50 protein-coding genes are annotated in these 57,671 nt (G+C 45.7%); 34 read left to right on the top strand and 16 right to left on the bottom strand.

The features are described 5' to 3' along the window. Positions 1–312: 312 nt before the first annotated feature. The 11 genes from dprA to K6T99_05840 all read right to left on the bottom strand — a co-directional run bounded on the left by dprA (position 313) and on the right by K6T99_05840 (position 12,835). On the bottom strand, positions 313–1,389 hold the full coding sequence (gene dprA / locus K6T99_05890; GenBank protein MCL6519344.1) for a DNA-processing protein DprA: 1,077 nt from the start codon (positions 1,387–1,389) through the stop codon (positions 313–315). A 136-nt stretch (positions 1,390–1,525) separates the two neighbouring features. Beyond that, positions 1,526–3,910, bottom strand: a complete 2,385-nt coding sequence (locus K6T99_05885; GenBank protein ID MCL6519343.1) for an alpha-L-rhamnosidase — start codon at positions 3,908–3,910, stop codon at positions 1,526–1,528. A 22-nt stretch (positions 3,911–3,932) separates the two neighbouring features. Continuing rightward, complete coding sequence (locus K6T99_05880; GenBank protein ID MCL6519342.1) at positions 3,933–5,654, bottom strand: hypothetical protein; 1,722 nt, start codon at positions 5,652–5,654, stop codon at positions 3,933–3,935. 38 nt (positions 5,655–5,692) lie between these two features. Further along, entirely contained in the window at positions 5,693–6,802 is a 1,110-nt protein-coding gene (locus K6T99_05875; protein ID MCL6519341.1) for a DegT/DnrJ/EryC1/StrS family aminotransferase, read from the bottom strand. 34 nt (positions 6,803–6,836) lie between these two features. Further along, on the bottom strand, positions 6,837–7,787 hold the full coding sequence (locus tag K6T99_05870) for a ketose-bisphosphate aldolase (GenBank protein MCL6519340.1): 951 nt from the start codon (positions 7,785–7,787) through the stop codon (positions 6,837–6,839). 219 nt (positions 7,788–8,006) lie between these two features. Continuing rightward, positions 8,007–8,981 carry a carbohydrate kinase gene (locus K6T99_05865; protein ID MCL6519339.1) on the bottom strand — a complete coding sequence of 325 codons (975 nt, stop codon included), beginning with the start codon at positions 8,979–8,981 and terminating at the stop codon, positions 8,007–8,009. Positions 8,982–9,066: 85 nt separating this feature from the next. Then, a complete protein-coding gene (gene raiA / locus K6T99_05860) occupies positions 9,067–9,612 on the bottom strand; it encodes a ribosome-associated translation inhibitor RaiA (protein MCL6519338.1) in 546 nt (181 codons plus the stop codon). Positions 9,613–9,729: 117 nt separating this feature from the next. Beyond that, a complete protein-coding gene (locus tag K6T99_05855; GenBank protein ID MCL6519337.1) occupies positions 9,730–11,553 on the bottom strand; it encodes a hypothetical protein in 1,824 nt (607 codons plus the stop codon). Positions 11,554–11,604: 51 nt separating this feature from the next. Further along, positions 11,605–12,021 carry a secondary thiamine-phosphate synthase enzyme YjbQ gene (locus K6T99_05850; protein ID MCL6519336.1) on the bottom strand — a complete coding sequence of 139 codons (417 nt, stop codon included), beginning with the start codon at positions 12,019–12,021 and terminating at the stop codon, positions 11,605–11,607. Between the two features lie 21 nt (positions 12,022–12,042). Next, positions 12,043–12,435, bottom strand: a complete 393-nt coding sequence (locus K6T99_05845) for a cupin domain-containing protein (protein MCL6519335.1) — start codon at positions 12,433–12,435, stop codon at positions 12,043–12,045. A 13-nt stretch (positions 12,436–12,448) separates the two neighbouring features. Next, positions 12,449–12,835 carry a RidA family protein gene (locus K6T99_05840; protein MCL6519334.1) on the bottom strand — a complete coding sequence of 129 codons (387 nt, stop codon included), beginning with the start codon at positions 12,833–12,835 and terminating at the stop codon, positions 12,449–12,451. Positions 12,836–13,022: 187 nt separating this feature from the next. On the opposite strand from K6T99_05840, the gene K6T99_05835 reads away from it, so the two are divergent. From K6T99_05835 to K6T99_05825, 3 genes are all read left to right on the top strand, one after another. Next, complete coding sequence (locus tag K6T99_05835; protein ID MCL6519333.1) at positions 13,023–14,906, top strand: diguanylate cyclase; 1,884 nt, start codon at positions 13,023–13,025, stop codon at positions 14,904–14,906. A gap of 384 nt (positions 14,907–15,290) precedes the next feature. After that, complete coding sequence (locus tag K6T99_05830; GenBank protein MCL6519332.1) at positions 15,291–18,071, top strand: PQQ-binding-like beta-propeller repeat protein; 2,781 nt, start codon at positions 15,291–15,293, stop codon at positions 18,069–18,071. Positions 18,072–18,107: 36 nt separating this feature from the next. After that, positions 18,108–20,999, top strand: coding sequence for a PQQ-binding-like beta-propeller repeat protein (locus tag K6T99_05825; GenBank protein MCL6519331.1), 2,892 nt, complete (start codon positions 18,108–18,110; stop codon positions 20,997–20,999). Between the two features lie 76 nt (positions 21,000–21,075). Here the strand turns inward: K6T99_05825 and K6T99_05820 are convergent, their stop codons facing one another. Beyond that, positions 21,076–22,167 carry a type IV pilus twitching motility protein PilT gene (locus tag K6T99_05820; GenBank protein MCL6519330.1) on the bottom strand — a complete coding sequence of 364 codons (1,092 nt, stop codon included), beginning with the start codon at positions 22,165–22,167 and terminating at the stop codon, positions 21,076–21,078. A 365-nt stretch (positions 22,168–22,532) separates the two neighbouring features. On the opposite strand from K6T99_05820, the gene K6T99_05815 reads away from it, so the two are divergent. Further along, positions 22,533–23,303 carry a rhomboid family intramembrane serine protease gene (locus K6T99_05815; GenBank protein ID MCL6519329.1) on the top strand — a complete coding sequence of 257 codons (771 nt, stop codon included), beginning with the start codon at positions 22,533–22,535 and terminating at the stop codon, positions 23,301–23,303. 6 nt (positions 23,304–23,309) lie between these two features. Here K6T99_05815 and K6T99_05810 read toward each other — a convergent pair whose 3' ends face one another. Then, a complete protein-coding gene (locus tag K6T99_05810; GenBank protein MCL6519328.1) occupies positions 23,310–23,942 on the bottom strand; it encodes a 4Fe-4S binding protein in 633 nt (210 codons plus the stop codon). A gap of 160 nt (positions 23,943–24,102) precedes the next feature. Continuing rightward, positions 24,103–24,333 carry a hypothetical protein gene (locus K6T99_05805; protein ID MCL6519327.1) on the bottom strand — a complete coding sequence of 77 codons (231 nt, stop codon included), beginning with the start codon at positions 24,331–24,333 and terminating at the stop codon, positions 24,103–24,105. Between the two features lie 326 nt (positions 24,334–24,659). On the opposite strand from K6T99_05805, the gene K6T99_05800 reads away from it, so the two are divergent. From K6T99_05800 to K6T99_05780, 5 genes are all read left to right on the top strand, one after another. Further along, complete coding sequence (locus K6T99_05800; protein MCL6519326.1) at positions 24,660–25,676, top strand: NAD(P)-dependent oxidoreductase; 1,017 nt, start codon at positions 24,660–24,662, stop codon at positions 25,674–25,676. A gap of 86 nt (positions 25,677–25,762) precedes the next feature. After that, a complete protein-coding gene (locus K6T99_05795) occupies positions 25,763–26,806 on the top strand; it encodes a dihydrodipicolinate synthase family protein (protein ID MCL6519325.1) in 1,044 nt (347 codons plus the stop codon). Positions 26,807–26,844: 38 nt separating this feature from the next. Continuing rightward, the gene (locus K6T99_05790) at positions 26,845–27,846 is read left to right on the top strand and encodes an aldo/keto reductase (protein MCL6519324.1); all 1,002 of its coding nucleotides are present in this window, start codon (positions 26,845–26,847) and stop codon (positions 27,844–27,846) included. A gap of 32 nt (positions 27,847–27,878) precedes the next feature. Continuing rightward, positions 27,879–28,331 carry an NAD(P)H-dependent oxidoreductase gene (locus K6T99_05785; protein ID MCL6519323.1) on the top strand — a complete coding sequence of 151 codons (453 nt, stop codon included), beginning with the start codon at positions 27,879–27,881 and terminating at the stop codon, positions 28,329–28,331. A 62-nt stretch (positions 28,332–28,393) separates the two neighbouring features. Then, positions 28,394–30,508 (top strand): hypothetical protein, encoded by a 2,115-nt coding sequence (locus K6T99_05780; GenBank protein MCL6519322.1) that lies wholly within the window; start codon positions 28,394–28,396, stop codon positions 30,506–30,508. Between the two features lie 3 nt (positions 30,509–30,511). Here K6T99_05780 and K6T99_05775 read toward each other — a convergent pair whose 3' ends face one another. Then, positions 30,512–31,144 (bottom strand): SGNH/GDSL hydrolase family protein, encoded by a 633-nt coding sequence (locus K6T99_05775; protein ID MCL6519321.1) that lies wholly within the window; start codon positions 31,142–31,144, stop codon positions 30,512–30,514. Positions 31,145–31,320: 176 nt separating this feature from the next. On the opposite strand from K6T99_05775, the gene K6T99_05770 reads away from it, so the two are divergent. From K6T99_05770 to mqnC, 16 genes are all read left to right on the top strand, one after another. After that, positions 31,321–32,277: a KpsF/GutQ family sugar-phosphate isomerase gene (locus K6T99_05770; GenBank protein MCL6519320.1), complete on the top strand. Its 957-nt coding sequence runs from the start codon at positions 31,321–31,323 to the stop codon at positions 32,275–32,277. Beyond that, positions 32,277–32,819, top strand: a complete 543-nt coding sequence (locus K6T99_05765) for an HAD hydrolase family protein (GenBank protein ID MCL6519319.1) — start codon at positions 32,277–32,279, stop codon at positions 32,817–32,819. Before K6T99_05770 ends, K6T99_05765 begins: the two co-directional genes overlap by 1 nt. After that, positions 32,820–33,557 carry a metallophosphatase gene (locus K6T99_05760; GenBank protein ID MCL6519318.1) on the top strand — a complete coding sequence of 246 codons (738 nt, stop codon included), beginning with the start codon at positions 32,820–32,822 and terminating at the stop codon, positions 33,555–33,557. Positions 33,558–33,572: 15 nt separating this feature from the next. Beyond that, positions 33,573–35,438: a glycosyltransferase family 39 protein gene (locus K6T99_05755; protein MCL6519317.1), complete on the top strand. Its 1,866-nt coding sequence runs from the start codon at positions 33,573–33,575 to the stop codon at positions 35,436–35,438. Then, positions 35,435–36,763: a DUF2142 domain-containing protein gene (locus K6T99_05750; GenBank protein MCL6519316.1), complete on the top strand. Its 1,329-nt coding sequence runs from the start codon at positions 35,435–35,437 to the stop codon at positions 36,761–36,763. Before K6T99_05755 ends, K6T99_05750 begins: the two co-directional genes overlap by 4 nt. An 83-nt stretch (positions 36,764–36,846) precedes the next feature. After that, positions 36,847–37,527, top strand: a complete 681-nt coding sequence (locus tag K6T99_05745) for an endonuclease III (GenBank protein ID MCL6519315.1) — start codon at positions 36,847–36,849, stop codon at positions 37,525–37,527. Next, positions 37,481–37,903, top strand: coding sequence for a PaaI family thioesterase (locus K6T99_05740; GenBank protein MCL6519314.1), 423 nt, complete (start codon positions 37,481–37,483; stop codon positions 37,901–37,903). Before K6T99_05745 ends, K6T99_05740 begins: the two co-directional genes overlap by 47 nt. A 19-nt stretch (positions 37,904–37,922) precedes the next feature. Beyond that, positions 37,923–38,177, top strand: a complete 255-nt coding sequence (locus tag K6T99_05735; GenBank protein ID MCL6519313.1) for a DUF2007 domain-containing protein — start codon at positions 37,923–37,925, stop codon at positions 38,175–38,177. Beyond that, entirely contained in the window at positions 38,178–38,813 is a 636-nt protein-coding gene (locus tag K6T99_05730) for a DUF4412 domain-containing protein (protein MCL6519312.1), read from the top strand. 36 nt (positions 38,814–38,849) lie between these two features. Next, positions 38,850–39,950, top strand: a complete 1,101-nt coding sequence (locus tag K6T99_05725; GenBank protein ID MCL6519311.1) for an aldose 1-epimerase family protein — start codon at positions 38,850–38,852, stop codon at positions 39,948–39,950. Between the two features lie 92 nt (positions 39,951–40,042). Further along, positions 40,043–41,485: a menaquinone biosynthesis decarboxylase gene (locus K6T99_05720; GenBank protein ID MCL6519310.1), complete on the top strand. Its 1,443-nt coding sequence runs from the start codon at positions 40,043–40,045 to the stop codon at positions 41,483–41,485. Positions 41,486–41,487: 2 nt separating this feature from the next. Continuing rightward, on the top strand, positions 41,488–42,099 hold the full coding sequence (locus K6T99_05715; protein ID MCL6519309.1) for a UbiX family flavin prenyltransferase: 612 nt from the start codon (positions 41,488–41,490) through the stop codon (positions 42,097–42,099). After that, positions 42,096–42,983, top strand: coding sequence for a putative 4-hydroxybenzoate polyprenyltransferase (gene ubiA / locus K6T99_05710; GenBank protein ID MCL6519308.1), 888 nt, complete (start codon positions 42,096–42,098; stop codon positions 42,981–42,983). Before K6T99_05715 ends, ubiA begins: the two co-directional genes overlap by 4 nt. Further along, on the top strand, positions 42,980–44,077 hold the full coding sequence (mqnE, locus tag K6T99_05705) for an aminofutalosine synthase MqnE (protein MCL6519307.1): 1,098 nt from the start codon (positions 42,980–42,982) through the stop codon (positions 44,075–44,077). The genes ubiA and mqnE overlap by 4 nt, the downstream gene beginning before the upstream one ends. Then, positions 44,074–44,871: a menaquinone biosynthesis protein gene (locus tag K6T99_05700; GenBank protein MCL6519306.1), complete on the top strand. Its 798-nt coding sequence runs from the start codon at positions 44,074–44,076 to the stop codon at positions 44,869–44,871. Before mqnE ends, K6T99_05700 begins: the two co-directional genes overlap by 4 nt. Positions 44,872–44,875: 4 nt before the next feature. Further along, complete coding sequence (mqnC, locus tag K6T99_05695; protein MCL6519305.1) at positions 44,876–45,967, top strand: dehypoxanthine futalosine cyclase; 1,092 nt, start codon at positions 44,876–44,878, stop codon at positions 45,965–45,967. On the opposite strand, the gene K6T99_05690 is transcribed toward mqnC, so the two are convergent. After that, a complete protein-coding gene (locus tag K6T99_05690; GenBank protein MCL6519304.1) occupies positions 45,964–48,777 on the bottom strand; it encodes a hypothetical protein in 2,814 nt (937 codons plus the stop codon). The genes mqnC and K6T99_05690 overlap by 4 nt on opposite strands. A 403-nt stretch (positions 48,778–49,180) precedes the next feature. Here K6T99_05690 and K6T99_05685 point away from each other — a divergent pair, with 403 nt between their 5' ends. The 9 genes from K6T99_05685 to K6T99_05645 form a co-directional block, all read left to right on the top strand. After that, on the top strand, positions 49,181–50,014 hold the full coding sequence (locus K6T99_05685; GenBank protein MCL6519303.1) for an ABC transporter permease: 834 nt from the start codon (positions 49,181–49,183) through the stop codon (positions 50,012–50,014). Between the two features lie 5 nt (positions 50,015–50,019). Next, complete coding sequence (locus tag K6T99_05680; GenBank protein MCL6519302.1) at positions 50,020–51,330, top strand: ABC transporter ATP-binding protein; 1,311 nt, start codon at positions 50,020–50,022, stop codon at positions 51,328–51,330. 122 nt (positions 51,331–51,452) lie between these two features. After that, positions 51,453–52,385 (top strand): DegT/DnrJ/EryC1/StrS family aminotransferase, encoded by a 933-nt coding sequence (locus K6T99_05675; protein ID MCL6519301.1) that lies wholly within the window; start codon positions 51,453–51,455, stop codon positions 52,383–52,385. Next, the gene (locus K6T99_05670; GenBank protein ID MCL6519300.1) at positions 52,382–53,287 is read left to right on the top strand and encodes a hypothetical protein; all 906 of its coding nucleotides are present in this window, start codon (positions 52,382–52,384) and stop codon (positions 53,285–53,287) included. The genes K6T99_05675 and K6T99_05670 overlap by 4 nt, the downstream gene beginning before the upstream one ends. A 35-nt stretch (positions 53,288–53,322) precedes the next feature. Then, positions 53,323–53,880 carry a GNAT family N-acetyltransferase gene (locus K6T99_05665; protein MCL6519299.1) on the top strand — a complete coding sequence of 186 codons (558 nt, stop codon included), beginning with the start codon at positions 53,323–53,325 and terminating at the stop codon, positions 53,878–53,880. Further along, positions 53,864–55,078, top strand: a complete 1,215-nt coding sequence (locus K6T99_05660) for an aminotransferase class I/II-fold pyridoxal phosphate-dependent enzyme (GenBank protein ID MCL6519298.1) — start codon at positions 53,864–53,866, stop codon at positions 55,076–55,078. The genes K6T99_05665 and K6T99_05660 overlap by 17 nt, the downstream gene beginning before the upstream one ends. Positions 55,079–55,110: 32 nt before the next feature. Then, the gene (locus tag K6T99_05655; protein MCL6519297.1) at positions 55,111–56,064 is read left to right on the top strand and encodes a glycosyltransferase; all 954 of its coding nucleotides are present in this window, start codon (positions 55,111–55,113) and stop codon (positions 56,062–56,064) included. After that, positions 56,061–57,245 carry a glycosyltransferase gene (locus tag K6T99_05650; protein ID MCL6519296.1) on the top strand — a complete coding sequence of 395 codons (1,185 nt, stop codon included), beginning with the start codon at positions 56,061–56,063 and terminating at the stop codon, positions 57,243–57,245. The genes K6T99_05655 and K6T99_05650 overlap by 4 nt, the downstream gene beginning before the upstream one ends. Positions 57,246–57,258: 13 nt before the next feature. Continuing rightward, positions 57,259–57,671: glycosyltransferase (locus K6T99_05645; GenBank protein MCL6519295.1), on the top strand; the 413-nt coding region annotated here is incomplete at its 3' end.

The following is a 57,671-nucleotide window of genomic DNA, read 5'->3' as shown; positions in this document are numbered from 1 at the left end:
TATCAAACGAGGTGGATAATTGAATTGCAAACGCTGGATTTTAGTTTGGGCGTTTGTTTACTCCCACCCCAAATGAAATTACTTTGCTGACACGATTATCGGGAGCGGTGGTCAGTAACTTAAGACCAGATTTCGCTCCCGAAAGTTCCAAATATTATCCTTTCTACTTACGAGAGAAGAATTATAATGCTGCTAATCTGTTGTGTCAATTCCTATGAAGATATTCAGTTTCGACCTTGCTTTGCTTGAAGCAAAAATTTAATCATAAATCTGATTATTGTGCAACGATGAGCGTTGGCTTAGTAATCGAAATTAGACTGCTCTAACATATGCGTTTCCTGGTACTCGGCGAATAAGGCCAAGCATTTCCAGAATAGTAAGGGTGCTATTAGCAGTAGCTGCCGTTAGCCTGCATTCTCCAATGATCTCATCAACATGTTTTGGGTGAAGATTGAGAACTTGGAGAATAGCCTTCTGTTCGGTTGTTAGGTTGCTAGGTATGCTTTGCCGCTCTCGCCCTGTGCTTTCGGCTTCAATTCCAAGGTCTTCTAAAACGTCTTCTGCATGCTCGATGAGTTTTGCTCCTTCTTTGATAAGTTTATGGGGTCCTTGGCTTGTAGCGCTGTCCGTAGGTCCAGGCACAGCCCAAACGTCACGACCCTGGTCGGCCGCAAGCGTTGCGGTAATCATAGCACCTCCCTCAACGCCGCTTTCAATAACCACTACTCCAAGCGCTAGACCACTAACAAGGCGATTGCGCACAGGGAACCGCCAAGACTCTGGTTGGGTGCCAGGTGCAAATTCCGAGATTACGGCTCCGTTTTCGCTAATTTTCTTCATCAGCCCTCGGTTTTCGTAAGGGTAGGGCACGTCAATTCCACTTCCAAGAACAGCAATTGTTCTGCCAGCCTGGATTGCTGCAGTGTGGGCAATTGTGTCTATCCCTCGAGCTAAGCCACTCACAACCGTTAATCCCCTGCGTGCAAGATCGCGGCTGAGTTTTATTGCTATCGAACGGCCATACTCTGTGGGGCGGCGGGTTCCGACGACCGCTACTGCAAACCGGTCTTCCTCACGTAGTTCGCCAAGAACAAATAGAACGGGCGGCGGGTCGAATATTTGCCTGAGGTTCGCTGGGTAGTTTTCATCCCAATAAGTAACAATTTTGCCGCCAACCTTTTCTAGACTGGCAAGTTCTTTGTCCACCGGTTCCACAGCTACTTGTTGTATGCGCTCGACAGTCCTAGGGTGAATGTCGCAAACATGTACGAGTTCTTTAGCACTAACGTGGAACAATTCATCGGGACCGCCAAAGTGCTCTACAAGGGCAAGAGCTTTCTTTGGATTTTCTATTTTTGCCAAACGTATCCAATTTTCTACGGACATCATAGCTCCCTTATGGCTGTTTACTCGGCAGAGTCTAGCAGAATTGGCGCAGGTGGTCAAGATTTGTTATCAAAGAGTTTTGTCATGTGATTGTAATTTTGAATAATATTGGAAAGCTGTTACATTCTCAGAGACGCCATTAGTGATGATAAATCTCTTGCTTTCCGGGTTTGAGATTCAAAGTCGTGTCGCCATATGTAAGCGTTCCGAATGTGTCCTCTGGTAATTCAATTGAGCCATAAAGTTTGCTGTCTTTTATTGCGAGGTCAACCGAAATAAAGCCATTTGGATGAGGTAATTTGCCCTTTGCCCAGGTAAGTGGCCAAATTTGCGGTTCAATCCTTACTTTCCTAAAGCCTGATTCCGAAGGACGAATTCCAAGCACCGACGCGAAATAATGATATATTGGGTGAGCACCCCATGCGTGGCAGTCAGAACGGCTTGGCTCAGGATGCTCAAAAGTTGTTTTAAAACCTAGACGTTTGAGGTCGAACCAAAGGCTCATTCGTTCAAAAAATCGGTCCATGCGGCGAATAAGACGGTAAGTCTCGAACAAATAATGGGTGAAGTATATTGTTGTGCGCTCAAGGTCGGGGTCGTCAAGCAGCCCACGGATAACGCTATTGCGTTTTGATTCGTCAATATTTCCAGAGAGAAGAGCTAAGCATTGGGTGTGTTCACTAAATCGAGTTTTTGCCAAATTATCTGCAAAAATTCCTCGGTCCTGGTGCCAGAATGCCTCTTCTGCAGATTTCCTAATCTGATATGCAAGTTTTTGATTTCGCTTGGCAAGCTCTCTTTCACCTAGCATTTCTTCGAGTTCTGCTGCAAGACCAAGGATGAGAATAAATTGCCAATTTATAACGCCGCTCACACCTTTATCGCCATCGGGAGGTATTCCATTTCCCCAGCTTGGCACCCAGTCCATGAAGTTCCATCCATTCGGCGCCTCCAGAAGGTTGTCATTGTTTACCCAGCGTCTGAAAGCATCGAGCACTGCACGGACACCCGGCATGCGTTCGCGAACGAATTCAATGTCATCTCGCCACATGGCATAATCATGGACCATACCAATCCACCACAGGGAGAATGGCGGTATAATTTGCATTATGCGGCTTGGATAACGGGATTGCGTAATTCCTGAAATTTTTCGCGATTGATCAAATTGCAGAATTGCCTTTCTTGGAAGGCGGTCATCCTGTGTAAAAGTGTATGTGGCTAGGACTTGAAGACGGACATCGCCAATATATTGAAGTTGTTCATAGTAGGGGCAATCCATATATGTTTCATGTGAGCACATTTCGAGTGCACGTCGAGCAATAGGGACAACTTCTTCTAGGCGTGGGTCGGCAGATGCAAACTCCATTTGTATGTCATAGGGGTAATGGGTTTCGCGGATGCCTAATTTCTCGATGGTCAATGGTTCATCTGCAGTGGAAACAAGCACTTCGAGATATCTGCCAGCTTCCCACCAAAGCGTTGAAAACTCGCGTTTCGAGCCCCCGTCTGGTTCGAATATGTCGCCGACGCCGATGAAATACTTGTTTTCTACAACATCTCGGTTTCCCTTTGGTCCGCCTTCGGGCTTTTCATAAAGTGCTTCTGCCCATAGGATTCGAACTTTTGAACCTTCGCCGCCTGTGGTGACCAAGACAGGGTATGCGCAGTAGTAATTGCCTAGGTCGATAATTATGCGCCGCATACTATTTGGGGCAATTGTGAGCATCGTTTTTCCTTCTAGGAGCTGATTCCATTCTTCTGCTTCATGAGCAAGGTGTTTATCTGCCTTCACTTGAATTGGATGCGTATCTTCAGTGGCAATTGCTTCGATATGGCGCACAACTCCCACCGTGATATCCTTTTCAAGCATTGGTGGAAGCATGGCAGGTCGAAGCATCCAAATGGGTGGAAATTCGTTTGCCGTTGAGGCGTTCGCTGCTTCGCCAACGACCTCAGCTTGGGTCCAACCATCTCCTTCACCCTTTTCAAAGCCCCATGGGAAGTCTGAGCCGACGATATTTAACTTTGCGCCAGTGCCCCATGCCATGCCGGGATTAATAAACTTGTGTCCACCAAGCCTTTTGCTTTCCCAGCGTGCTAAGCCTGTGTTTATAAGTTTCTCATCCACACCTTCAGCGGCGAGCAGAAAACCAGGCCGAACCGTGTGCTGGGCATATGGGGAAGGTCCGTTTGGGCCAAGCCACCAGGTTTTGGCAACAACCATGTGCTTACCAGCCGGGATATCAAGATCATAGGTTTCATAGAACCAATTTTCGCGGTCGCCGCGCTGTGGCCCACGGCCAATGTGCCTGCCGTCGAGGAATAGCTCATATCTTTCGTCTGCGCTCACATGAATGCGAAGTTTTGTCCTTTTTGTTAAATTGAACTCTCTACGAAAAGCAGTGACGGATGGTTCTGTGCCTCGTACTGCTGGGTGGCTTATCCACTTGGCGGGCCAATCGCCGCGCCTCATCCAGTGTGCGCTATTGTTTTCAAAGGGCTCTTTTTCTAGGATGACTTGCATAAATTACTCCTAATCGAAGTTATTATCCAAATTTAATTTCAACCCTTGTTTCGCCCGGAGAAACGGCAATCATTAGCCAGCCAGATTGCCTATCTAGCTTGATAGTGCGATAAGGAAGAGACGTACTAGGCAAAGCTCCGAAATATCTTAGTTTTACGATACATCCCAACTTGGAAGGCGTTTGAACGATAAATGTTTCCTTGCCGTCTGTTTTTCTGATGTCTTTGATCTGGCTGTCGTTGCGGTCCATCCACCATTTCGCAAGTGCATCGGGGGTGGAATGCGCCGGCGTAATTCCCCATTCTTCAATCAATGACAGCAGCTTGTCGATTGCATTGCGACACGTTTTTTGCTGGGAAATATAGATGGGATGATAAAAGAAGTTCATTGTAGAGCCGTAGTGGATGGCAAGTTTCAGCGCTCGTTCAAGCGTTGGAAAGTCGGTGCCCTCAGCAGTGTACCCAACTTCATAGGCAGTAATTGGGAGCTCAATTACACCAGTTCGTCGGTTGCCGTAGGTGTGATTGGCATATATATTGAAAGGAAACGCCGTGCCGAACGCAAAGCCAATAGTGTTTGTTGGGTTGAGCACATCAAGTCGCTTGTGAACGAATGAGTTGTCGCCTCGTATGCACACTTCGCTCAACCAAAGAGCTGGTTCGTGGTAATTTGTCCATCGACACCAGTGGCAGTTTGAGGTTAAAGGCTGTCTGTTAAAATGCTTAATGAAGGCTTTTGCTTGTTTTAGAAGGTCCTTGCGTGAAAATCCGGTTGGGTGGGCGAAGCCATTAATAAAGTCAAAGTGAGGAGCAAGCTCGGTGCCTAATTCGTCAAGGCAACGAATTTCGCCAGGATTCAAGCCATATTTTCCATTGAGAAGCATGCAATTGATATGATACGGAAGTTTCCGACTTGTCATAAATTCGGCAGCTGGAATTTGAACGCCAGTACTACCTTCATCATCCCCGCCATAAAATAACAAAACATCGGGGATTTTATCGTTAATGGGCGGAAGACGGTGGATGAGAGGAATGCCTGATAACCCGATAAAACGCTCAAGGAGAATCAGCAGTTCATCTGTATACGGGATTTCCGGCTCATAATCTCCAGTAACCAATGCATCGCCAGTGCGGAGATATCCGTCACCGTCGTAATCTGCATCCACTGGTCTACCTTGTTGAATCACCCAGAACGTTTTTGCAAGGTCAAATCCAAAATAAAAAACCCAGCCATCTCCATATTTTCGGCTTGTTATGACGGCGTGATTTTGGGTGGTGGCAATCACTGTAGAGCTCTCAGCATTGACTAGACGCATTCCACTAGCAATGAGGAGGGGTTTACCAATGTACATTGGGAAGCGAATGTTGTTGGTGTTTTGTATACCTTCGGTTAAGTGAAGCTCACCAGTTATTGAGAATTCGTCGCTTGACTGGGGAATTTGCCTAAAGAATCTGTTTCCGCATATGCCATCCAGCCCACTGGTTCCGCATGCGAAAAGTGCTCCGCCATTGCGAACCCATGCATCAAGATTAGGAGCTAGGCTGCTAGCATCGATGCTACCTAGGAAAAGTATACTGAAGTCATGGAGTTTCCTTGGAAGGTCGACAGTATAGATTTTTTCGGCGGTTAGCCCCAGACGATTCAGTACTTCCTCGATATAGGCCCACCAGTAGGTCTTGCCTTCACCGTTTGTTTTTTCCCACTGTGCCTCGTCAATAGCGTAAGCGGCTTTTAGGGGATCCATTCTGCCTTTCTCCAAGTCATTGGCGCAGGAGTAATTGCTTAGCCTTGTAGTTTCTCGATTACAGTATGTAACTTTTCAGCCGAGGCTTTAGCAGTGTCCTCAGGTACTAGGGTGTAGGCTAAAACCATTCGTGGTATAGCCTTTTCTGCAATTGGGCAGAGGCCATCTGGGTACTCGACCTTTTCCTTTACGCTACCACAGTGAAACGCATGGGCAAGACGGTCTTTTATTACTGGGTGTTTATATGCTGGCATCCCTGTATAACCCACATTTATTCCGCATTTTGACTCCTCAATTGCCATGCGGAACTCTTCCAGGCTGAGGCCATACTCTTCGCCCCTAAAATTAGCTGCCCAGAAATGGTATGTGGACTCGGCGTTCGGTGCACATTGTGGGGAAAGCCATTTGCAATCGGCGATGGCTTGGTCGAAGTACTTTGCGTTTGCCTTTAGACCTTCTATGAGTTTGGGAAGTTTCTCTAACTGTGCAATTCCAACAGCAGATGTCAGCTCGTTCATTCGATAGTTATAGTGCAAGCCGTATGCGACTGAGTAGAACGTTGGCGCGCCGGCATGGAGATCAAGCTTCTTAGCTAGTTCCTCATTGTTTGTTGTTGCCATTCCGCCATCGCCTAGCGACACCTGCTTACTTGCTTGGAAGCTGAATGAGCCTATATCTCCGAGTGTGCCGGTGTACCGGCCTTTGTATTTTGCTAGAATAGCGTGGGCAATGTCTTCAATCACAAGAAGATTATGCCGGCGCGCAATTTCCATGATTGGGTCCATGTCCGCAGGAAGGCCCCAGGCATGTGTCACTATAACAGCTTTTGTTCGTTCGTTGATTACCTCTTCTAGCTTCGATGGATCGAGAGTATGTCTATCCGGGTCTATGTCAACAAACTTGGGGATTGCGTTGTTATAAAGACTAGCTAGCGCCCCAAATATAAACACAGGGTCGCAGATTACTTCAGTTCCTGCTCCTGCACCTGCACATATGACCGACGCATGTAGCACACTCATGGCGCAGTTCATTGCTATGCCGAACTTTGCGCCAATCATCGCGGCAAATTCGGCTTCAAAGCGCGTGGTAAACGGCCCATTCAGCGCTCCAAGCTGTCCTGAGCGAATAACCTCGCCCAGGAGTTCCATTTCCCTCTCTCCATAATCTCTCTGAGCCATGGGTTTACTTTTTCAAAGCTGCGCGTACGGCTTCGAGCTGGCCAGCAGAGCCCAAAAGCTCATTTCGGCTAGCTATGAATTTTGCGTATTCTTCCATGAAAATCTTGCCAATTGGACGGAAGTCGAAGACCTCAGGATGGTCGCGGAAGAACTCTCGGTGCACCCTTGTCCATACCAGACGGCCGTCAGTGTCAATGTTAATCTTGCATACACCTAGCTTGGCTGCTGGTAAATATTGGCTTGGGTCTACGCCTTTTGCTCCTTTTAATGCTCCACCAGCTGCGTTGATTCGCTCTACTTCTTCTTGAGGTACGGAGGATGAACCATGCAAAACCAATGGGAAGCCAGGAACTAGCTTCTGTATTGCTTCGATGACCTCGAAGTGGAGCCTTTGAGTGCCCGAGAACTTGAAGGCTCCATGGCTTGTACCGATTGCGCATGCTAGGCTGTCGCAGCCAGTCCGCTCGATAAATTCGGCCGCCTGCTTCGGGTCGGTTAAGTGAGCTTTCGCCTCGTCGACACTGATGTCTTCTTCCACTCCACCTAGTTGGCCGAGCTCAGCCTCAACGCTGATGCCCTTTGCGTGGGCTGCTTCTACAACTCGCTTGGTGACAGCAACGTTATCTTCGAATGGCAGGTGGCTTGCATCAATCATTACCGAAGAGTAGAAGCCGGATTCTATGCAATCATAGCATGTCTCTTCATCGCCGTGATCGAGATGAACCGCAAAAATTGCGTCAGGGAAGATTTCGTTTGCTGCACGAATCATGGCTTCAAGCAAAAGCTTGTGGGTGTATGACCTTGCGCCCTTCGAAATTTGAATAATGAACGGGGCTTTGGAGTTTATGTTGCCTCTAAAAAGGCCCATCGTCTGTTCAGCGTTGTTAATGTTGTAGGCGCCAAGGGCATACTTGCCATATGCGTGTTGGAAAAGTTCTTTTGTTGTGACAATCATAATTTACCTTAACTCCTTATAGCTTAATTTTGCTCAGAGCTTATTAGGTTTGTTCACTCTGAGTTGGAAGCGGATAATTAGTTCCTAAATAGTTTAGCGGATATATGCGATTTTTGGCAAGTATTCTTCTTGTTGCGAAGGAATTACTTTTGCAAAAGTGTTCTGCTAGATACAATATAGACTATTAAATATAGGCCTATGGCAACCTTCTTATAAGCTTTATTGTTTAATGAGTGTTTCAACCTCAGTGCGCGTGGGGAGCGCAGTTATTGCTCCATGTTTGGTTGTTGTTATTCCGGCTACAGCATTTGCAAACTTAAATATTTTATGGATTTCATCTTCTTCAAGCTCAGCTATCTCGTTTGGATTTATGGTTAACGACAAGAGATAAGATAGCATTCCAGCGACGAAACCGTCACCAGCGCCTGTGGTGTCAACTACTTTGACGTTTAAGGCTGCCTCATATCCTTCAAGTCGTGTGGTTCTGAAATAGCAACCTTCAGCACCAAGGGTCACAGCTAGAAGGGCAATGTTCGGATAACTGCTAATTAATTCTTTTGCTCCTTCGGATACGTTGTACTTGTTGGTCAAGAATGCTAGTTCTTCTTCGCTTACTTTGACTACATGCGGATAAATCATTGCCGCTAGCATTTGCTTCTTGGCTTGGTCGAGACTTGGCCAAAGGGGCTTTCTTAGGTTGGGGTCGTATGAGATTAAAAGGTTGTTTTCAACTGAGCATTTTATTGCTGCTTCGGTCGCAGATTTGCACGGTTCGGATATAAGCGTTATAGAGCCGAAATGGAAAGCCTTGGCGGATTTGATGAATTGCATGTCAAGCTCATCTTGTCTGAGCAGCATGTCGGCGCTGGGGTTGCGGTAGAACATGAACTCTGGGACACCTTCTGCGCTTAGAGCGACGAAGGCAAGGCCAGTAAGCGCTGTTTTATCAAAAATCAATCGGCTAGTATCAACGCCATTCTCTCGGAATGTTTTTTCAAGGAAGTGGCCGAAAGGGTCATCGCCAACTTTGCCTACGAATGCACTGGGATTGCCTAGCTTTGAAAGCCCTGCAGCTACATTGGCAGGTGCGCCACCGGGTGCCTTCTTGAAGGTTGTGACTTCCATTAGTGGCACTACGCTCTCCAGCGGAATGAAATCTATTAATGCTTCGCCAAGGCAGACAACGTCAGGCATGATAGGGATGAAGCTGTAAATTTGTTATCTTTAATAGAAAAGTTCTTTATTGCTAATTTTCTAATTAATTTCTTACATGTCAAACTTAAGGTTCGATTAAACCATAGTGTCCATCTTTTCGTTTATATAAGACGTTAATTGCATTTGTATCGGCGTTGAGAAATACGAAGAAGTCGTGGTTTAATAGCTCCATTTGTAGTGCGGCTTCCTCGGGAAGCATCGGTTTGAGCGCGAACTTCTTCGTTCGTACAATCTCTGGCGCCTCTTCTTCCTCTTCTACCAGGATCTCTTCTTCTTCCTCTTCGGCAACTGCCTTGATTATTTCCTTTGGGGGTTCTTCATGCACGCGGTCGTAAAGCTTGCCTTTGAATCGCTTGATTTGCTTTTCTAGTTTTTCAACAACTTGGTCTATAGATGCGTACATGTTGTCTGAGCGCTCTTCGCCTCGGAGGACTATGCCATCACCCTCGAGCATAACCTCGACAATGTGCCAGTTGCGTTGCACGCTTTGTGTGACGATTGCTTCTTTAATTTCGCTGAAATATTTGCCAAGCTTTTCTATCTTTTTTTTCGCATACCTCTGCAGGGCGTCCGTCACTTCCATGTTTTTCCCTTTGACGGTTACTCGCATCTGCTTGTGAACTCCTTTCAACAGACATGCAGGTTGGTTTAACTATAGGCGTAAAGTACGCCGCCGCCTGCCAAAAGCATCGTAGCGCGTCAACTGTAACATACGCTATAAGGTTTGTCAATGGCGTGTAGACCTTACTATCCATATCGCGCTGTGGGGGCGGAGTACTATTACGTTTGTCCTGCGCTTTTCTTTTGGAAACACGAGCGCATTGCTCACTTCCGAATAATGAATAGGAACATGTCCATGATTGACCGCTATATCAATTTCATACCCATTACCAATTAATAATCCTGTTTCAACATTTACATGTCGAGTTAATCGCGAAATTCGCAGTTCACTGATTCTTGATACTATTTGCTTTTCAAGCTTGCTCAAACTTGAGTTGTCTTTCAATTGCACCCGGATGACTTTTGTTCCCTTTTTCTCTGCCTGACTAATTGCTTTCTCAAAATCTTTTGAGTAAGGAGCGTTTGGAACAACAAGAAAACGGTATTGCCCAATTTCCCTTGCGCTTGTGAAAACCCAATCCACCGTAATATCGTTCTTAATGAATAGATTGTGTAACTTTACAAGCCAGCGGTCGAGGGAGAGTTCGTCATCGTTGGAGAGTGCATATGCTTCGTAAGGCATTACAATAGCTGCTCTGGCGGGAGCTGGCTTAGCAGCGTATATGTAAGGAGCGACTTCCTGAAATATCGCATTAGCTTCAGCTGCTTCAGCACACGTCTTTTCTTGCCAGAGTGGGGCATCCTTTTCTCTGCGGCCGATGCTGGCTATACCTGCACGATCATCTCGTTCATTATATCCATAGTGAAGGGGCAGCAGGCAGCGAAGCGATGCTATCCCCAGCATTTCCGCTTGTCCCCATGGGCGGTGGAATTCGACTGGGCGTGCACTCCAGGCTTTGTATCCGGAGTCTAGATAATACTCAATAGCGCCAATCCGCCCCACAGATGCTGATTTTATTAAGTCTGCATCTGCAAGTAGATATTCGATGCCATCGTCGCCGTCGTGTTCGCTGCATATTATATCAAAGTCTCTCCAAAGCTCTGGACGGATTGCTCTTCTGCCGATGCCTCCTTGGTTGACCCCGCTTTTGCTTTCCTCTAGCAAGCCATGTTGGCGAAAGCAGACCATTGTATAAAGTCCTGGAAACTTTGCCTTTAATTCCCGAGCAACTGCACACCAGCCATTCGAGAGATATTCTGCTCGGAAATCGTTCCATAGCACTAGGGCTTCTTGTTTGTTTATTTCAGACGGCATGGGTGGTTTGTAAACGAGAACTTTGCCAATGCGCTTCTTTTGGTATTCGACAAACTGCTCTGCAGTATCTGGTGAATAATCTATCCAATGGCCGTCATAGTCTGCCATGCCAGTTTCATATATAACTAGCATTACTGGATGATGTTTGCCATCCGGTCCTAGGATTCTAGGGAAAGCGGGATGGTTAATGTATCGCGATAGCACTTGGGATTGGTATTCGACCATAGCATCAATGAACGATTGGTCGCAGAACCGCACCTGGGCGCCGATAGCGAATCCCGTGGGTGGGCCGCCTGTTTCAGTTATTGGGAGCTTTATGCGCGAGAAAAATGGGCCGCCAGCGTGGAAGCAAGCATTCCATTGGTCGGGCATGACATAAATACCCAGGCTTTTTGCTTTTTCGTAATAATGGTCCCATACCTCACTCAATGACAAATGGGTATAATCGGTAAATGCGATTGTCCAACCCCTTGCCGCTATATCTTCTAGGTCGCGGTCCATTAGGTAGTATTCATCTGGAAAATTGTAATATCGTTCGTAATACATAGTAGCAATGAAAGGCTTCCCATTTTGAAGCATCCCAATGAATTTTTTGGGCTTTTGGATATCGTTGTTCCCTAATGCAAGTGAGGACATCATAATATAAAGTACACCAAAAAGAAGCGCTATGCGCACCCCCCCGGCTCTCCTTTGAAGTGTTTTGTTTGCAAATCGCTATTTGGTTTTCTATTCTCCATATACCGTCACAAGAATTGTGCGGCGGCGGGGCTTGATATCGCATTCGAGAAAGAATATCTGTTGCCAAGTCCCTAGGACCAGCTTTCCATCCGCAATTGGGACAGTTAGCGAAGGTCCGAGAAGCGTAGCTTGAAGATGCGAATGGCCGTTTCCATCATGCCAGGTTTTTTCATGGGCGTAATCGCGACTGGGCGGAATCATTCGGTTGAGAATTGCTGGCAAATCTTTGGCAAGCCCTGGCTCAAACTCAATCGTGCCGACAGCCCCGGTGCTTCCGATATTAAAAACATTGACAATGCCCTTGATTACTCCTGACTCGCGGACAATTGTTGCAATTTGGTTCGTAAGATCATGCATTTCGTGGCTTTCACGAGTGTTGATGTTTATCTCAGATTGATAAACCATTTTTCTTTAACCTCTCGCTTTTTATGTTGGAAAGTCACTTGGCAATGGTTTGGCAGGCACTGGGTGGCCTTTGCTTTTTTCTTCATCCTTATGAAGGTGGCCAATGCGTCCTCCTTTTGGAGTGGCGTCTTCAAACCAAAATGCCCATAAATCCTCGTAAACTTCTATAACGTCGTGTTCGTCGCCAGCACGGGTGCAAACAATATCTCCAGGTTTGACATAATACTCATGCCCTTCGGACATTACTTTTGCCTTACCCTGAAATATAAGCCAATATTCATCGCAGTCATGAAAGTGACAATCAAATCTTCCATTTTCTCGAGGGACGCCGAATATCCCGGCACTTGTAACTTTGCACCACTCAGGTCGGTTTCCCTCACCCATTGGTTTCTCAGACGTGCGGATTACTGGCATATTACCCTCCTTGTTATTGACCCAACCAGGCAATCGCTTCGATTTCAACTTTGGCATCTTTTGGCAATCTGGAGACCTCAACGGTGGCTCGTGCAGGGGGTTCGGTATCGAAATATCTAGCATATACTTCATTTACAATCGCAAAGTCGTTCAAATCAGCCAGATAAATTGTTGTTTTTACCACATCGTTAAGCGTTGCTCCAGAATCCTCGAGAATGTTCATGATATTTCGCAAAGCCCGGTCTGTCTGGGCTGCTGTGTCTCCCTCTACGAATTTGCCCGTAGCTGGGTCGACCCCTATTTGACCGGAGATAAATAGAAACTCGCCAGCTCGAATTGCTTGTGAATAAGGACCAATTGCAGCAGGGGCACGTGATGTAACAACTGGTTGTTTTGTCATTTCTAAATACCTCCCTTTGAGGCTGACTTTTAGTCATTATATTCACCAAATATTGAAAAAACAAGCGAAAGTCAATTTCTTTTGGCTTTGTTTTACTCTAAGAAACTCACCAAGAAATCCAATAATTAATTTGAGCAGTTCAAATATTATCAGCTTTTGCAAAGCAAGTAAGTTTTGGTGGGATAGTATGAGGAAGTTAAAATTAAAAGGCAATCTTGAGTCAAGATTGTGCATCTTGACTTCGGGATTGCTTTTTGCATTACTCCTTGCTGTGGGGCATTTAGTTATCTCGGAACAATCAAAAGCTCTCAATGATCAAAAAACCGATAAATACCAGGTACTCTCAAGAATTCTCGCGCTTTCGTTTTCTCCTATAACTGAAGTAGGTGATATGAACAAATATAGAGCATTTGCTGAGAGATTTATGAAGGCGGATGCTGACATCTTGTTTGTAGTTATAAATGAACCAAGCGGGAAGACTATATTTGCCCAAAGCCGACTGTCTAAGGATTACAATCAGAAGCACCCATTTGGTCGTCAGTCTTCAAAACTTCTACGCTTCCTTCGAACACTTGACCTTTCTGAAGGTAAAAACTTCCAAATTGTGAACATTCCAACAATGATTAAGCCTGGGGAAATGGGCACGATTGGAGTCGGCTTTGGCACTCAGACGGTTGATATGATTATTGAGGGTTTGCAAGCGCGATTGTTATGCGTTTTTGCTGTAGCTTTTCTTGTAGGGTTGGTAGGAACAATCTCATTGGCGAGGACAATAAGCAGGCCAATAAAGCAGCTTACCGCGGCAGCCCGGGCTATTTCTTCCGGTAATTTAGATGTTGCAATACCAATAAAGTCTGCCGATGAAATTGGAGAGCTTTCAAGAGCGTTCAACCATATGGTTGTGGCTCTTAAAGAAAGTAGAGATCGCTTAATTGAACGTGCTAACACTGATGGACTTACGGACCTTTATAATCACCGTTATTTTCAGGAGCGCTTAGGAAAGGAGTTAAGTCGGGCTGAGCGATATGGCCGACCACTTTCCATCATTATGTTGGATATTGACCACTTCAAGGCGCTGAATGATACGCATGGGCATCCTGTCGGGGATGTTGTGCTCCAAGAAGTTGCCAAATTGCTTGTCAGCTCGGTGCGAGATATTGATGTAGTCAGCCGCTATGGAGGTGAAGAGTTCGCTATTATACTTCCAGAGTCCCAGGCGTCCGAGGCTGTTGCTGTTGCAGAAAGACTTAGGTCAGCAGTAAGGAGGCACTGCTTCATTGGTAAAGATGGTCAAAGCATCCCTGTTACCATCAGCTTAGGGGTGGCGCAGTACCCTATTCACAGTACTGAGCGCGAAGGCTTGATAATGGCTGCTGATTTAGCCATGTACCAGGCGAAGTCTATGGGCAGAAACCGCGTAGTTGCGTTTAGTAGTGACTTTTCAACGGACAAGTCTGCTGACCCATACCGACTTTATTTACTGCTTCATGCTACTGATATTAGTACAATCGAGGCCATAGCCGCAGCAGTAGATGCAAAGGAGCAGAGAGAACCCGGTACATCTTGCGCCGTAATGCAAGATGCTGTTGCCCTAGCAGAAGCGCTTGGCTTATCGGAACAAGAACGAAATGACGTAAAGATTGCAAGCTTATTGCATGACATCGGCAAGCTTGGCATCTCTGCTTCTATTTTGAGGAAGAAAGGGGATCTTACCGAGGAAGAAAAGCGAGTCATTAGAAGTCATCCAGCCTTAGGCTATGCTATTGTTCAGAAATCGCCTCATCTGAAGTCAATGCTTCCAGGAATTCTTTATCATCATGAAGCTTGGGATGGAAGCGGTTATCCGAACTGTTTAAAGGGTGAAGAAATTCCTTTGATAGCTCGAATAATTGCAATTGTAGATGCTTACCATGCAATGATGACGGACAGAGTGCACGGCAAAAAGATGACACCTGATGAAGCAAAGGAAGAGCTGCAGCGTTGTGCAGGCACACAATTCGACCCAAATCTGGTAGAGCTGTTCATTAATATATTAGACAGAAGGAAAGCAGATAACAGGATGGCGGCATAAGAAGAGAATTTTGCAGTTGTTTTTGAATAAAGCAGGTGTAGAATATTTAAGGGGCAGAAGCCAAGGCTTCTGCCCCCATTTTTATTACTAAACGATCAATCATGCAATCATGCTTTGACTGTGGCGCAGTGGTTTAAGCATGCAACGGCTCTTGACAAAACTGAGAAAATGTTTAATAATATATAAACAATTTCTCCCATTTTACCCTCGACCATACCATGGAAGGCTTGGCGTAGGGTAGCAACTCCTTCAGAGAAAAGGAGCTAGGCAATGTGCAAAAAGTGCTACTGCGCTCAAATGGTACTCCCCTTCCTAGTTAGTTGCGTGTTATCGTTGTTTTTAGCTAATTTTGCCTATTCTCAGTTAGCAAACTCCCCTTGGCCGATGTTTCGCCATGACCTTCGACACACGGGTGCAAGTCCAATCCATGACCCACCTATGGCTTCAACCTTCTGGAAATATTATACGGGTGGTGGGTACGGATCTTGTGCAATCGGGCCTGACGGCACTATTTACATCGGCGCTGGTTCATATCTAAATGCTTTGTACCCAGATGGCAGGCTAAAGTGGAAATGCTTAATCGGCACCGTAGATCGCTCAAGTCCGGCAATTGCAGCAGATGGAACGGTATATGTCGGCTCAACCAATGACATGCTCTATGCTGTCAACCCCAACGGCACTGTAAAATGGAGTTATCTAACGGGGGGTGATGTAACAAGTTCTCCGGCAATCGGACCAGATGGAACTGTTTATGTCGGCTCAAGGGATGGTAAGTTGTATGCAATAAACCCCGATGGAACGCTAAAATGGGCGACGCAGTGCGGCACTAGTGTGCATACTTCATCGCCGGCAGTCGGGCCTGATGGGACAATTTACGTAGGCAGTTATGACAAAAACCTCTATGCAATCAATCCAGATGGTTCTGAAAAATGGCGTTTTCCTACCGGTGCCGAAGTCTTGAGCTCACCAGCAATTACAGCAGATGGAAACACTATATATTTTTCTTCGTGGGACCGAAAGCTCTATGCAGTTAACAAAAACAGCACACTGCTTTGGACATTTCCTATTGCGCTTAAATCTGGAAGCACTTCGTCTTCTCCTGCTATCGCTCCTGACGGTACAATCTACATAGGCTCGAATTACGGGACGCTCCATGCAATTTCTCCAGTTGGGACTGAGATTTGGCGATTTGAAACAGGTTCAGACATTCGCTCGTCGCCTGCAGTTAGTGCGGATGGTACGATATATTTTGGGACATGGGATGGCTACCTGTATGCTCTCAATCCAAACGGCACCCTAAAATGGCGGTTTCTTGCTAAAAGTGGCATTTATGCTTCCCCGGCGATTTCTGCAGATGGTACTGTTGTCGTTGACGCAACCGATGGTTATGTATATGGCGGCTTGAGGGGAACACCTCCTGCTGCCAATCCGCCGAGCAACCTCACGGCTGCCGCAATTTCTGAAACCCAAGTTCATCTTCAATGGCAAGATAACTCCAATAATGAATATGGCTTTAGAATTGAGCGGCGGCTTGTACCTAACCTTAACTTTACTTTGGTAGCAGTAGTTGGAGCTGGTGTTACCTCTTATGATGATTCTGGCGTTGGTAGTGGTTTGACATACTGCTATCGGGTATGTGCCTATCAGGAGGGCGGCAACTCTGGATACACAAACGAAGCGTGTGTTACTATGCCTGGATTGGCCGCGCCAACTGATTTGGTAGCAGTTGGTATATCAGAGTCAGAGGTTAGTCTCACTTGGAGAGATTGGTCTGCAACCGAGCTAGGCTTTGCAATTGAGCGAATGACGGGGCCAAATGGACATTTTCGCCAAATTGCAGTTGTTGGTCCTAACGTGACGTCTTATACCGACATGGGACTTGCTCGCGCAGAAACATATTACTACCGCATTCGGAGTTTTGACGCGATGAGATATTCTATATATTCCAACGAAGCATGGGCGCAAACCCATGGTATGGTTTTTTCCGACGTAACATTGGGCAATACCTCAAGGAAGCAGATGGCACTGACGTTTGATGCTGGAGTAACGCCAATCCGTCCCGGTTTGCTTGACATCTTAAGGCAGTATAAAGTCTATAGTACATTTTTCATCACTGGCAAAGTGGCCGAAGCCGAGCCGTGGAATGTTGTCCAAGCTGCAGTTGATGGGCACTACATCGGAAATCGCACGTACACCCATCCCAACCTCACAACCTGTAGCGATGAGGAAGTTATCTATCAACTTACGAAAACAGATGACGTGTTATATTCAATATGTGGCCACCATGCTAGGCCATATTTCAGAGCGCCGGGTCTCGATAGAGACGAGCGGGTACTTGCACTTGCGCAAAGCGTGGGTTATCGAGATATCGCATGCACAGCAGGTGGAGGGGACTTTGGTGGCTGGACTGTGGAGCAAATTATCAACAATACACTTAGCAATGCAAGAAATGGTTGCATTATGTTATACCACTGTAGCCCGGAAAACACGGAAATCGCCATGCCAACTATAATTACTGAGCTAAGAAATAGAGGCTACGAGCTTGTCACCGTTCCTGAGATACTTGCACCAGAAGTCGTCACAAGTCCAGCTGGCTTGATAAACCCTGGATGGAATCTGATTTCGATTCCTACCGAACCTGCCAACCCTAATCCTCTTGTCGTTTTTCGTAACGTGGAAATTGACGGTAATTTATACCGGTGGGATAAGGATTTTGTGAGCTACTTTTCCTTTGACTCATGGGATGTTGAAACATTCGGTACCATTAGTCCAGACGAAGGCTACTGGCTCTATACCACTACGCCGGTAATAATAAAGTGCGCAGGTGCCCAACCCTCAGCTGCTCGCCACATCAAACTTGCCCAGAAATCGCCATCTTCTGTTCAGTGGACGGTAATAGGCTATCCGTTTTCAATAGCTCAGCCGATAAGCAACTGCAGTGTAAATAATCCAAATGCTACGGACTCCAAAGAACGGCCAATTGCAGAGGCAGCGGCGTCTGGCTGGATTTTGAGCACATTTTGGTGGTGGGACTCGGCCTGTGGTTCTCTTCGAACAGTAGGCTTGCCGGATGATTGGCCTGACACAACGCAACTGGAGCCCTGGCGTGGTTATTGTGTTCAATCTTTTACAAATGGCTTGGATCTTATAATCCCAAAGCCATAAAAGTATTTGCATTCTTTGAAAAAGGACTGTTTGAAGATGGTAAAGGCAAGTTTTGTAAAACCTGTTAAGATGTTTTTGGTTGCAACATTGGTTGTTTGTTCAGCTAGCGCAATTGCACAGCTGGCAAACTCCCCTTGGCCTATGTTTCGCCATGACCTTCGACATACGGGTGCGAGCCCGAGCCATGACCCTGCTCCGGGTGGTACTTACTGGAAATATAGTGTTGGTGGTGGGCTTTCATCGCCGGCAATAGGTCCAGACGGCACAATATATATCGGCGGCAGCTCTTCACTTTATGCTTTAAACAGCAATGGAACATTTAAATGGTCGGCTTCCATAGGGTCCTCCACACGTTCATCTCCAGCAATAGCATCCGACGGAACAATCTACATTGGAAGCAACAGCGATAGGTTGTATGCTTTTAATTCAAATGGGACGTTAAAATGGAGCTATTTAACGGGGGGCGACATTACAGGTTCTCCTGCTGTTGCCCCCGATGGCACGATATATATTGGCTCGAGGGATGGAAAACTTTATGCTCTCAATCCAAACGGTACAAGAAAGTGGTCTTGTACATTGGGCGACATGCATATGTCTTCGCCTGCGGTGGGACCAGATGGAAAAATATATGTAGGTAGCAGTAATTCAAAATTGTATGCAGTAAATCCAACTAATGGCAGCATTTTGTGGAATTATTCTGCGGGTGATGGCATTCTCAGTTCGCCAGCTATTAGTTCGGATGGCTCCAAAATATTTTTTGGTGCATATGATGGTTATTGTTATGCTATCAACGCTTCGGATGGTAGCCTTATATGGAAGTTCTTGGCAGGCTATAAAAATGGCAGTACTACTTCCTCGCCAGCCATTGGTCCTAACGGTACAGTCTACGTAGGTTCGAATTATGGCACGCTGTATGCGCTTGACCCAGCAACCGGTGCGGAAATCTGGCATTTCGAAACAGGTTCGGACATTCGATCTTCGCCAGCGGTTACCGCCGATGGCACGATAATTTTTAGCACATTTGATGGCTATGTCTGGGCTTTAAACTCGAATGGCACGAAAAAATGGCACTTCCTAATGAGGGGAAGTGGTTACTCATCCCCAGCAATTGCTGCTGATGGAAGTGTTGTTATTGGTTCTTTTGACGGATATGTTTATGGCAATTTGAGAGGTACACCTCCTGCTGCAAATCCACCGAGTAATCTTGTGGCAACTGCCTTGTCGGAGACCCAGGTTCATCTGCAATGGCAGGACAATTCAAACGATGAATATGGCTTCCGTATTGAGCGCAAGATAGCTGGAGGTGCTTACACTTTTATTGCAAATGTTGGTGAGAGTGTAACAACCTATACTGATTCAGGGCTCAGCTCAGGTCAAACTTACTACTACCGTGTATGTGCTTATCAAGAAGCAGGAAACTCTGCTTATTCGAATGAGGCGTTGGTTACAACTCCTGGCCTTGCAGCACCAACTGACCTTGTTGCGACGCCCATTTCGGAAACTCGTGTCGACCTTACTTGGACTGATAGGTCACTGGATGAATTAGGCTTTAGGATTGAACGAATGGTGGGGCCGAACGGCCTCTTTCAGCAAATAGCCATAGTTAATGCAGGGGTAACTACATATTCCGATGTAAGTGTGAACCCAGCGACAAACTATTATTATCGTGTACGGGCTTTCGATGCTACTCGAGTTTCAACGCCGTCAAATGAGGACTGGGCGCTTACACCTGGTAAGGACTTCACAGAAGTATCTATTGGCAATACTTCTCGCCACCAAATGGCTCTGACATTCGACGCAGGCACGGCATCAATTCGTTCTGGTCTAATCCAATTCCTAAAAGACCAAAAGGTTTTCTGCACTTTCTTTATCACTGGTCTAGTCGCTCAAACTCAACCCTCGCAAGTAGCTCAGATTGCTGCGAACGGTAATCACATTGGCAATCATACATACGACCATCCGGATTTGCGTGACTGTACCGACGAACAGATTGCGTGGCAGTTGAGCGTTACAGATGATATCTTGTATGGCATTACTGGCCACCATACCCATTCTTATTTTAGAGCACCTTATGGGTATACCGATTCACATGTTCTTGCTGCAGCGGCGAACGCAGGCTTTAGAAGCATATATTGGACAGAAGATTGTGGCGATGCATCGTGGAATGCGTCAACGGAGGAGATTATTAATCGTACGCTGAATGCAGCAACCAATGGGTGCATTATGCTTTATCATTGCACTGTGGCTAATACCGAAGCTGCTATGCCTACAATAATTAACGAACTAAGAAATAGAGGCTACGAATTAGTCACAGTGCCGGAAATTATTGCACCCGAAGAGGTAGTGAGTCCAGTGGGTACAATTAACCCTGGTTGGAATTTGATTTCAATTCCTCTTGAGCCGGCTAATCCAAGTCCCCATATAGTCTTCCGTAACCAAGACATAGATTCAAAACTTTTCCGATGGGATAAGGACACAGCCACATGGGTTGTGTATAGCTCTTGGGATCCTGAGGCGTTTGGGAATATCAGCGCTGACGAAGGGTATTTCTACTTCGCAACTGAACCTACTACAATCAAATGCATGGGTGCTCAGCCTACGGTTGCTCGTCACATTAAGCTGGCGCAAGCAGCTCCTTTAGAATCCCCATGGACTATCATTGGATATCCGTGGACGACCTCTCAAGATATAAGCAATTGTGAAGTATTCAATCCGAACGCGGTTGAGCCCAAGACGCGTTCTATAGAAGAGGCAATATCAGAGGGATGGATTTCAGCTACTTTGTGGTGGTGGGACTCTGCAACCTGTTCGCTGAAGACCGCTGGTTTGCCAGACGATTGGCCAGACTCAACTAAGTTTGAGCCATGGCGGGGTTACTGGCTGCAGTCGCATGGCAACTGCCTCGAGCTTATAATTCCGCCACCGTAGAATACTGTGCTAATATTCAAGTGCCTGGCAATCCAACTTTTGCCAGGCACTTGAATCTAAAAGGGCATTCTACCAGCTATTGTATTTCCCTTGTTGCTTTCCTTTCGCCGAGCTTTTCGAGGATTTCCTCTGGTTTTTCAGCAGCGCGAAGCATTTCATTTCTGTCTATTAGTCCTCTCGAGTAAAGCTCGAAGAGCGAATGATCAAGCGTTTTCATCCCAAGTTGCTGGCCCGTCTGAATAGCAGAGAATATGGCATATGTCTTTTTCTCTCTGATTAGGTGCTGAATTGCGGGAGTAGCAATCATGATTTCGAATACTGCCACTCGCCCATTGCCGTCTTTTTTAGGCAGAAGAAGTTGCGATATAACTGCAATGAGATTGCCGCTGAGCTGTGTTCGGATTTGTTCTTGCTGGTCAAATGGGAAAACGTCTACAATTCGGTCAACTGTTCTGGCCGCTCCTGTTGTATGTAGGGTGGAAAATACAAGGTGGCCAGTTTCAGCGGCGGTTACCGCCGCTGAAATAGTCGCAAGGTCTCGCATTTCACCCACAAGGATAACATCTGGGTCTTGTCGCAGAGCCTTGACAACCCCCACGGCAAAACTTGGGACGTCATTTCCAACCTCTCGCTGTGAGATAATGGACTTTTTGGGCTCGTGGTAGTATTCAATTGGGTCTTCGATAGTTATGATATGGCAGTCTCGGTGTTGGTTTATGAAATCTATCATCGTCGCCAACGTGGTAGTTTTACCAGACCCTGTTGGCCCGGTTACCAATATCAAACCGCGTGGCGCATAGAGTAGCCTCTGAATGCGATTGTCAAGCCCAATCTCCTCGAACGTTAGTAGTTTGTATGGAATAAGGCGCATGTTGATGGCAACAGTACCCTTTTGCATAAAAGCTGCGACTCTAAAGCGAGCTCTTGCGAATGTGTAACCAAAGTCTGCTCCTTGTACTTCCTCCATCTCAGCTAGTGCTCTGGGCGTGGCGATATCTCGTAGAAATTGTTCCGTTTGCTCGGGCTTGAGTTGACCGTATTCCTCAAGTCTGTGGAGCCTGCCGTGGATTCTAAGCGTGGGAGGCTCTCCTACGAGCATGTGCATATCAGAGGCGTTTAAATCTACAGTTTTGTTTAAAAGTTCTTCTACGTCTATCCTATCCGCCATACGGTTATTCTCCTTTCCAGCGTCGTGTTGTCTACAAGCACATTTGGAATTGGTATACCATAATACGCTTGTGGTGTCAATTAAGATGGGTGTTTTTAAAAAGTGGGCACAAAAAAATACCCCGGTTGTCGGTAGACCGGGGCAAGACCGGAAAGGAGAAAAAGATGGTGCTTTCTACTCAAATTATCGGTGCATAGTGGAGATTACTGGAGTATTTTTATTAAATAACAGCAAAAATCTTGGGTTTCTGAATATCTTGGTTATGCAACTTCTTTATGCATAATCCCCACTCGACACTTGTGATATTAGGTGTTAGAATCTAAAGGTTGTGGGAGAATTGGTTTTTGGAGCAACGGAGGACATATATGCGAGCTGATGACTTGCAATATAAAATGAAACATTGGATATTCCATGATGGTATACCCGTAACAAAATCGGTAATTATAGCAAATATCATAACTTTCCTCGGCATGGTTCTATTTCGGATGCGAATAATTGAGGAATACTTTGTTTTTACTACTTCCCAATTGTTCGCAAAACCTTGGACTGTAGTAACCTATCCACTTGTGGGGATATTTGGTGGCATTATTTATATGCTTTTTGCTATCTACTGGCTTTGGCTTGCAGGCGGGAGTCTAGAGCGGTCGTGGGGAAGTCGGACGTATGCCGCGTTCTTCTTTATTACTTCTGCCCTGACAGCGTTTGGCTTGTATGTGGGAAGCATGCTAATTGGCACTTCGACTAGCGCCGCCGGATTATGGCTTCCAATTGCGGCAGTGACTGTTGCATGGGCCATGTTGAACCCTGAACAGCAAATATTGTTTATGTTTTTTATACCTCTTAGATTAAAATGGGTAGCCCTAATTAGTGTAGGGATAGTATTTATCGAGTATGGCTCACGAAATCTCATCCTTGGGGTGTTTGCGCTTGCAGGCTGTGGAGCTGCCTATTGGTATGCTAAAAGTGGTACTGCGTTTCACTTTGGCACATCTCGCCGTCGAGTCCAGGATAATATCATCCGCATTCGCCCTAGATACAGTCGAAGTCGGACATTCAATCCTCTTAAATGGTATAAGGAATACCGCCAGCGAAAACGCCTCGAGGATCTCTTTAAACGTTCCGGCATGGGAGATTAATGAAAACTAGCTAGTTCCCAGCTTTAAGTGGTCTGTGGTTGTGCATTCAAGACAGCGAATGCACTCTGCCGTGTTTATTTCCTTAACAGGGTCAATCTCAACTGGGCATTTCTTGCGGCAGAGTCCGCATCCGTCACAAGTCTCAGTGGTAATCCTCAGTCGGAATAGCGAAAACCGATTGAATAGGGCAAATAATGCACCAAGCGGACAAAGAACCCGGCAAAAACTTCTTGACGCCAATATAGCGAGAATTAGCACGCCTACTAGTATGGTAATCCTAGTGGCGAAACTCCACCATGATCCCGTGCTTATGCCCATAAAAGCCCAAGGAATTGCCGATTCAAGCGTCCCAGCTGGACAAAAATTACAGTAGGTATATGGCTGCCCGGGTAAAAAGAATGGTGTGGCGAATACCAACCCGATAAGGAGAACATATTTCACAAGGGTTAGCTGGCGTGGCAGGGTAATCTTCCGCGTTGGGATTTTATGTAGGATGTCTTGAAATAAACCAAAAGGGCAAATCCAGCCGCAGACCAATCTGCCGCCAAGTGTGCCGAAAAATCCCAAAATCCCAATTGTGATGAATGGAATCAGCCGAAGTGTGCTAAAGTTAACAAGGATTCCAATAGGACATGCCATTGCTGCCAGAGGGCATGAGTGGCAATTTAATACTGGTGCGCATATTGAACGCAACCCTATGAGAGGGATGTTTAGCACAACCAGGAAAGAAATTTGCGTAATTATTCTTATTTTGCTTATTTTTTTGATTATGGAACCCATAATCTTTGGTCTACCAAATTCAAGTGGGGCAGGCTTTTCCTTTGCCTGGTTGTGTTTCTTTCTTTTCTTTTCCAGGTTTAGTAAGCTTTCCGTCTTTTCCGCGTTCCACGCTGTGGGTTTCACTTAGTTCTGTTACAGCCGGCTCGCCTAAAAGCTCTCCATCAACATTATATCGAGCCTTCAATGCGGAATAGGCTATAAGCCCAGCGAAAAGGACGATGCATATAATAATAAGTACAGCCCTTTTCATTGTTTGCCTCGCCATAGAAAGGATATCTACCACTTATTTGGTGTGAAAAGTTTAACATGATTTGTACAAATATTACAAGCGCACGAATTTCTGGCTGTCGATGTACGAAAATGGGCGAATAATCTAGACGATTGCAAGTTCTAAAATCTTTTGCCTGCATCTTAGACTTACAGAGACAATTCTTCGATTATTACGAAGGCAATCCCAAAAGTTGTGTTGAACTTTAAATCAGGAAGGACAAAAATTAAACAAGATGGTATTAATCATTTTCGGAAAGGATAGCCATTATGTGCACAGAAGGCAACAAATTTTTGTTGATTGATAGAATTGAAAGCCTTCAGCAGCTCGAAGACATGCTTAGTGAGCCAACTGAAGGAGTGATTAAAACACTTGCAAGATTGGAGGGGGACGTTCTCATCCTTGGTGTTGGCGGCAAGATGGGCCCAAGCCTTGCGCGAATGGTGAAGCGTGCTTCGGATGCCGCTGGGGTGCGCCGTCGGATAATCGGTGTAGACATTTTTCCATCATCCGAACAGGAATCGAAGCTTCGTGAGGTTGGTATCGAAACAATAAAGTGCAACTTGCTTGACCCTGATGATTTGGCTAAACTCCCCGATGCTCTTAATGTTGTCTTCATGGTTGGCATGAAATTTGGCACGACCGGACAAGAGGCGTTAACTTGGGCTGTCAATGCATTTTTGCCTGGCATGGTATGCCAAAAGTATAAAAACAGCCGAATGATTGTATTTTCAACAGGAAATGTTTATGGTCTTTCGCCCGTGACTCTAGGTGGTTCAGTAGAAACAGCGCCGCCTAATCCTGAGGGCGAATATGCTACAAGTGCTCTAGGGCGCGAACGCATTTTTGAGCATTTCAGCCTTAATTTTGGTATTCCCATAGCAATTATCAGGCTTAACTATGCGGTCGAGATGCGATATGGCGTTCTAGTTGACATAGCCCAAAAGGTATGGTCGGGCGAGGAAATTGACCTCACAATGGGTAATGTGAACGTAATCTGGCAGGGCGATGCCATCGCAATGGCTTTGCAGTCGTTTGACTATGTGGCTAGTCCGCCTTTTGTAATAAACATAACCGGTCCGGAAATCCTTAGCGTTCGGCGAATCGCATGGGATTTTGCCGGATTAATGGATAAACTAGTTGAATTTTCCGGCGTTGAATCACCCGATGCGCTGCTTAGCAATGGACAGCTAGGACATCGCCTCTTTGGATATCCTAGGGTTCCAGTCCAACAGATGATACGATGGATTGCTGATTGGGTTATGCTCGGGGGAGAAACTCTTGGAAAGCCTACGCATTTTGAAACAAGAGATGGCAAGTTTTAATAGCGTTAAAGATAAAATTTTGCTTGCACTTCGAGGAGTGAGAAGAATCTAACACCTAAAAAGAATATTGTAAATTTGTGTGCGCTATGGAAAACAGCATCAAGAAAGTCTTAGATAAAGGGGTAGTCATTCCTGCAAGTCCGCTTGCGTTGACAGCCGAGCGGAAGCTTGACGAGCGCCGGCAAAGATTACTTTGGCGGTACTACATAGCTGCAGGAGCAGGTGGTTTGGCAATCGGGGTTCATACAACCCAATTTGCTATTCGGAAGCCAGAGATTGGTCTTTTTAGACCGCTTCTCGAGCTGGGCGCCGAGGAGATGAAACACATCAAGGAGCCTTTCGTGCGGATAGCCGGTGTGTGTGGAAAGACCGAGCAGGCAGTGGCGGAAGCTTGCCTTGCACGTGAACTTGGCTACCATGCAGGATTACTGAGCTTGGCTGCGCTTAGCGAGGCTGATGAAGACGAACTGATTGCTCACTGCAAAACTGTTGCAGAGGTAATCCCTCTCGTTGGTTTTTACCTGCAACCCGCAGTTGGCGGTCGAATACTTCCATATACTTTCTGGCGGCGATTTGCTGAAATTGAGAATGCTGTAGCTATTAAAATTGCTCCATTCAATCGCTACCAAACAATTGACGTAATTCGTGCAATAGCTGAGTCAGGCCGTGATGACATTGCTCTGTATACCGGAAATGATGATAACATAGTGCTTGACTTGCTTACACCCTATCGCTTTTCCATAAACGGCAAGAAAGTTGAACGCCGAATCGTAGGCGGATTGCTAGGCCAATGGTCGGTATGGACTCGTAGCGCAGTACAGTTACTTGAGAAATGCCATGAAGTTGTTTCCAAGGTCGGAGATGTGCCAGCTGAAATGATGCGTCTTGCGGCGGAATGGACGGATGTAAATGCGGCGTTCTTTGACGTTGCAAATGGTTTTGCAGGGTGCATTGCTGGCATTCATGAAGTACTTCGCCGACAGGGATTGCTGGAAGGCATTTGGTGCCTTGACCCAAAGGAATGTCTCAGCCCTGGGCAAAGTGAAGAAATTGATCGAGTATACAAAAGCTATCCACACCTGAACGATGATGATTTTGTGCGGGAGTGGCTCACGAAAAACGGCTTGTGAGTATTTTTATTAATTATTTCAGGATATAGGTGGTAAGCATGAAGTATGTGAAATTTGGAAACGCAGGCATAGAAGTGTCCAAACTTGCTTTGGGATGCATGGACTTCCCCACGAGACTTGATGAATCGGAAGCCCAGCGGGTGCTTGATACTGCACTTGACCACGGAGTGAATCTCCTTGATACCGCTGACACATATGAAAAAGGCCGTGCAGAAGAAGTACTTGGACGCATACTTAAGGGCAAACGGGATAGGGTAATCCTTGCTACCAAATTTTGGGCAAAGATGTATGATCGCCCCAATGGCCGGGGTTGCTCAAGGGTACATATAATAAACGCTTTGGAAGACAGCTTGCGACGACTTCAGACTGATTGGATTGATCTGTACCAGCTTCATCATCCTGACAGCAATACCCCAGTTGAAGAAACAATCTCCACACTTGACAATCTGATTAAGCAAGGGAAAATTCGCTATTATGGTGTTTCAAACCATTATGCTTGGCAGATGGCGCATATGCTTGGAGTAAGTGCTTTGCATAACTGGGAGCCGCTTATTTCTGTGCAGTGCCGCTACAACATAATTGACCGTGCTATCGAAAATGAAATAGTACACTTTGTCCAGCGGTTCAATATAGCGACAATGATTTATGGCGGCCTCAGCGGCGGTATACTTTCTGGTGATTATCATCGGGGCGACCAGCCGATTCCTGGTTCGCGTCTTGCCAGACTGAAAAACTATCAGGCAAAGATCACTGATGCTACTTTCGATTTGCTTGAGAAGCTTGAGGTATTGTGCAAGAAATATAATATCGGCATGAACCAACTAGCTATAGCATGGCTTGTTTCAAAGCCGTATGTAACGACAGTTCTTATGGGTGGAAGCAAACCTGAACACTTCGAACCCATTTATAATGTACTAGATCTTGAAATCGCTCCGGAAGACCTTCAACAGATTGATGAATGGTCACAGCAGTGGCGATTTATTCCGTTTCACAACCAGCGAATCGTTGAAGGAGCGGCACCAGCTCTAAATTGGTGGTAAGAGGTTCTAATTAAGGGTAAGGAGGAGGCGTCATGAAACGCATTCTTATTGTCTATCATTCGCAAGAATACGGCAATACTAGAAGGATGGCGGAAATGGTGGCGGAAGGTTGCCGTCAAGTTCCAGATGTAGAAGTCATGCTTGTAAACACTAATGAGTCCCGAGTTGACATGAACATCGCTGAACAGGCCGATGCATATGCAATAGGTAGTCCAGATTACTACTCATATGTCGCAGGTGGAATAAAGCAGTTTTTTGATGACCTCTACATCGCTGCTCTTGCTGGAAAAAACGTCAAAGGCAAGCCATGCGTACTATTCATGACCCATGGAGGCGGTGGAAAAGGCATCGCTAGCCTTGAAAACCTAGCTCGAGCAATGAATTTGGAGATTATCGTTCCTGCCGTTGTTTGTCAGGGCGCTCCAGGAGGTGATGTAGAAAATCAAAGCAGGAAACTTGGCAGAACTTTGGCGGAGTATATTTAGGCGTGAAAATGCTATATTTACTACTTGCCTGTTTTCTTATTATCAACAAAACGGAGGCTTCGGTGAAACTTCCACAATCTGACCGTTCACTTTCAGAACGGTTTATGAATCCGCCTGCCGAATCGCGCATAATAAAAATTATCCATTCTTGGCCAGACGACCCAAATGCCCAGGACGATTTAATCTCAAAACTAGTCAATTCTGGTTTTGGCGGCGTGGTGTGCAATGTTTCGTTCGACCAATACCTGGAGAGTGAGGAAAAATGGGCTGCCTTCGTTCGCGCGGTAAAGGCGGCGAAAAAAGCGGGAATGTCACTATGGCTTTATGACGAGAAGGGTTACCCCTCAGGTACTGCTGGCGGTATCACGATGCGTGGTAATCCAGAGTGGGAAGCGCGCGGACTTCTAATTGCTGAAAAGATTTGTGAGAGCGGTTTAGTTAATATTGACCTCCCACCTGGCAAATTAATTATGGCGGTTGCATATCCAATAGTACAAGGCCGAATGATACCAGATAAGGCGGTGGATTTGTCTGCATATATTCGTGAGAGAACACTTAGCTGGAATGTGCCTGATGGTGTTTGGCATGTATTTGCAGTAACAGAGGATTTCCTATATGAATCTACACATGCTCAAATTAGCCTTGCAGATAAACTTCACTACATAAATCTCTTGATGCCGGAGCCGACTGCTCGTTTTCTTGACGTAACCTATGGCGCTTATGCAAAGCATCTTGGTACTAATCTTGGCAAGTGGTTCATTGCCATGTTCACCGACGAACCATCGTTAATGAGTTTTTGGTTCAACCGGATGCCCTATCGTGTGATACCTTGGTCGCCCAACTTGCCTGTGGAGTTCGAGAAACGCCGAGGATATGCGCTAAAGCCTGTTATACCTTTGCTTGTTGGTGATGCTGGTGAAAAAGGACAGAAAGTTCGCTACGATTTTTGGCTTACAATTGGCGAGCTTGTTTCAGAAAACTTTTTCGGTCAGATTCAAACATACTGTCGTAAACACAACATACCATCTGGCGGCCATCTCCTGATGGAAGAATCACTAGCAGCTCATGTTTCGTTCTATGGCGATTTCTTTCGATGCGTTCGGCGACTAGATGCCCCAAGCATAGACTGCCTGACAAGCATACCTTCGGAAGTTCCATGGCAGATAGCTCGTCTTGTCAGTAGCGTTGCCGAACTTGAAGAAAGACCACTGACTATGTGTGAGACATCCGATTTTATCCAGCGCTACCGACCTCAGGGAGATGCCAGGCCTGTTCGCGATGTTACCGAGGCGGAGATAAGGGGTACATGCAACCGCCTGATGTTAAATGGAATTACTACCATTACAAGCTATTACTCATTTTCTGGCCTATCAAATGACCAATTAAGGAACTTGAACACATATATTGGTAGATGCTGTACGATGCTCAAGGGTGGCCATCAAATAGCAGATATCGCAGTGGTCTATCCAATTGAGAGCATGTGGCCTAAATTTGTTCCTGCACATCAATATGCAACTGATTCACAGGAGGCTAAACGAATTGAAGATGTTTTCAACACGGTAAGCCGGTTGTTGTGGGAGTCCAGCCGAGATTTTACTTATATAGATGGTCAGGCTCTATCGAGGGCACACGTAGAAGGAGGCACTATTGTACATGGTAAGCTTCGTTGGAAGGTGGTCATTCTGCCTTGTGTCGATACACTACCGATGAAGGCATGGGAAAATTTAGTTAGCTTTTACAGGGACGGCGGCGTCATTATCTCGATAGGAGCACTTCCAACCAATAGCGAAAAGGAATTCCCGTCTCCAAAAGTTAGAGAATTGACGAAAACTTTGTTTGCGCAGTCTAACATACCAAATGGCAAAACAATATTTTTAGATGCTGGAGCAGAAGAAAAACTTCTAGATATTCTTCGTTTGACTACGAAGCCCGACGTGGAAGTTCCAGCAAATTCGCCGATTAGATTTGCACATCGACTAATCAACGGCTTTGATGTTTACTTCTTGATTAACGATGGCGAGAAGCCTTGGACTGGTACGATTAATTTTTCGATTACCAGAAAGGGTGAGCTTTGGAATCCTGCTACAGGCGAAATCAAGCTTGTTGATTCAGCTAAAGGCATCCAGCTTGAACTTGGTCCATATGAGGGCGTATTTTTCCGTTTCCTTCGTAGCTGACCGTTACAGCGCGTTGACTGCTTGAAGCCATGCGCGTGCCATGAGTGCATGCCCTGCAGGAGTGGGATGAACGCCGTCGGGCGCCCAGAATGCTAGCTCCCTGCGCGCCGATGCTTGAGCAAAGATCCCATCGGTCGGAACAAGTATTGCTCCAAATTCCCTTGCAAGATTTCGGACTATCTCAATCTTTGGGTTAAGATCCTCACGCCATAGAATTCGGTCTTCGGGGATTGGGAGAACGAAGGGTTCTAGCAAGATAAACTTTGCATTGAGCTGTTCCTTAGCTTGGGTGAGGATTTCACGATATGTGTTTTCATAAACCTCATGCGGCATTGGGTTGTTCTGGGTGTAACGTCTTGCAGCTTCGTTTATTCCTATCATGATAGAAATCCATGTTGGCTTTAGGTCGAGGCAGTCTGCTTTCCATCTCCCTTTGAGGTCCATGACCGTGTTGCCACTAATACCGCGGTTTAGGAAACGAACACCAAGCTCTGGATACATTGCCGAAAACCATGCAGCCGTTATCATTGCATAACCACGGCCTAGGTCCTCGCCTACTTCGCGGTTGCGCCCAGCATCCGTAATGCTGTCGCCTTGAAAAAGAACAATTGCATTTTTCTCAAATACTGGTGACATAACTACCTCCTCTAAAATTCCTGACATCTGAAATATTAAACCAAACACTTGGTAAACCCTTTTCTAGCAATTTAAAAGTCTGCTTAGGATATAGTCCAATGTTTGTTGCGGGTAGTGCGCCGCATTGGTATAATTCTAACAACTAGAAAGGACAAAGGCTACTAATGGAGGCTCGAATGCTTGAGCGAGCAAAGAATGTTCTTGAAATTGAGGCAAACGCAATCCTTGCGTTAAGAGACAGACTGGACAAAAGTTTTGTGGATGCTGTCGAGTTGATTCTAAAGTGTAAAGGGCGAGTTGTCGTTACGGGTATGGGAAAATCTGGCGCAATTGCAAGAAAAGTCGCTGGAACACTTTCAAGCACAGGAAGCCCAGCATTGTTTCTACATCCTGCCGAGGGAGTCCACGGCGATCTAGGTATGGTTACTGGCCAGGATGTGGTAATCGCTTTCTCAAACAGCGGCGAAACTGAAGAAATTATGTCCATAGTTCCTATAATCAAGCGAATTGGCGCAAAGCTAATCAGCATAGTGGGTAAAAAAGACTCGGCACTGGCTGCAAATAGCGATGTCGTCCTTGATGCCTCCGTCGAGCGCGAAGCATGTCCGTTGGGTTTAGCGCCAACAGCAAGCACTAGCGCTATGCTAGCTCTTGGAGATGCAATTGCGCTAGCTGCAATGGAAGCGCGAAAATTCACGGCGGAGGATTATGCTCTCTTTCATCCGGGTGGAACGCTTGGGCGCAGGCTTACGCTCCGCGTTTGCGATGTCATGCGCACCGACGACCGTGTGGCTATAGTTTCAGAGGATGACTTGGTTCGTGATGTCCTGTTTGCGATTACTCGCGCAGGGGCAGGTGCGGCGGCAGTTGTAGACGGCGAGCGTCGTTTAGTTGGAATCATAACTGATGGTGACGTTCGTAGGCATATGCTTGCAGATGAACGCTGCCTTTACAAGCGAGCGTCTGAGATTATGACTGTAAACCCAAAATTTGTAAGACCCAATCAACTTGCTACCGAAGGAATGCATATCCTGGAAGTTTTCAAGATAGGTGAGTTGCCAGTACTTGATGACGAGCATAGGCCAATCGGTATGCTGATGTTAAAGGACCTTTTTAAGGCTGGTATAGTATAATGGTTGAAGAAAGATTGCTTCGAATAAAGCTATTGGCAATGGATGTTGATGGGGTTCTAACGAAAGGTGACGTTATTTATGAAGACGACGGTGCCGAATACAAAGTCTTCAACATCATGGATGGTCTCGGAATCACAGTCGCAGGGCATGCTGGTCTCCTTACGGCATTTGTTACCGGTAGGAAATCCGGTGCGGTTGCCCGTAGGGCGAAGGAACTCAAAGTAACCGCTCTGTGTGATGGGTGCCAAGACAAAGGCACTGCCATTCGAAACTTGCGTTCTAAATTCAACCTTTCAGCTGATGAAATCGCCTTCGTTGGGGATGATATTAACGATATTCCGGCTTTTCGAGAAAGCGGGTTGAGGATTGCGGTTTCGAATGCATCCGATGATTTAAAAGCACATGCAGATATAATTACAAATTGCTCAGGTGGAAATGGCGCCATCCGCGAGGTAATCGAGATGATCCTTAAGGCTCAGGGTAAATGGTCCTCTGCGGTCGAATGCTATCTTCGTGAGCTTGAGAGTGCCGGAAAGGCCTAAATGCCAAATATCACTATCCTTTACACAGGTGACCTTCATGGCAAGCTCCGTCCGAATGTGGCTGAGCGAATAAAAGCGGAGAAGGCCGCGTGCGGCAACTGCCTCCTCTTCGACGCAGGTGATGCTGTTTCCTCAGGTAATATCTATTGGCGACCTGGCGGTGAACCCATTTTGGCTAGAATGAGTGAAATAGGATATGACGCAATGGCGCTAGGAAACCGCGAGTTCCATTTTCTTCAGTATGGCTTTAAGTCGAAAGTATCGCTTGCTCAGTTTCCCATTCTCAGTGCTAATCTAAGGTGCAAAGGTAGTTTGTGTAAACCAATGATTCTCCCAAGTGCCATCTTGGAGTCTGCAGGGCTAAAGGTGGCAATATTCGGCTTGACTGTGCCAATGATTACTCGCCAGATGTTAGCTAGGTTAGTTAGTCCATATTGGTTTGAAGACCCCGTAAAGGTAAGTATGGAGATAGTGCCCGTTCTTCGAGCGAATGCAGATGTCGTGATTGCGCTAACACATGTTGGAATCAAGGTTGATAAGGAAATTGCTCTGGAGACGCAAGGCATTGATCTTATAATCGGCGGCCACACACATATTGCGTCAACCGAGCCGGTTGTCATTGGAAACACGAAAATTCTCCATTCAGGATGGTGGGGCCAGTATCTTGGCAAAGCTGAGTTGATAATTGAGCGAAAAGGGGTTGAGATATCAAATACGCTGGTTGACCTGAGTAGCTAAGGAGGCGCCTATTTAGTGGAGTTTAAGATTTTGTTGACTGCACTCCCAATATCAATTGTAATTTTATTAATCGCCATCTCGTTTGGTCGAATGCTTTTAAAACATTTGGGCATTAAGGCTTCTGATGACCTAGAGTGTTCTATTTTCGCTACTGGTTTGGGGTTGGGAGTTTTGGCATATTTGGTGTTGGCAGTTGGCCTTGCAAATATTTTGTATGCCTGGGTGCTAGTCACTTTGCTTCTGATATTAGCAGTCGCTTCCATAAAAGAAATGGGAGCATTTATACGCATCATTTATAACCAGTTGCGAATGTCGGGGAAGAAAATAAGCGCCCTATATGTGCTCATTCTAATTGCTGTTGTTCTCATGGGTGGTTTTGTGCTAATTTCAGCTTTAGCACCGCCAGCCTTCAGCGATTGGGACGGCTTAGCATATCATCTTGCTGTTCCAAAAATGTACCTTAAGGCCCACAAGATCTACTATATTCCGTTCATTTCCCACTCGAACTTTCCGTTTCTTATCGAGATGCTCTACACAATTGGTTTAGCATTGGGAGACATAGGTGTTGCAAAGCTTTTCCACTTTGCCATGTATATTACAACAGCCGTTGGGATATTCTCGCTGGGACGCAAATATATCAATTCGGTGGCCGGTTTCGTGGGGGTATTAGTTTTCATGAGCGTGCCCCTTTGCATTTGGGAAGCAGGGATTGCATATTCTGACCTTTCGACTGCGCTATATGTGCTCTTGGCGACCTATTGCGTGGTGAATTGGGAAGCGAAATTTGAACGCGGCTGGCTGATTCTGGGTGGAATTATGGGCGGATTTGCATTAGGTACTAAAGTCCTGGCGGTGGTGCCGGTTCTTGCATTATGCCTTTGGGTGTTTGTATCTGCGTGTAGAATGAAAGGGATATCCGAAGGAATAAAATCAGCATCTATTTTAGGTGCAGTTTTGCTTTTAATAGCTGCGCCATGGTACATCAAGACTTTCATATATACTGGCAATCCGGTCTATCCGTTTCTCTACAACATTTTTGGTGGGAAATACTGGAGTGCGGAGGCGGCTCAAAGCTATCGGCAGGCACAGCTTGAGTTTGGAATGGGACGCGGTCTGCTTGATTTTGTTCTCCTTCCCTGGAATATCACGATGCATGGAAGTAAGTTCTATGATAAGGGTGCCCCTGTGTTACTTGGAATAATCGGTCCAGCATTTCTAGGAATACTTGGTGTTCAAGTATTTCAAAGAAACATAAGCAAAGTTGCAATCAAACTACAACTTGTTGCTGGAGCGTTTATAATTGCATGGTTTTTCCTAATGCAAAGTGCACGGTACATGATGGGCATACTTCCGCTCTTGAGCATTGCTGTTGGTGCTGCAGTAGCAAAAGCAAACACTGATTGGAAAATAACCAGACATATTGTCAATATGTTTGTTGCAGGTTGCATATTGGTAGGCTTATATCCGGCTGCTGTCATGGGTTATTGGTGTGGTCCAGTGGTTTTTGGATTGGAACCGTTTGAAGAATACCTATCTCGAAGTCTTGATGTATATGATGCGGAAAACTTCATCAATACTTCAACGCCAAGGAATTCAAAGATCATATTATATGATGAGGTTCGGGGTTTCTACCTTGACCGGACATATATTTGGGGCAATCCTGGCCATCACGAGATGATTCCCTATAGAACTTTCAAAACAGGAGACCAGCTTGTTGATTGGCTACGTAGTCAAGGCTTCACACATGCTCTCATTAATTGGCGTTTTTCCTCCTTGGGTTCGAAGGCGAGTTACCAAAAACTTATATTGCAAGCGATTGGGTCTGGACGTTTAGCTGAGGCCTTTTCCTCAAACGGCGTCAGCGTTTATGAGATAAAATGAGAGGGCAAAAGCAACGCAACAAGAGAACTTTTGAGACGAATTCGACTAGAAGAGGCAAATGGCATTTATACCTCGGTGGTGTAGTCATACTTCACATTGTTCTAGGAGCGTTGTATTGGTATTACACACCTTTTGGAGCTTCTCCTGACGAAAAGGCGCATGGCGCTTACATTCAAAGCATAGTTGCTGATCGTAGGTTGCCTGTTTTTAGTGCGGCTGACCGGGAAAATTACGAAGCACACCAACCGCCTCTGTACTATTTGCTTGGCGTGCTATTTTATCAGATGGCAAAGTCATTTGGAAGCGAGAATCCTGTTGAGGCGGTCCGCCTATTGTCACTCATTCTGGGTGCTTTTTCAATTTGGGTAACCTATAGTGTTGTGAAAATGCTGTTCCCCGAAGATGAAGGGCTTTCAATCGCATGCGCTGGATTTGTTGCGTTTCTCCCGATGCATTTAACATTGAGTGTCTCGGTGAGCAATGATATGCTGACAGAGTTGTTGTTTGGTGTTGGGTCGCTTTTAATGACACGCATGTTAACGGCAGGCTCGACGTCACGAAACATACTCCTGCTTGGGTGTGTCCTGGGACTAGGTTTGTTGACCAAAACAACATGTGTTATTCTCTTTCCGCTTGTGGTTCTTGCATATATCTTTGCCTGGCGTCTCGAGAAAGATTCTCATATAATGTGGCAATTGGCTGGCATATTTGGCGTTAGTCTTATCATCGGAGGCTGGTGGCTTCTTCGGAATAAACTCCTTTATGGCGATTTTTTTGGTGTATCAGAGTTTGCAAAAGCGTTTGAGCAAACCGCTCGGCCGCAGTATTGGCTCCGCGGGCGAGGACTGTCCCTTGGGAATTATGTTTTGCTTGTTTGTGGTTGGACTTTTGCGAGCTTTTGGGGCGTTTTCGGGCATATGAGGGTTTTTATGGCAACCTGGACCTATTTTTTCTTGGGTTTGGCAACTTTGGCATCAGGTATTGCGCTTGCACCAGCCATTTCCTGCTGCATAAAAGGGCGGGAAGAGGTTAGGACGTCGCAGGTAATTAAATACACTTTAATGCTCTATGGTGCTACACTGTTACTTGTATTAGTTGCTTTCATTATATTCAATTTCGAATACTTTCAGGCACAAGGAAGATACTTATACCCCGCTCTGATACCAATATCGCTGTTTTGGGTTCTTGGCATTCGGCAGGTTTTTCCATCAAGCGTTAGAAAATTCGCGCCTAGTTTCGTCATTGTATGCATGCTTTCTCTTGCATTTTATGCTCTTGTAGCGTGCATCATGCCGTTATTACCCGAGATTTATGGTGTTTTCTGAAATATTAATAACTTCGTTTTATGAGCCAATAGTGTCTTCGCATTGCGGGTGCTCTCTTACTGTGATATACTCTTTCTTGGCTAATGGAAAAGATTAGACAAATTTGTACATTACTTGAGAAGACCTACGGGAGACCTGAGTGCAAACCTAGGCGCGACCCACTCGAGGAGCTAATATTTACAATACTTTCCCAGAACACATCAGCGGCAAATTATACTAGGGCATTCAACAATCTACAAGAGAAGTTCAAGTCCTGGGATGACGTGCGTAAAGCTCCGGTGGCAGATATCGAAGAGGCAATCCGCGTTGGTGGTCTATCGAAGATAAAAGCATCACGCATTAAGAGAATTCTTAACGAAATCTTTGATATTTATGGTGAATTATCATTAGATTTTCTGGCGAATATGACTGATGAAGAGGCGCGCAATTGTCTAATGAGGTTTGAGGGAATTGGAATAAAGACAGCATCTTGCGTTCTCATGTTTTCCCTTTGCCGTCCGGTGCTTCCAGTTGACACACATATCCATCGAGTTTCGAAGCGCCTGGGACTAATAGGCTCCGACGTGAGCGCCGAAGCAGCACATGGAATTTTGCAAGGAATGCTGAAAAACGAGGACGTCTACTCATTTCACGTTAATATGGTGATGCATGGTAGGAAAGTTTGCAAGGCACAAAGTCCTATGTGTTGGACTTGTTGTTTGCTTCCAAAGTGTGAGTATGGGAATAGGCGCCTACAATGGGAGGAATCAATTGGAACTGCGTGATGACGGAAGATGTTTTGCATGCGGACCTTTGAATCCCATAGGACTTAAGCTTCAATTTGCCGAAAAGGATGGAGAATACATTACTCGCTTCACCCCTAGCCAGGAGCATCAAGGTTTTGTTGGAATTACCCACGGCGGTATAATCTCAACAGTGCTAGACGAGGTGATGGCAAGATATGTATATGTTAAGGGCTACAGGGCGGTAACCGCTGAGATAAACATTAAGCTTCGAAAGCCGGCGCCAACTGGCAAAGAGCTTATTGTAGCCGGCCGGATAAGTTCTAAAAAGGGCCGTTTGCTGGAGTGCTCGGCAGAGGCGCGGAACAGTTGGGGCGATGTGATAGCGGTGGCTAAGGCTCGAATGCTTGAAGTTTAAATTATCAAAGGAGAAATTCATGAATCATGAAGGTTATGTTTCGGTTTTCCAAGCGCCAGACGAATTGACGGCGAATTTGATTAAGGGCATTCTAGAAGCAGAAGATATCGACGTAATCATCCATTCGCACCAGGTACCTTGGATGGATAGCATTATGAAACCTGCAGAAGGCTTTTGGGGCGATATTTTGGTGCCGGAAGAGGAGGCGGAAAGAGCAAAGAAGGTTCTTGAGGCATATGAAAATGGCTCAAAGATTTTAGAGGAGGAAGAGTAAATGAAAACAGTAAGACTGCTGGTGGTTTTGGCTGGGTTGCTAGTGCTGGTATTGCAGACTGCTGAGGCGGCTACGTATGCGAAGTCTGGCTATATGGAGCAAACAGGGACTATTACAAACGCTGGGGTCTCTAAGTCTCAAAATAGCAAGCTCTATTGGAAGGACAAAAGGTGGCGGATGGAAACGTTAGTTGGCGACAGATTGATGATAACTATTGGTACCGGCGATGCAATATACACATATTCTCCTCTTGAAAAGAAAGCTGCAAAAAGTAAAGTGAACACGCCAAGTATAATTGAGATTCTAGTTCAGCAAGCGGACAGAATGAAGAAAGTTAAAGGGGCGAAAAAAACAGGGACGGAAACAATAAGGGGATATAAGTGCGAAGTCTACACCTTGACTTCTCCAGACAAAAAAGCCACCGGGAAAGCTTGGATGTGTGTCGACCCTAAACTTCCAATCGTCTTGAAGCAGAGCGTGACGGCAGCAAATGGTTATTCAGAAGTGCGGGAGATAAAGACAATCAGACTCAACGCAAGCGTCTCGGACGATAAGTTCACGCTGCCCAAGGGGACGAAAATCATAGAGGTCAAGGCACAACCTAAAGCTGCGCCTAAGTCTGGCTCAAAGAAGTAGGCTATAATAACCTTAAGAGGCAGGAGGTATTAAGGAATGGCAAAGCTCTTTGGAACCGAATATACCCGCGAGCAGTTGCTTGTAAGAGTTGGTGATATCTCACAAATTGGTGGAGTGCGCTCTATTGTGCTAAATGATGGTGCCGAACGTGGCGTTCGAGCGGTTGAGTTTCGAACTGGCACAGGATTCAACTTCAACGTGCTTGTAGACAGAGGATTGGATATCTCGACTGCCGAGTACAAAGGGAGGCCTCTTGCTTGGAGATCGTCCACGGGCGACACTTCACCAGCCTACTTTGAAGAGCCTGGCTTCGGATGGCTTAGGAGTTTCTATGGTGGTTTGGTTGTCACGTGTGGGTTAACATACGCGGGTGCTCCTTGCGTTGACAAGGGTAAGCCGCTTGGTCTCCATGGCCGCGTATCAAATATTCCAGCATCTAATGTATATGCCGACGGCGAATGGAATGGTGATGATTATATTATATGGGTTCAAGGCCGGGTTCGTGAAACCTCGGTGTTTGGTGAAAATATCGAGATGATGCGCAGAATATCTGCTGTTTTGGGCGAATCTAGACTCAGAATTCATGATATGGTACGTAATCTTGGCCATCAAAAGACTGAACACATGATGCTTTATCATATAAACCTCGGTTTCCCCGTTGTTGATGGGGGTAGCAAGTTGATTGCACCGGTTATAAGTTACCAACCTAGAGATGCTGATGCAGAGGTGGAGAAGGAACTTTACGCAAGTTTTCCTCCTCCCACTCCAGGTTTCAAGGAGCGGGTATACTACCTTGATATAGCTGAGGGAGCTGACGGAACTGTTGGTGTTGCTTTGGTCAATCCAAACTTTGATGGAGGACGTGGGTTTGGTGTTTATGTCAGATACTTTAAGCGTGAACTTCCAAAGTTTGCTGAATGGAAAATGAATGCCGAAGATACGTATGTCGTAGGGCTTGAACCTGCAAACTGCGCAGTGGAAGGGCGTGCTAAAGAGCGTGAGCGCGGGACTCTTCAATTTCTCCAACCGGGCGAAGTACGTGAGTATCACTTAGAAATTGGCGTGTTGGATTCTAAGGAACAGATTGAGCAGTTCGAAGAAGAAGCAAATACCATCCTTGCCAGGCGGAAGGAATAATTTCGGAGCAATATTTTGAATTAGGGTCGTTCAGTACAGCCGCATTCCACATGTGCTTACTCTTCAATAATGCATGTGGATTGGTAACTTCGATGGCATATAAAGACCTGCATGATTTCATTGAGCACCTGCAGAAGACAGGTCAGTTAAGGCGCATCCTCGTTCCGATAAGTACCGACCTTGAAATTACGGAGGTCGCAGACCGCGTAATGTGTGAGGGTGGCCCGGCTTTAATTTTTGAGAAGCCTCTAGGTTACGATATTCCCGTGCTCATTAACGCTTTTGGAACGGAACAGCGAATGTGCGCTGCTTTGGGTGTAACAAACTTGGATGATATAGGATATGAGATTGCCGACCTACTTCAGCCAGAAGTTCCTGAGACCCTTCTTGGCAAGTTAATGATGATTCCTAAATATGGCAAGCTTGCTTCATACGCACCAAAAATTGTAAAGTCAGGCATTTGCCAAGAAGTGGTGCAGACGGACGATGCTTCCTTATATGAGCTGCCAATTTTAAAATGTTGGCCGGGCGATGGAGGGCGTTTTATCACCCTTCCCATGGTTTTTTCGGTTGACCCATATACTGGTGTTCGCAATGTCGGAATGTATCGCATGCATGTCTATGACGAGCGAACAACTGGGATGCACTGGCATCCAAACAAAGTGGGCGCAAGGCACTATGCAGGGTATGAGCGGCTGGGACGACGCATGGAAATAGCCGTGGCGCTTGGCGGCGACCCAGCGCTTACTTATGCAGCAACAGCGCCACTCCCCGATAATTTCGATGAGATACTCTTTGCAGGTTTCCTTCGCAAGAAGGCAGTGGAAATGGTCCAGTGCAAAACAGTCAACATCCAAGTTCCGGCGGATGCTGAAATAGTTATAGAAGGCTATGTAGAACCAGGCGAAAGAAGAATAGAGGGGCCGTTCGGAGATCATACCGGCTACTACTCTCTCCAGGCTGAGTTTCCAGTTTTTCACGTAACATGCATCACACGACGGAAAAACGCTATATACCCAGCGACAATAGTTGGCAAGCCGCCCAAAGAAGATTGTTTCATGGCAAAGGCAACAGAGCGCATATTCCTTCCGCTAATTCGTCTTCAGGTTCCCGAAATTGTTGATATGAATCTCCCAATTGAAGGCGTATTCCACAACTTGGCGGTTGTCTCAATTCGCAAGCAATATCCCGGGCAAGCCAGAAAGGTTATGCATGCGCTCTGGGGATTAGGGCAAATGGCGTTAACAAAGATAGTAATAGTTGTGGATGACGATGTAAATGTTCACGACCTCAGCGAAGTGCTTTGGCGGGTAGGGAATAATATCGATCCTCAAAGAGATATTGAGTTTGTAATGGGCCCAGTTGATATCCTTGACCACGCATCTAGGCTTTTGGGTTACGGAAGCAAGATGGGTATAGATGCCACGAAGAAGCTTCCCGGCGAAGGGTTTGATCGCGAGTGGCCGGACGAAATACAAATGGATCCAGAGGTAGTTGCAAAAATAAACAACTTATGGGACCAATTGGGATTGTAAACATGGTAAACGAAGACGAGCGAAAATTGGTAATGGCGATAACAGGTGCAAGCGGGAGCATCTACGCTGTTCGCTTCCTTGAGGCAATTTTGGAATATTATGAGAAGATATACCTTACGTTGACCGAGAATGCTACTGCTGTCATTAAAACTGAACTTGGAATCGATTTTCCAACAGATAAAGTAGATGCTCAGTCGCTATTAGGTGGATATTACAAGAAAGTTGAAATCTTTTCTCCGACTGACCTTGCTGCTCCTCCTTCCAGTGGGTCGGTAAAACACGAAGGCATGGTAATTATTCCATGTTCGATGGGCACCGTAGGGCGAATTGCTAGCGGTGTTTCAAATGATTTGGTAACGCGCGCGGCGGATGTGTGTCTAAAAGAACGGAGGCCTCTTATCCTTGTGATTCGCGAAACCCCGCTTAACTTAATTCACCTGAGGAACCTCACCATGCTTGCGGAGGCTGGGGCTACCATACTTCCTGCGGCTCCGGGATTCTACCACAATCCGAAGACAATAGAAGACCTAGTTTCCTTTGTTGTCTGCCGTGTGATGCGGCAATTGGGAATCACACATGTGGCGCTTCCTGAGTGGGAGAGAGCAAGCAAATGAAGTATCTTGCATTTCGAGGATTGCGAAAGCTAAAGACAATCCTAGAGATGATAAAATTTGAACACACGGTTTTCGCCCTCCCTTTTGCCTTAATAAGCATGGTGCTTGCAGCCGATGGCTTGCCTGAAGGAAGGGTTATTTTCTGGATACTGGTAGCAATGGTTGGAGCGCGCAGTTCAGCAATGGCATTCAATCGCATTGCTGATATTGCATACGATAGGTTGAACCCACGCACCGCGGATAGAGCGCTTCCAAGAGGTGTTTTGAGTCTTAGCGAAGTATGGTTGTTCACGCTTTTTTCAGCCGCTGCGTTCGTCTTTGCCGCATATATGCTGAATCCACTTGCATTTGCACTTTCTCCGGTCGCTCTTATCGTAATCCTTGGATATTCATATACAAAGCGTTTTACCTCGCTTACGCATCTTGTACTTGGTTTAGCGCTTGGAATTGCTCCTGTTGGCGCATGGATTGCTGTTAGAGGTCAGTTTAATCTTGCGCCAATCGTGCTTTCGGCAGCAGTAATGTTTTGGACTGCAGGCTTTGACATAATTTATGCTTTGCAGGACATCGAATTTGATCGTGCACAAGGATTATTTTCAATTCCGCGCTTTTTGGGTATTCGTCGGTCGCTAATGGTGTCAAGACTTTTCCATTTTGCTGCAATTACACTGCTTGTTCTATTTGGTGCCGTAATGTCTCTTGGGGGAATGTATTTTGTAGGGACGGCAGCGGCAGCGGCGTTATTGATATATGAGCAGAGCCTTGTAAAACCGCATGATATCAGCAAAGTAGATGTAGCTTTCTTCAACACCAACGGTTTGGTTAGCATTGGACTCCTGATATTTACAGTGCTCGACCTCCTAATTAGAAAGGGCATGATGTGAGAAGATTAGCACTTGAATCTGACATTGGCGACATTGTTGAAAAGGTAGAGCAGGGGGTGCGTCTCAGCTTCGACGACGGTGTGCGGCTACTAAAATCTAACAATCTTCCTGTAATTGGTTGGATGGCAGACGTCATAAGGCGGCGGTTAAATAGTAATCGAACTTACTATGTTGTCAATCGCCATATCAATTACACGAATGTTTGCAAGAACCGCTGCCGCTTCTGCGCATTCTCGAAAAGCGAAAGCGAGCCCGGAGCATATACACTTACAATTGAAGAGGTAATAGAAAAGGCTGAGGTCGCCAAGCGCGAAGTTGATTTTACTGAATTGCACATAGTTGGTGGCCTCCATCCCAGCTTGCCTTTTGATTACTACCTGATGATGCTTTCTGAGCTAAAAAAGCGAATGCCGGATGTTCATCTGCAGGCATTTACTGCGGTTGAGGTTGAACATTTCTCGCGTATATCTGGATTGAGTGTGAGGGATGTTCTAATCAAACTTCGTGATGCTGGGCTTGGGTCGCTTCCTGGAGGTGGAGCCGAGGTGTTTTCACCGCGTGTGCGGGCTCAGTTATGTGCTGAGAAGCTGCCCGCAGAGGGATGGCTGGATGTAATGCGAACTGCGCATGAATTAGGAATTAAAAGCAATGCAACCATGCTTTATCATCATGTTGAAACGCCAGAAGAAACAATCGACCATTTGATGCGCCTTCGAGAACTTCAAGACGAGACCTCTGGATTTCTGGCATTTATCCCTCTCTCATTCCATCCAAAAGGTACTGAGCTTGAGCATCAAAGTAAGCGGTCGTCGGGCGTTGAGGACCTAAAAATCATAGCAGTATCGCGCTTGATGCTTGACAATTTTCCGCATATTAAGGTTTTCTGGATTATGTTTGGGTTAAAACTTGCCCAAGTTGCTCTGAGCTTCGGAGCTGATGACTTCGACGGCACTGTTGTTGAGGAAAAAATCACTCATTCGGCTGGCGCTGAAACCCCTGAGGGCCTGTCGGTAGCCGAAATTACGCGGTTAATCTCCGAGACAGGCACGGTTCCCGTGGAGCGCGATACGCTTTACAATGAGGTAAGGCATTGAAATTTAGGCTTGGGACAATTCCATATTTAAATGGCAAACCTCTTACTTATGGTCTGGATTCTGAATCGAAGGTTGAACTCGTTGTTGATGTTCCCTCCAGGTTGGCAGACATGCTCAGGGAAGATGAAATTGCTGCGGGATTAGTATCATCGGTTGCTTGCTTTATGAATCCAAACCTGCAAATCGTACCTAAAATAAGTATTTCATGTCGCGGAATAGCAGAAAGTGTCAAGATTTTCTACAAGAACAAAATCGAGAAAGCCAAGAGGGTTGCACTCGACACGAGCTCGCTTACATCTGTCTTACTTGCAAAGGTTATACTTCGTGAACAATACAATCTGACGCCCCAATTTATACCAATGCAGCCACGGGTAGATGAAATGCTGAGTGTTTGTGATGCAGCAGTAGTCATTGGCGATACAACGATGAAAGTTCCGCCAGGACGTTGGGCTGAGATAGACTTGGGTTCAGAATGGTTTTCGCTGACTCGCCTCCCTTTTGTATTTGCTGTTTGGGCTGTCAATCCTGAAATGGCTTCATCAGAGCTAACAAAAATACTGCAGAGAGCTAAACAGAATGGGCTTGATACACTGAGCACAATCGCTGAATCGGAATCCCAGAGACTAGGGCTATCTTATGAGAAATGCTATCATTACCTTAGCGAGATTATGGACTATAATCTTACTAAGGAGCATCTGGAATCTTTAGAGGTTTTCCAGGGGAAAATTCGCCAGCTGGGAGTGAATATTCCCTCAGTTCCAATAAAGTTTTTTGGTGACGCAACAGAGCTCTAACCATATGAAGGCTGTTCTAGCAATTTTGGATAAGGCAGTTGAGGGAAACAGGATTAGCTGCGAAGAGGGAAATCTTCTTTTTGAGAAGGCTTCTCTTGCAGAGCTGGGTTTAGCTGCTGATGCGGTTTGCAGGCGGATGCATCCGGAGCCATACAGGACTTATGTTTGCGACCGAAACATCAATTACACAAATATTTGTGTATCGAAATGCAAGTTTTGCGCCTTTTTTCGGAGCGCCGATTCACCAGATTCTTATTTGCTCTCTAAAGATGAAATCCACAGAAAAATTGCGGAGGCAGTTGAACTAGGTGCGACCCAAATCCTTATGCAAGGTGGATTGCACCCAACGCTAAAGATTGAATACTACGAGTCACTCGTTCGCAGGATAAAGGAGCGATTCAATATCCACTTGCATTCTTTTTCTCCACCAGAGATTGTGCACATAGCGCGGATTTCGAATATAAGCATTGAAGAAACCATTCGCCGACTTAAGGATGCTGGCTTAGATTCGCTTCCAGGCGGCGGGGCTGAAATACTAGCGGATGGTCCTAGAGTTTTGGTCAGCCCCAATAAGTGCACTGCTGATGAGTGGATTAAGGTGATGGAAACAGCCCAGCTGCTTGGCATGCCTACAACAGCTACAATGATGTTTGGCCATATCGAGACATATGCCAACCGAATCGAGCATTTGGCAAGAATCCGCAATTTGCAAGACCGAACTGGCGGTTTTACAGCATTTATCCCATGGACATTTCAACCTTTGAACACTGCTTTGAATGGCTCAAGTGTAGGTGGTCATGACTATCTTCGGACTCTCGCGATTTCTCGTCTGTTTTTGGATAATTTTATTAACATTCAAGCGTCATGGGTCACACAAGGGTTAAAAATTGGACAAATTGCCTTGTTTTTCGGAGCAAATGATCTTGGTGGCACTATGATTGAAGAAAATGTGGTGGCTGCGGCAGGTGTTAACTTTCGGCTAACTGAGGATGAGATTCGGTCGGCAATTCAAGAAGCTGGTTTTGTACCTTGCAAAAGAGATACGTATTATCGTCTTCTTGAAAAGCCACCGAATATTCTACATAAAAGCGCTTAGGGTGCAAGGATAGCTATATCAGTGGGTGCGCGGGTGCGAACTACTCGCATTAGGGTTTCGCCTTCTTTTTCAAGATTACTAATGCCTGTAACTGCTACTAGCATTCCTATCTCCAAGTTGGTTGTATTAGATACTAGAACCTTTATTCCTGACCGAGTTACTCCTTCTCTGGGAACGGAACCGTCGGAAATATAAATATGGTCCGAAGCTATTGCTTTAATTCGCCCTGTAGTTGTTATTAATAAGCCAACATTATTCAGACTTATGCTACCAGTAGCACCAGGGACTATATCATCGGCGGCTCCCGCCACTGAATAGTTGCACATAAAAATTGGTTCGATCGCGGCACCAGTACCAATAGATGTTACTTCTGCGTTAGTTATGAACCGTTCCACTTCATTACCTGTTACTTTCCCTTTGACTTCTACAATATCACCCACGTTTACAAGCGCATTGGATAGTATTTTTATTCCTGATGCCCTGTTGGCGTCCTCAATATAAAATTCATCTTGAAATACTACTGTAACGATGCCGTTTGAAAGATGGACTGGCCTTCCATCTGGCGACCGTCGGGCAGTGCCAATTGTTACAGAATCACAAGGTAGGATGTATATCCCATCAGAAACTCCAGGCAATCCCCAGAGGTTTGAGCCATTGCATGCCTTGATGGAAATGTAATATGTCTCACCTGGTGTAAGGTTCAAATCGGTTAGTTCAATTTGGGTTTCATCGGTCAATGTCCAGTCTTTTATATCCATCGAGCCTGGCGTAGTGCCAACAGCATATTGATAGCATGATATTCCAGATTCAGGATCGAAAGTTGTCCAGTTTGCACGAAGACAAGAAGTGGAGATTTGTTCTACGCCATCGTCGGTGACTGATGGTGGTGGCGGTGGTGTGAGGTCAGCCATAAGGGCTTCTGAAGATCCAGGGTCGCTCCAGTCGCCATCTGAATACCGAGCTCTTACGGATACATAATAAGTTTCGCCATGGGTTAAATTTGCATCGGTCAGCACGGCGGAATTTGAGGTTCCGGCAGAAGTCCAATCAAGCGCATCTGTGCTGCCAGGTTGAGTTCCAACGGCATATTGGTATTCATAAATTGCATCTTGTTTCTCGGCTTCCTCCCACTCTGCAATGGACGCATTAGATATATATCCTTTGGGAGCAGTAACAACGGGGGGCAGTGGTGTGCCAGGTTTTAACCATCGGATAGTTATGGTGCTAGTGGTCTCTGGTTTTAGAGTAATATAAACTCGCTCCTCTGTTTGGTGCTGAGACAATACGGATTCTCCATAGGCATAGGGTACTCGGTCGCCATTAACGCCTACCTTTATCTCATTTAAAACTCCTTCCGGTCTGATTGCGGTAACAGTTACGCTTCCATCGGGGTTAGAGGTATAGAAAATACGGCCCCCTATGAAGTCCCGAAGTCTGCGGACAAGGTCTTCTGTGGGTATAAACTTCGCGCCTTGGTCAACCATGTATGCAATACCGGCTCTAACGAGATCGGCTAGAGGGACGCCATCAGTATAGTAGTTGCTGTCTGGTGCGAACTCTAAATCGTGGATAAAGCCGTATGTGTATAAGCCGTATTTTAGATTTGCTTGGTAAACTTTTCTTAGTTCTTCATAGTAGTTGTATCCATATAGCCAAAGTGTGATGTCGTCTGGCATCGTTTGTGATAGGCAAAACGGTACAGTGGTGGATTGCGCAAGAGTTTGAAACCAATGCCTTTTGATTGGAATCCCCTGAAGAATCATGTCTTCGCCAGAGGGGAGCTTGCAATTCCTGGGGTCGGCACCACGGGCTCCAAAAAGTATGCTTGTGGGGTAGAGTTGTTCAATCTGTTGTAAAGTAGGATTCATCATTCCTGAAAAATTAAAGTAGTCAATCGTTCTGGGAATTAGTATTCGTTGGTCGGCAATGGCGCTTATGACTTCAACATAAATATCACGCGGCGTCCAATCCCAATGGTGCGATCTAGAATGTGAGCCGATGCTAAAAAGTGGACTAATGTTATTCCATTTCTCGATTGATTCAGGGGTTAGAAAATTATAAACAAGTAGCGCTGTCATTTTTATATTGTACTGGGTTGCTATTTGTTCCAAAGCATCAATTGCGGGCAGATTGTTTGTGAGATCAGCATGGATTTCAATGGATACGATTGGAGTGCCTTCTATACGGTCATTTGCAAACCCTATTGGAGGACGATTTCCATAACGAAGATAGTTTGCAACCTTCCCATAGTCTAACAAATGTAAAGTATGGTTACTATAAGCATCTATAGCTCCTCCTTGTGGGTAAAGGAACCCAACTGCATGTTCCCCAAACTTTATGGTCATATCGGGTTGGGTAGTAAAAAGAAACGTGTTGAATTGAGTAGGCGGCAGAGAGACCGCCGTAACGATTGGGTCTTTCTCAATAATCGATGGCACAATAGGTGTACCAGATACAGATTGAAGGCCACCATCTTGTACGTTGAAGAGGTCTAAGCCGAATCTTATGTATTCCCGAAGTATGCCTTCCGTTGAAAAACGCATGTATGGCAGTTCGCCGTTTATAAATATCTTTCGACCTTCAGATAATGCGGCCTGGCATTTTGCATAAACTGCGCTAACTGTTGTGGGTGATGTATGACCGCTGAGGAAGATTATGTCATGGTCGCCTAAATCCATATTTACAAATCTGCCATATGTGACTACATCAAATGGTAATCCTGCTCCGACAAGGTCGGCTATTATGAATTCGCCGTTATAGATTGGTAACGCCCATTGCTCGGGTAAATATTGCTCCGTTGTAACTACCAATACTCGCTGTGCATGAAGCGTGATTGGTGTTAGGCTACATAAAATGAGGAGTAATACAAAACTTGCTAATTTCCGGTTATAGTACCTACTCAGACTAGGCCTCCCGCTGGTTTAATTTTTAAGTGATATTCCCACATTGAGAAACAGGGAAACATTGAATAAGCAAGTAATTGACGCCTTTTGGTTGTTGTTAGGCTACAATCAAAATGCTTGCCCATTTGTTTTAAAAGTAGCAGTTAATGGATAGAAAACATTTAAAATTCGCTTTGGAATATATGTTTTGTATAGTAAAGGCTAAGGGTAAAGGTCTATAAGGACGCCAGGCATGTTCCTCTGGGCATTGTTTGTTACCGCTAGGCCATTGCACATTACAAACGAAGGTCTAATTCAGACGGAGTAAACTTTGACTCATAAGTTCCAGCATACACTGGTAATTGAGGCGGGACGCGAAGAGCACCATTATTGGGCTGACCTATGGCGCTACCGGGAGCTTTTCTTTTTCTTATCATGGCGAGATGTTCTTGTGAGGTACAAGCAAACGGTGATAGGAGTTGCCTGGAGTGTACTTAGACCAGTTTTAACAATGGTTGTCTTTTCTATAATTTTTGGAAAGCTTGCTAAACTCCCTTCTGGAGGCGTGCCGTATCCAATTCTCGTTTTCACCGCTATGCTACCATGGCAGTTGTTTGCCGGTTCACTCAATGATTGTAGCGGGAGTGTAGTTGCTAGTGCTGGCTTAATCACAAAGGTTTATTTTCCGCGTGTAATAATTCCTGCAAGCACAGTAATTGTAAACCTAATCGATTTCTTTCTTTCATTCGTGATTCTTTGCTTTTTAATGGTTTTCTACCATTTTGTTCCTAGCTGGCGAATAATTGTTCTGCCAGCTTTTTTAGCTCTGGCGGTGCTCTCAGCTTTTGGTGTTGGATTGTGGGCGTCGGCTCTAAATGTGAAGTACCGTGATTTTCGATACATTGTCCCATTCCTTACGCAGATGGGTTTATATATTTCACCCGTCGGCTTCAGCAGTAATATCATTCCTGAAAAATGGAGACTGTTGTATTCAGCCAACCCTATGGTAGGAGTAATAGATGGTTTCCGATGGGCGATCATTGGGAGTAATGTTAATCTATACTGGCCAGGTTTTGCACTTTCCGTGGCTCTGACCTTACTTGTTTTGTTTACCGGGCTTCGTCATTTCAGGAAAATGGAACGCGATTTTGCAGATATAATTTGATAACTATGGATAGCATCGTAAAAGTAGAAGGACTTGGAAAGAAATATGTTCTAGGGCGCCGGATGCCGGACAGGGAAAGTTATGATACCCTTCGCGATATCATTTGGGATGCGGCACGGAAAGCGCTTTGCCGTTTGAATGGACGCGCCCCAAAACAAGACGGACTTTCGAATGAATTATGGGCTCTTAAAGATGTCAATTTTGAGGTTGGGCAAGGTGAGAGGCTTGGGGTTGTAGGACGAAATGGCGCCGGTAAATCCACCCTACTTAAAATCGTCAGCCGAATCACTTGCCCTACCACTGGGAAGATTACAATACATGGGCGAGTTGCAAGCTTATTGGAGGTTGGCACTGGCTTTCATCCTGAACTAACTGGTCGCGAAAATATCTTTCTTAATGGAGCGATTCTCGGCATGGGCAGGGCCGAGATAAAGCGAAAATTCGACGACATTGTTGAATTTTCTGAAATCGAAAGGTTCCTTGATACACCAGTCAAAAGATACTCCTCGGGAATGTATGTTCGCCTTGCGTTTGCCGTAGCTGCACACCTTGACCCAGAAATCCTGCTTGTGGATGAGGTCTTAGCTGTTGGTGATATTGCCTTCCAAAAGAAATGCTTGGGGAAAATGGGCGAAGTGACTACAAGTGGACGCACAGTAATTTTTGTGAGTCACAACATGGCAGCAGTGCAGAGCCTCTGTGGAAGAGCCATTTGGTTAGACCACGGCCGAATAGCTGAAATTGGGGAGGCATCAAAAGTCGTGGCAGATTACCTCCAAGCAGACGCAACTTTCCTAACCGAACAGGTTTGGGATGATATTTCAACTGCCCCAGGAAATGATAAGGTGCGAATTTGCCGCGCTTGTGCGCGAGCCGAGAACGGAGGCGGACAAATTACCGTTCATACGCCTTTCAGACTTGAGTTTGATTACTGGAACCTCGAACCTGACGCACGTATTCACCTATGTCTGCATATCTATAATGCACAAGGGGTCCTGGTGATAAATCCAGCGCCCGTCAATGAGCCGGTTTGGCATGGGCGGCCATTTCCAGTAGGTCTTTTCCGCACCATCTGCTGCATACCCGGTGACCTAATGAACGACAACACGTATCGTGTCAACCTCATGGTTGTAAAAGATGGTGGGAAAGTAATCTACACCCATGAGGATATATTAGCTTTCGATATTTTTGACGACCCAGAGACTCGGGGTGAATGGCGGGGCAAGGTCGAAGGAGTAGTGCGCCCTAAACTCGACTGGACTACGGATTTAGTGATTCCAGGGTTGCCATCTCGTGATACTGCTTCGATTGTATAAGATTGTGATTTCATTTCGAGGGATTTTGGGCTGATATGAGCATAATTGGAGGTATGTTTGGTTTCCCACTTGCTCAAGAACGAAGTTGTCTCCCTCCTTTTATGAAGGAAGACAGCATTCTAATGTCAAACGCGCGGTCATGCATAGCATTGGTAGCTGACTTATTATTGCCAGCTAATATTTGGGTGCCATCGTATTTATGCCACACTATCCTAAGTGGGATAAAAATGCAGAAAGTTCGATTCTTTCCTGTGAACTACAACTTACAACCCGACCATGATGGCTGGATGAATGAAGTAAAAGAGGGCGATTTGGTTATTTTTATTGACTACTTTGGATGGCATTTCAGCACAGAATATATAGTTGATGCTAAGAATAGGGGAGCATGGGTTTTAGAGGATGCTTGCCAGGCGTTGCTAACAAATGGTGTCGGAAAGCTGGCGGACTTCGTAGTGTTTAGTCCAAGAAAGTTCTTAGGTATACCCGACGGTGGAATTTTAAACATTAATACACAGGAGATAAATGTTTCTGACATTCAACTTGAGCGCCCACCTGCAGATTGGTGGATGAAATCAGTAACCTCACTAATCCTTAGATGGCAGTTTGACATTTGTGGTGGTTCTCGCGAATGGTACGACCTTTATAAAGAGGTTGAAGCTGAGAATAAGGCGGCACGCTATTCGATGAGCGAACTTTCGAGAGTTCTGTTGATGTATGCGTTCAACTACCAAGAAATCGCAAGACGGCGAATTGAAAACTATCTTGTGCTTGCTGAATGTCTTAAGGAGATTGCTGTGTTTCCAAATCTCTCAAAAGGCATCGTGCCACTTGGGTTTCCGATAAGGGTTAGAAATCGCGACAGCCTTAGGGAGGTTCTTTTTGCTGAGGATATCTATCCGCCTGTTCACTGGCCAATAGCGGGCGTTGTTCCGCAAGAATTTCGGGAAAGCCACCGACTAGCTGGCGATATTATGATGATACCATGCGATCAAAGATACAGCGCTGATGATATGAATCGTGTCGCTAGCATAATTAGAAAGGAAGTTTACAGGTGACTGGTTACCTCCATCCGGATTATGCAAAATCACTTTCGGAGTTCGGTGTTCCGCGAGAACTGCCAGAATGTGGCGCATGGGTTCTAGAGCGGCAGATTCCTGGCACATCCGAGAGAGACGCTATGGGTTGTTATCCGATTTTCCAATGTCGTGATTGGTCAAACTTAAAAAAGGATATTGAGAACCTAAGGAATGACTTGGTTAGCATAGCACTCGTAGCAGACCCATTTGGTGATTATGATATCTCTTACCTCCAAGAATGCTTTGACGTTGTTAAACCTTTTAAGGAGCACTTTGTTGCAGATCTAAGCCAGCCGTTGGCTAGTTTTGTTGCAGAGAAGCACCGCTATTGGGCAAGGCGAGCACTCAGAGAGATTAAAGTGGAGTTGTGTGAGGACCCACTTAAGCATTTGGATGAATGGGTGACGCTCTATGGGGGTCTCGTTGAGCGTGAGGGGCTAACGGGCATAAAAGCATTTTCAAAGAAGTCATTTGCAGACCAATTTAGAGTTCCAGGATTCCAAATGTTTCGGGCGGTATATCAAGGTATTACGGTTGGCCTTCAGACTTACTATGTGCATGGGGATATTGCTTATGGTCATTTGATGTCAATGAGTGAAATCGGCTATAAGACCAGAGCTTCTTATGCAATGACTTGGGCTTCCTTTGAGCATCTTTCCAAGGGAAAAATCCGATGGGTTGATACAGGGGGCGTTCCAGGCGTTCATGATGGTGCGTCAGAGGGACTTGCTGCTTTCAAGCGAGGTTGGGCATCTGGTACGAGAATGGCTTATTTTTGTGGAGCTATTTTGACTCCGATTAAATACAGGCAGATTGTTGATGCAAAGGGCATCACACAGACAGATTACTTTCCTACTTATCGTCTTGGTGAATTTGGGTAGAAAACAAAATAAAAAAACTCTAATTAAGGTGAGCGATGTGTCCAGTTTACCTAAGATGCCTTGAACCTGATGATCTTGAGAGGACTTATAAGTGGCACAATGACCCCAAGCTATATGAGTCTTTGGGTGGCGTGTTTAGGTATGTTAGCAGAGCTAGTGAGGAAGAGTGGCTTCGAAAAGCATCGTCGTATTCTGCTAACGAGGTAAGTCTGGCAATTTGCTTGACAGATGGCGGTAGGCATATTGGCAATGTCTACCTCAGAAATATTGACTGGGTTTCACGTAGGGCTGAACTTCATATTTTTATTGGTGAACCGAACGAACGCTCAAATGGGTATGGAACTATAGCAGTTAATCAGATGCTACGGCACGCGTTCCAAGATCTAGGACTCCATAGGGTTTACTTATTTGTTTTGGCAGACAATGAACCTGCAATCCGGACATATGAAAAATGCGGGTTTGCAGTAGAAGGCCGGCTTCGACAGCATGCGTTCAAGGGTGGTGCATTCAAAGACGTCGTTGTTATGGGAATATGCTCTAATGATTGGGCTTTGACGAAAGGGCAAGGAGGCACAAATGAAGTCGCAGGTTGACTCTTTGGCGATTTTTAGCGGTGTCCCGACGTTTAGCGAAAAGCTTCATGTTGGTCGGCCTAATATTGGCAATCGTGAGCGCCTACTAGAACGCATAGGAGAAATGCTAGACAGACGATGGTTAACCAATCATGGACCCTACGTTGAGGAATTCGAGCAAAAGATTGCGGAACTGACAGGCGCAAAGCACTGCATAGCGATGTGCAATGCCACGGTTGCCTTGGAGATAGTTATCAAGGCGCTCGGCTTAAAAGGAGAGGTAATTGTACCTGCTTTTACATTTATAGCTACCGCGCACGCGCTTCAGTGGCAAGAGATTACCCCCGTATTTTGTGACATCGACCCGCTGACCCATAACATTAATCCGAACCGAGTAGAGGATATGATCACGCCTCGCACAACGGGCATCATAGGAGTTCACATTTGGGGTAGACCTTGTGATGTTGAGGCCCTTCAAAGCATAGCCGACAAACATGGCCTGAGGTTAATTTTTGACGCCGCCCATGCGTTCGCCTGCTCATATAATGGTACGATGATTGGCAACTTCGGAGAAGCAGAAGTATTCAGTTTTCATGCCACTAAGTTTTTGAATACCTTTGAGGGTGGTGCGGTCACTACCAACAACGATGAACTTGCTAATAAAATTCGACTTATGAAAAATTTCGGGTTTGCTGGGTATGATAATGTGATTTATATTGGCACGAATGGTAAGATGAGCGAAATATCGGCAGCTATGGGCTTAACATCGCTTGAGAGTATGGAAGAAGTTATAGCTATCAATAAGCGTAATTATTTGTTGTATCGGCGACAGCTTGCTGGAATTCCTGGAGTAACCATGGTTACCTATGACGAGTCGGAAAAATGCAATTACCAATATGTCGTGCTGGAAATCGACGAAGGACAAGCGGGAATAGATAGAGACCTTCTTGTGAGAATTTTACATGCGGAAAATGTCATCGCACGCCGCTACTTTTATCCTGGTTGCCACCGAATGGAGCCCTATAAGTCGTATTTTCCGCATGCTGGACTTGTGTTACCAGAGACGGAAAAATTATGCCGGAGAGTGCTTCTTCTCCCAACTGGAACTGCTGTTGGGCCAAAGGAGATTGCCAAGGTTTGCGAGATCATTCAGACTGCTGTAATAAACGGAGGGGAGATTAAGGAGCGTTTGTTAGGGGAATTTGTCATGGCTGCCTGATACGAGGCGAAAATTACAGCTTTGGTGTTGAGATGCGTTTAAGTGTTTTAATGATTACTTATAATCACGCGAAATACATCAGGAAGGCAATCGATAGCGTACTTTCTCAAGAGACAAATTTCGACTTTGAAATTGTAGTTGGCGATGATTGCTCAACCGATGGAACGCGAGAAATAATCAATGAATACATGCAAAGGTATCCCAACAAAATGGTGGCGCCTTGTGCCGAGCAAAATATCGGTGCGAACAGGAACTTCACTCGTTCTTTGGCAATTTGCAGAGGTCAATATATAGCTTTATTGGATGGCGATGATTACTGGACGTCGCCTAGAAAACTGCAAACTCAGGTTGATTACCTAGATAGCCATCCGGAGTGTATCATGTGTTTTCATGACGTTGAGAACGTTTTTGAGGATTGTACTGGGGAACCAGTTTATATCCAGAACGAGCGACCTGAGACGATGGATATCGAGGATATTTTAAGGGACAACTTTATCCCCACGTCATCCGTGGTTTTTAGGAATGGCTTCATTCGGCAATTCCCAGACTGGTATTATGACCTGCCGTTTGGTGATTGGCCATTTTTTGTCATTCTCTCTCAGTTCGGAAAGATTGGCTACATCAAACAAACCATGGGTGCTTATCGCAGACGAACTGAAGCGGCCACAGCAGGCGGCGCGGCAAAGTTTGGCCCCAAGGGTGAGTTATTTCTTCAAGGTGAGCTGAAGATCTATGGGTTAGTGGATAACTATTTTCACGGCAGACATAGGTCGATAATTCGGCCTGCAATTTCAAGAAGATACTATTTATTATCAACCCATTTTGAGAAGATTGGCAACCTATCCAAAGCCAAGAAGTATGCTCTTTATAGATTGGCAACTAGATCATTCAACGATGGTGAAGAGAATATACTGAAGCATCTTTTTCGCCTTTACATGCCAGGTGTATACGGCTTTATGAAGGCTCTGCGGAGTTCAATATCATGAGAATTTTGTATTTAAGCCATATTCTGCCTGTTTCGGAGATGACTGGAGACCTAAGGCATTACCGCTTTCTAAAGGGATTAGCCAGAAAGAATTTGGTGCGGCTCTTAGTGTGTACGAGCCAAGTTACTTGGACAAGCGAGGATATCCGGCGACTCGAGGATTTCGTTGACAGCATCGAGGTCATCCAGTTGAAGCCGCCATGTGCATCAAAAGTAACTAGATTTGCAAACCGAATGCTTTGGTCTTTGTCATTTAATGTGGAGCCTTGGTGGCTTGATTATGATTTTGAAAAGGCATTGATACGTTCAATCGAAAATTTCCAGCCGGATATTATACATGCTAATATGCCCACTGCGAGGCACTGTTTTAGAATTAAGGGAATTCCTGTGGTGGTTGACATCTGCGATGCAGTGTCACTGCAGTCGCCATTGCATGGTGGTTGGCTAAGGTCATGGTGGTGGCTGAAGGGCTATCGGGAGATGGAGGCATTCATTGGTTCGTTTGCAGATAGGGTGTTGGTAATTTCTGAGCGAGATGCAGCAGCAATTAACTGCCCTCGAGAGAAAATAGCCGTTGTGCCAAATGGTGTTGACCTGGAATACTACCAGCAATGTGAGAAAATGTATGACAGGCATATGGTGTGCTTTGTAGGTGCAATGGATTACATTCCTAACGTAGATGCCGCTGTATATTTTGCAAATAAGGTATGGCCATTAGTGCGCGAAGTGTCCCCAGCTGCAAAGGCTTACATTGTTGGGAAGAATCCTTTGCCTGAGGTGCAGAAACTTAACAATCAAGACGGTGTTGTCGTTACCGGCACTGTAGATGATGTCCGTCCTTATATTTGGCGATGTGCTACAACAGTTGCTCCTTTGAGATTTGCTTCTGGAATGCAGAATAAAGTGCTCCAGTCTTTGGCAATGGGTGTTCCGGTGGTGATGACGCCAGCTGCGAATGGCGGTATTGGGGCTTGCGAGGAGAACGGCGTTATTGTTGCGTCGGACCCTAGTGGAATGGCAGAGGCAATAGTTTGCCTTATGCGCGACAGTGATCGTCGAAAAACGCTAGGCATGCTCGGCAGGCACTATGTGGAGAAGAACTTTACTTGGGAACGCTCTATTGACTCTTTGGAGGAGGTTTACCACGAAGTGCTTGGAAACCGTGCTGCCATGGTTGCCTGAATTTGGGTTTATTATGATTACTATTGCAATTTGTACATACAACCGGAGTGATATGTTGAAGGATGCTCTTGACAGCTTTTTTAAACAGGAGCATCTAGAAAGCATACCATACGAATTGCTACTGGTTGATAATGGCTCCACCGATGATACGCCGGAAGTAGCTGAATTTTTTTCAAGTCACCCAGGTGTTCGATATGTGTTTGAAGAGCGTCAGGGACTTTCCAATGCTAGAAATCGGGCTATTTTGGAAGCAAAGGGGGAAATCATAGCATATGCAGATGATGATGTATTGTTTTCCCCCTACTGGTTGAAGGAATTGTGGGAAGGGGCAAATCGATGGGCGAATGCGTCAATTTTTGGGGGCAAAGCAGTGGCGCATTGGGATTTTCCGAAACCTCGGTGGTTCGTTGATCACGGGCCCTACAC

The organism is Armatimonadota bacterium (assembly GCA_023511795.1).
Classification (GTDB): domain Bacteria; phylum Armatimonadota; class UBA5829; order DTJY01; family DTJY01; genus JAIMAU01.
Note: the sequence above shows the minus strand (reverse complement) of the source record. Positions and strands in the feature narration are given on the sequence as shown.

Excerpts from the sequence above, each read along its gene's own strand:
- dprA (MCL6519344.1), bottom strand. The coding sequence starts at position 1,389 with ATGATGTCCGTAGAAAATTGGATACGTTTGGCAAAAATAGAAAATCCA.
- K6T99_05885 (MCL6519343.1), bottom strand. The coding sequence starts at position 3,910 with ATGCAAGTCATCCTAGAAAAAGAGCCCTTTGAAAACAATAGCGCACAC.
- K6T99_05880 (MCL6519342.1), bottom strand. The coding sequence starts at position 5,654 with ATGGATCCCCTAAAAGCCGCTTACGCTATTGACGAGGCACAGTGGGAA.
- K6T99_05875 (MCL6519341.1), bottom strand. The coding sequence starts at position 6,802 with ATGGAACTCCTGGGCGAGGTTATTCGCTCAGGACAGCTTGGAGCGCTG.
- K6T99_05870 (MCL6519340.1), bottom strand. The coding sequence starts at position 7,787 with ATGATTGTCACAACAAAAGAACTTTTCCAACACGCATATGGCAAGTAT.
- K6T99_05865 (MCL6519339.1), bottom strand. The coding sequence starts at position 8,981 with ATGCCTGACGTTGTCTGCCTTGGCGAAGCATTAATAGATTTCATTCCG.
- raiA (MCL6519338.1), bottom strand. The coding sequence starts at position 9,612 with ATGCGAGTAACCGTCAAAGGGAAAAACATGGAAGTGACGGACGCCCTG.
- K6T99_05850 (MCL6519336.1), bottom strand. The coding sequence starts at position 12,021 with ATGGTTTATCAATCTGAGATAAACATCAACACTCGTGAAAGCCACGAA.
- K6T99_05845 (MCL6519335.1), bottom strand. The coding sequence starts at position 12,435 with ATGCCAGTAATCCGCACGTCTGAGAAACCAATGGGTGAGGGAAACCGA.
- K6T99_05840 (MCL6519334.1), bottom strand. The coding sequence starts at position 12,835 with ATGACAAAACAACCAGTTGTTACATCACGTGCCCCTGCTGCAATTGGT.
- K6T99_05835 (MCL6519333.1), top strand. The coding sequence starts at position 13,023 with ATGAGGAAGTTAAAATTAAAAGGCAATCTTGAGTCAAGATTGTGCATC.
- K6T99_05830 (MCL6519332.1), top strand. The coding sequence starts at position 15,291 with ATGTTTCGCCATGACCTTCGACACACGGGTGCAAGTCCAATCCATGAC.
- K6T99_05825 (MCL6519331.1), top strand. The coding sequence starts at position 18,108 with ATGGTAAAGGCAAGTTTTGTAAAACCTGTTAAGATGTTTTTGGTTGCA.
- K6T99_05820 (MCL6519330.1), bottom strand. The coding sequence starts at position 22,167 with ATGGCGGATAGGATAGACGTAGAAGAACTTTTAAACAAAACTGTAGAT.
- K6T99_05815 (MCL6519329.1), top strand. The coding sequence starts at position 22,533 with ATGCGAGCTGATGACTTGCAATATAAAATGAAACATTGGATATTCCAT.
- K6T99_05810 (MCL6519328.1), bottom strand. The coding sequence starts at position 23,942 with ATGGCATGTCCTATTGGAATCCTTGTTAACTTTAGCACACTTCGGCTG.
- K6T99_05805 (MCL6519327.1), bottom strand. The coding sequence starts at position 24,333 with ATGAAAAGGGCTGTACTTATTATTATATGCATCGTCCTTTTCGCTGGG.
- K6T99_05795 (MCL6519325.1), top strand. The coding sequence starts at position 25,763 with ATGGAAAACAGCATCAAGAAAGTCTTAGATAAAGGGGTAGTCATTCCT.
- K6T99_05790 (MCL6519324.1), top strand. The coding sequence starts at position 26,845 with ATGAAGTATGTGAAATTTGGAAACGCAGGCATAGAAGTGTCCAAACTT.
- K6T99_05785 (MCL6519323.1), top strand. The coding sequence starts at position 27,879 with ATGAAACGCATTCTTATTGTCTATCATTCGCAAGAATACGGCAATACT.
- K6T99_05775 (MCL6519321.1), bottom strand. The coding sequence starts at position 31,144 with ATGTCACCAGTATTTGAGAAAAATGCAATTGTTCTTTTTCAAGGCGAC.
- K6T99_05770 (MCL6519320.1), top strand. The coding sequence starts at position 31,321 with ATGCTTGAGCGAGCAAAGAATGTTCTTGAAATTGAGGCAAACGCAATC.
- K6T99_05765 (MCL6519319.1), top strand. The coding sequence starts at position 32,277 with ATGGTTGAAGAAAGATTGCTTCGAATAAAGCTATTGGCAATGGATGTT.
- K6T99_05760 (MCL6519318.1), top strand. The coding sequence starts at position 32,820 with ATGCCAAATATCACTATCCTTTACACAGGTGACCTTCATGGCAAGCTC.
- K6T99_05750 (MCL6519316.1), top strand. The coding sequence starts at position 35,435 with ATGAGAGGGCAAAAGCAACGCAACAAGAGAACTTTTGAGACGAATTCG.
- K6T99_05745 (MCL6519315.1), top strand. The coding sequence starts at position 36,847 with ATGGAAAAGATTAGACAAATTTGTACATTACTTGAGAAGACCTACGGG.
- K6T99_05740 (MCL6519314.1), top strand. The coding sequence starts at position 37,481 with ATGGGAATAGGCGCCTACAATGGGAGGAATCAATTGGAACTGCGTGAT.
- K6T99_05735 (MCL6519313.1), top strand. The coding sequence starts at position 37,923 with ATGAATCATGAAGGTTATGTTTCGGTTTTCCAAGCGCCAGACGAATTG.
- K6T99_05730 (MCL6519312.1), top strand. The coding sequence starts at position 38,178 with ATGAAAACAGTAAGACTGCTGGTGGTTTTGGCTGGGTTGCTAGTGCTG.
- K6T99_05725 (MCL6519311.1), top strand. The coding sequence starts at position 38,850 with ATGGCAAAGCTCTTTGGAACCGAATATACCCGCGAGCAGTTGCTTGTA.
- K6T99_05720 (MCL6519310.1), top strand. The coding sequence starts at position 40,043 with ATGGCATATAAAGACCTGCATGATTTCATTGAGCACCTGCAGAAGACA.
- K6T99_05715 (MCL6519309.1), top strand. The coding sequence starts at position 41,488 with ATGGTAAACGAAGACGAGCGAAAATTGGTAATGGCGATAACAGGTGCA.
- ubiA (MCL6519308.1), top strand. The coding sequence starts at position 42,096 with ATGAAGTATCTTGCATTTCGAGGATTGCGAAAGCTAAAGACAATCCTA.
- mqnC (MCL6519305.1), top strand. The coding sequence starts at position 44,876 with ATGAAGGCTGTTCTAGCAATTTTGGATAAGGCAGTTGAGGGAAACAGG.
- K6T99_05680 (MCL6519302.1), top strand. The coding sequence starts at position 50,020 with ATGGATAGCATCGTAAAAGTAGAAGGACTTGGAAAGAAATATGTTCTA.
- K6T99_05675 (MCL6519301.1), top strand. The coding sequence starts at position 51,453 with ATGTCAAACGCGCGGTCATGCATAGCATTGGTAGCTGACTTATTATTG.
- K6T99_05665 (MCL6519299.1), top strand. The coding sequence starts at position 53,323 with ATGTGTCCAGTTTACCTAAGATGCCTTGAACCTGATGATCTTGAGAGG.
- K6T99_05660 (MCL6519298.1), top strand. The coding sequence starts at position 53,864 with ATGAAGTCGCAGGTTGACTCTTTGGCGATTTTTAGCGGTGTCCCGACG.
- K6T99_05655 (MCL6519297.1), top strand. The coding sequence starts at position 55,111 with ATGCGTTTAAGTGTTTTAATGATTACTTATAATCACGCGAAATACATC.
- K6T99_05650 (MCL6519296.1), top strand. The coding sequence starts at position 56,061 with ATGAGAATTTTGTATTTAAGCCATATTCTGCCTGTTTCGGAGATGACT.